The organism is Arthrobacter sp. Dra40 (genome assembly GCF_059091905.1).
The window spans coordinates 1-57,671 of the sequence record NZ_JBNHHB010000026.1 but is presented as its reverse complement, the minus strand read 5'-3'; the positions used below and the strand labels follow the sequence as shown (position 1 = coordinate 57,671).

Sequence of the window (57,671 nt, the reverse complement as noted above, 5' to 3'; positions counted from 1 at the left end):
ACCTGACGGCAGGAGTGAACCGGCTGCCCCGCAATTCCAGGTGAGGGCAGGGTAAATCGGTGAGGGCAGGGTGCACGGACCGTGCCCTCACCGATTTACCGTGCCCTCGACGGGCCCTCCGGACGGATGGCCGGACGGGGGAGCTGCTTGCGTCACATTCGGCTGCCCGCGGAATGTGATTGGGTCAAAGTGACCATAAGCCGCTACAATCTGTTCTAGTCATTATGACTCTTACTCAGGTTCCGGGAGGAGGCAGCCATGCCGGTCTATTCGGCCAACGTGTCCGAGCGCGCGCAGCAGCCGCCGGAGCTGGCCATCTCCACCGTCATCTTCGCCCTCCGTCCGGACCCGGAGGCTGGCGTCCCCACGTTGTGGCTGCCGCTGGTCCGCCGTACCCGCCAGCCGTTCCGCGACCTCTGGGCGTTGCCCGGCGGCCCGCTCAGCCCCGACGAATCGCTGCAGGATGCGGCGGCGCGGAACCTGCAGGAGACCACGGGGCTGCAGCCGAGTTATCTGGAGCAGCTCTACGCTTTCGGCGGCCTGGACCGGTCGCCCGTTCAGCGGGTGGTCTCGATTGTCTATTGGGCGCTGGTGAAGCCGGACGAGGCGGCGCTGGCCCGCGAGACCGAGAACGTCCGCTGGGTGCGCGCCGACGACCTCGGTCAGCTGGCGTTCGACCACAACCGGATCGTGGAGTACGCGCTGTGGCGGCTGCGCAACAAGGTGGAATACAGCTCCATCGCCTACGCCTTCCTGGGCTCCACGTTCACCTTGGCCCAGGTCCGCGAAGTCTATGAGGCCGTGCTGGGCAAGCAACTGGATCCGGCCAACTTCCGCCGCCAGCTGCGCGCCACGCCGGACATCGAGCCCACCGACGAGTACCTGCAGGGCGGCCGGCACCGGCCGCCCCGGCTCTACCGCTACACCGGCAGTACCGCCCAGCTCAGCGACAGCCCGCCCGCCTAGACGCCCCATCGACTCCCAGACTTGACCAACTGCTCAGAACAACGGAGAACACCATGCCATCGGTCAACAGCACCATCCAGCTGATCACCCGCGAGGAAGCGCAGGCCGCTGGCTCGGGCGCGCCCGCGTCCACCTGTACGCCCGGTCTGGCCAAGGGCCCGTGGTCCTTCGACACCGCGTCGGCCAGCGGGGCGTGGGCGCCGTCGTACGGTCCGGGCGCATCGTCGGCCGATCCGGCGCCCGCCGCCACCCCGCGGCAGGGCGAGATTCCGGCCGAATACCGGCTGGCCAGCGACGCAGAGCTGGACGCGCGGATCCTCGCCGCCAAGGACAAGCTCGGCGAGAAGCTGGTGATCCTTGGCCACTTCTATCAGCGCGACGAAGTGGTCAAGTACGCCGACTTCGTGGGCGACTCCTTCCAGCTGGCCCGGGCCGCCAAGGAGAAGCCGGAGGCGGAAGTCATCGTGTTCTGCGGCGTGCACTTCATGGCAGAAACCGCGGACATGCTCTCCGGCCCCGATCAGGCCGTGATCCTGCCGAACCTGGCCGCCGGCTGCTCGATGGCGGACATGGCGGACATCGATTCGGTACAGGCATGCTGGGACCAGCTCGCCGACGTGCTCGGCACCGGGCCGGACGCGGACGGCAAGGTCCCGGTCATCCCGGTCACCTACATGAACTCGTCGGCTGCGCTCAAGGGGTTCTGCGGCGAGAACGGTGGAATCGTCTGCACCTCCTCGAACGCCGAGACGGTGCTGGAATGGGCCTTCGAACGTGCCCACCGCGTGCTTTTCTTCCCGGACCAGCACCTGGGCCGCAATACCGCCAAGGCCATGGGCGTGCCGCTGGAGCAGATGCCCATGTGGAACCCGCGCCAGGCACTCGGCGGCAACGACGAAGCCACGCTGCTGGACTCCCGCGTGATCCTCTGGCACGGTTTCTGCTCGGTACACAAGCGCTTCACGGTGGACCAGATCCAGAAGGCGCGCGCCGACCACCCGGGCGTCCGGGTGATCGTGCACCCCGAGTGCCCGATGCCGGTGGTGCATTCCGCGGACGAGGCCGGCTCCACCGACTACATCCGCAAGGCGGTGGCCGCGGCCACCGAGCCGACGGTCTTCGCCATCGGCACCGAGATCAACATGGTCAACCGGCTGGCCGCCGAGTACCCGCAGCACACCATCTTCTGCCTGGACCCGGTGATCTGCCCGTGCTCCACCATGTACCGGATCCACCCGGGCTACCTGGCTTGGGTGCTCGAGGCCTACGCCGGCACCGGCGAGCTGCCCGGCGGCGAGGTACTCAACCGGATCACCGTGCCCGATTCCGTGGCCGTCCCCGCCCGCGTGGCGCTGGAACGGATGCTGGCAGCCAAGCCGTGAACGGCAATCCGGCCCGGCGCATCGCGGTAGTGGGGTCCGGGATTGCCGGGCTCTACGCTGCCGCACTCGCCGCGGAGCGGGCGGACAGCGCCGTCACGCTGATCACCAAAGGCTCGCTCGCCGAGTCCAACACCTGGCATGCCCAGGGCGGCATCACCGCGGTGACTGCACAGGGTATTGCGGCGGGGGATTCCGTGGCGGCCCACATGGCGGACACGCTCACCGCGGGCGTGCAGTTGAACGACGACGGCGCCGTCCGCCTTTTGTGCGAAGGCGCGGCGCGGGAGATCGCCACCTTGGAAGACTGGGGCGTGGCCTTCGACCGGCACGGCGGCGAATTCTCGCTTGGGCTGGAGGGTGCGCACTCGGCGGCGCGGATCCTGCATGCCGGCGGCGACCGGACCGGAGCCGGCATCGCCGAAGTCCTGATCCGGGTTGCGCGCCGCCTGGCCGAAGCCGGCCGGTTGGAAATCCTCGAACACACCATGGTGCGGCGGCTGCTGAAGGACGGGCACCGCGTCACCGGGGTGGAGGTGATGGGTGTGCGGACCGAAGCCGAAGGTGCGGTGCCCGCGCAGCTGGACACCGACGTCGTGATCCTGGCGACCGGCGGTGCGGGGCAGCTGTTCCCGGCCACCACCAACCCGGCCACGGCCACCGGCGACGGCGTGGCGCTGGCGTGGGAGGCCGGGGCGGTGCTGGCAGACCTGGAGTTCATTCAGTTCCACCCCACCCTGCTGGACCCTGCGGCCACCGGCGGCAGGCCCTTCATGATCTCCGAGGCAGTGCGCGGCGAAGGCGCCGTGCTGGTGGACGCGGCGGGGGAGCGGTTCATGCCGGAACTGCACCCGGCCGCCGAACTGGCGCCGCGGGACGTGGTCTCCCGCTGCATCCACCAGCAGTTGAGGCTGCAGGAGGAACGCGGTCTGGTGCCGCAGGTCTTCCTGGACGCCACCGGTGTGGAGCGGGAGAAGGGCTCCGGCTTTCTGGCCGCGCGGTTCCCGCTGATCGATGCGACGGTCCGCTCGCTCGGCTTCGACTGGGCCAGGCAGCCGCTTCCGGTGCGCCCGGCCTCGCATTATTGGATGGGCGGCGTGCAGACCGATGCCGATGGGCGGACCTCGGTGCCCGGACTCTTCGCGGTCGGCGAGGTGGCCTGCACCGGAGTGCACGGCGCCAACCGTCTGGCCTCGAACTCGCTGCTGGAGGGGCTGGTTTTCGCCAGCCGCGCGGTTGCTGCGCTGGACCGGCCGGATAGTACACCCAAGTTCGACGCGGTGCCGCTTGATGCTGGCGTCCCTGCCTGCGGAACTACGCCGTGCACGCGGAAACAGATCCAGACCGTGATGGCCGCCGCGGCCGGCGTAGTCCGGGACGGTGAGGCGCTGCAGGAGGCGGCCCGCCAGCTGGCCCGGTGGCATGTGCCGTCCACCGGTGCCGCTCCGGCCGAGGACGCCGCCCTGCTGACGGTGGCCCGGCTGGTGGTGGCGGCCGCCGCCGCACGGCAGAACAGCATCGGCGCGCATTTCCGCAGCGACCACAGCCAGGCACCGGCGGACCGGGCGCGGCTGGCCTTCGTGAATGTCCGCACGGTTGCTGCGCCTGACGACTACTTTCCTACGTCCCAGCGAATCCTGCAGGAGCAGCCATGAACCCTATCCAGCCGATCGACGGCACCGCCCTGGAGCGAATCGTCGCCGGGGCGCTCGCCGAGGATGCGCCGTGGGGCGACATCACGTCCACCACGCTGATCCCCGGCGACGCCACGGCCAACGCCGAGCTCGCCGCCCGCGAAGCCGGCTGCTTCTCCGGCGGTCCGGTGCTGGCCGAGGTCTTCCGCCAGGTGGACCCGTCCGTGCAGGTGGACCTGAAGGCCGAGGACGGTGCCGCGTTCGAGGCCGGAGACGTGCTGGCGGTGTTGTCCGGAAACGCCCGGGCAATCCTGCTGGGCGAGCGCGTGGCACTGAACCTGCTGCAGCGGCTGAGCGGGATCGCCACCCAGACGGCGGCCTTCGTCGCCGAAGCCGCCGGCACCAAGGCGCGGGTGGTGGACACGCGCAAGACCACGCCGGGGCTGCGGGCGCTGGAGCGCTACGCCGTGCGCTGCGGCGGCGGGCACAACCACCGCTATTCGCTCTCCGACGCGGTGATGGCCAAGGACAACCACCTGGCCGTTCTCACGGCGGACGGCACCCGCGACCTGACCGAGGCACTGCGGGCGGCGAAGGCCAAGCTGCCGCACACCGTGCACTTCGAGGTGGAGGTGGACCGGGCCGAGCAGATCGAGCCGGTGCTTGCCGCGGGCGTGGACACCATCATGCTGGACAACTTCAGCCTGGAGGAGCTGAGCGCCGGCGTCCGGCAGGTGGCCGGGCGGGCGTTGGTCGAGGCCAGCGGCAATGTCCGGCTGGAGACCGTGGCCGCGATCGCACGGACCGGGGTGGACATCATCTCCTCCGGCGCGCTGACCCACAGCGTCCGGTCGCTGGACCTGGGCCTGGACATCCGCATTGCCGCCGCTGACGCGGAGCGAGCCGCGGCTCCCGCTGACGGCGAGGCACCGTCGTCGTGATTTATCTGGATGCCGCGGCCACGGCCCCGGTGCGCCGCGAGGTACTGGAGGCCATGTGGCCGGCGCTGACGCAGGACTTTGGCAATCCGTCCAGCCACCACACCGTGGGAGAGGCGGCGCTGCGGGCGCTGGACTATGCCCGCGGCAAGGCGGCGGAGGTGCTGGGCTGCCGGCCCGGGGAGATCATCTTCACTTCCGGCGGGACCGAGTCCAACAACCTGGCGATCAAGGGAATCGCGCTCGCTGCCCCGCGCGGCAAGCACATCGTCACCAGTGCGGTGGATCATCCGTCGGTGCTGGAGGCGGTGGACTACCTTGTCCGGTTCCACGGCTTCGAGGCCGCGCGGGTGCCGGTGGACGCCGCGGGCTCGGTGCGCGTGGACGCACTGGAGGCGGCGCTGCGCGAGGACACCACCCTGTGCACGGTGATGTACGCGAACAACGAGGTGGGCACCATCCAGCCCATTGCCCAAATCGGCGCAGTCTGCCGGGCCGCGGGCGTGCCGTTCCACACCGACGCCGTGCAGGCCGCCGGCTGGCTGGACCTGAACGTCTCGGCGCTGGGCGTGGACGCCCTCAGCGTGTCCGGCCACAAGCTGGGCGCACCCAAGGGCTGCGGCTTGCTCTACGTTGCCGGGCGGGTTCCGCTGGAGCCGGTGCTGCACGGCGGGGGACAGGAACGCGGCCGGCGGTCCGGCACCGAAAACGTGGCCGGCGCGGTCGCCGTGGCCACGGCACTGTCGCTGGCGGACGGCGACCGTGCCGCCGACGTGCAACGGCTCACCGGCTACCGCGACTACCTGATCGACACCGTGCTGCGCGAGCTCCCGGGGACGGTGCTGACCGGACACCGGACCGAGCGGCTGCCGGCCAGCGCCTCCTTCTGCTTCCCCGGGACGTCCGGCGAGGCGGTGTTGCTGGAGCTGGAGCGCCGCGGAGTGGTCTGCTCCAGCGGTTCTGCCTGCGCGGCCGGCTCGGACGAGGCCTCGGCGGTACTGCTAGCGATGGGCATCGACCGGGCCGTGGCGCAAACCGCGGTGCGGCTGACGTTTAGCGCCGGCGTGAAGGAATCCGAGATCGCGCTGGCAGCGCGTTCCGTGGTCGCCGCGGTCAAAGAGGTCCAGGCGCTGCGGCGCTGAGGCGGTCCCGGAGGCCGGGGGAATTGCACCCCCGATCCGATATCGCTGTCCCGCGTTTTGGCGGGTAGGCTCCAGTCACGGCGCGCGCGGGGGCCCGAGTGGTACCGAGTGGGACACGGTGTGGTGCTCTACCGGACCGGTCCACACACTGGCTACGGTAGGAACCTGACGGAGGGGGAGCAGGCCATGAGGACAGGGAATGTACTGGGCCGTGGTGCTGCTGCGGCCCTGTGCTTGGCGCTGGTTTCCGGCTGCGGTCTGCTGCCAACCAACGACGGCGGCGCCTCGGCCAGCGCGGGCGCGTCACCGGCTGCGGCGGCGGGCGGCGGTTCCCCCGGAAGCACTGCACCGCTCGGGAAAGCGCCCGTTCGTCAAGCCACCATCGAGGGCTGGAAGGTCTACACCGACCCCGACCGCGTGCTCAGCTTCGAGATACCCGGCGATTGGGCGGTGCAGAGGCAGGTCAAGCCCAGCCAGCCCTCGGAGAACGGCCTGCATCTGGATATCCGCGACTCTTCCGGCAAGCTGGCCGCCCAACTGCACACCCGGCTGAAGCTGCCGAAGGCCAGCTGCAGCGCGGGCGGCATGACCGAACTTCGGGTGCTGCTCAGCGAACCGGCCAAGGTGCCCGCCGTGGCATCAGATGACACCGTCGAGCCGATGTTCGTTTACCGGACGCTGCTGGGCTACAAGTACTTCGGCTCCTATGGGCTGACCGATAAGCCCGCCGGCAACGGCTTCCAGGCCTGCACGGTGGAAAACACCGTCAACGGCCCGAAATCTGTGGGCACCTACTCCTTTGGCACGGCCGTGCGCCACGGCACGCCGGCGCCGGGCGACAAGACCGGCCTGCTGGATAAGTACGGGCTGATCGCCGAGGCGGAACACTTCATCACCACCAAGCGCTTCAAGACGGTGCAGCAGGTCATCATGACCTTGCAGATCACCGGTGACGCACCGGCCTGAACAGTCTAGGCCGGGAAGGTTCACGCGCGCACCTTCGCGGCCTAAATCTTCGCGGCCCGGAAGGGATCACCGCGCAGCCGTGCGGCCTAAATCTTCGCGGCCGGCCGGCCCCGTACACCCGGCGCCACATGAGCAAGCACAAGGCCCGGTTGCTGCCGCGTTCGTGGAAGCAACCGGGCCTTGTGGACCGCAGCTGCGGCTCGGTGGGAGCCGACAGCCAGTGAATGTGGCGCCGGGTGTACACAGCGCCGGTGAATTCGGGCCGCGGCTGGCGGTCAGGCGTTCTTCAGGCCGGAGTGCAGCTTGTCGGTCAGCTCCTGGAGCCGACCGAACTCATCTTCGGTGAGCAGCGGCGCCAGCATGGAGTGCAGGTGCTTCACGTGCTCACGGCCGATTTCCTTCTGCAGCGTGCGGCCTTCCTCGGTCAGCGAGATCTCGATGCCGCGCTGGTCGTTCTGGGCCGTGCGGCGGAGCACCAGGCCTTTCTTTTCCAGCCGGTCCACCATCCGGCTGAGGCTCGGCTGGCTGATCAGCAGCGCCTCGTTCAGCTCGTTCAGCCGGCTCCAGCCGCCCGGGCACAGACTCAGGTTGAAGAGCACGTCGTACTCGCGCATCGCGAGCTTCTTGAACTCGGGCAGTTGCTGCATCCGGCGCATGACCGCCACCTGGGTGCGGAACAGCGATTCCCACGCCTCCGCCGTCGTCCTGACATCAGGGCTGGAGGATTCAGCCATTGGTCACCGCCTGACCGGCAGCCTGCTTGGCGTCGCGGGCGGCCTTGCGGCTGGCGTGCGTGGGGGCGTCCGGCACGTGTGCCGGCTTGCGGGCGGCGAATTCCTTCTTCAGCACCGGCAGCACCTCTTCGCCGAACAGGTCCAGTTGCTCCAGCACGGTCTTCAACGGCAGGCCGGCGTGGTCGATCAGGAACAGCTGGCGCTGGTAATCGCCGAAGTAGTCGGCGAAGGCCAGGGTCTTCTCGATCACCTGCTCGGGGCTGCCCACGGTCAGCGGTGTCTGCGCGGTGAAGTCCTCCAGCGACGGGCCGTGGCCGTAGACCGGGGCGTTGTCGAAGTACGGTCGGAATTCGTTGACCGCGTCCTGCGAGTTCTTGCGCATGAAGAACTGTCCGCCCAGGCCCACAATGGCCTGGTCGGCGGTGCCGTGGCCGTAGTGCTCGTAGCGCTCCCGGTACAGGCCGATGAGCTGCATGTAGTGCTCCTTCGGCCAGAAGATGTTGTTGGCGAAGAAACCGTCGCCGTAGTAGGCAGCCAGTTCAGCTACCTGCGGGGTGCGGATGGAGCCGTGCCAGACGAAGGGCGCGACGCCGTCCAGCGGCTGTGGCGTGGAGGTGTAGTTGTGCAGCGGCGTGCGGTGCTTGCCCTGCCAGTTGACCACTTCTTCATCCCAGAGCTTGCGCAGCAAAGCGTAGTTTTCCACGGTCAGCTCCAGCGAGTCCTGGATCTTCTTGCCGAACCAGGGGTACACCGGGGCGGTGTTGCCGCGGCCCAGAACCAGGTCCACACGGCCGTCGGCCAGCTGCTGGAGCATGGCGAAGTCCTCGGCGATCTTCACCGGGTCGTTGGTGGTGATCAGCGTGGTGGCGGTGGAAAGCGTGATCCGCTCGGTCTGCGCGGCGATGTAGGCCAGCAGGGTGGTGGGGGAGGATGAGAAGAACGGCGGGTTGTGGTGCTCGCCGATGGCATAGACGTCCATGCCGATTTCTTCGACCTTCTTGGCGATGGCCACCGCTGCCTTGATCCGCTCGCGCTCGGTGGGCATGCGGTTGGTGGTCGGGTCCAGGGTAACGTCGCTGACGCTGAATACGCCGAGTTCCATGATGATGTACCTCTCGTGGTGCTTGCTTCGAAATCAGTTTACATGCATATGCATTCACTGTTTTCAACGGCGCGCCGGACGGAATGATTCCCCTCCATGGTGTGGGCCGGAACACGGCGGCCGCGCTACCCGACCGCAGCGCTGCCCGACTGCCGCGCTGGCCGACCGCCGCGCTGCCTGTGCCACCGCCGCACTGCGTCAGGCGTGCAGTGCGGCCAGAATGCGTTGCAGGCTGACGGACACGGATCCGGCCGCGGTGGCCGGGGTTTCCTTCGACACCGAATCCACCAGCACATCGGCGAGCCGCTGCTGGGCGTTATGGCCGGCCTGAAGACTGTCCGGCAAGTCCTCCGCCGCCATGCTGCGGATGGCCTCCGCGGTGGCCTGAAGCGCGTCGGCCATCGGTTCCAGCACAGGTTCGGGCAAGTGCAGATGTTCATCCCAGATCACGTCGCTGAGCACCTCGGTCATGTCCTGGGCGTGGAAGGCAGCGCGCTCCAGGGTGCGCAGATTCCGCCAATCAGCCTCAATATCACGGTCGTGGAACCTACGCCGCGGGTTGGCCCTGCGGCTGCGGTCGGCGGTCTGGACGGCCTGTCGCACTTGGTTGCCTAAGCGCGCGAGGCTCTCGCCGTTGGACGCCCACTCCTTGTGTTCCGGCGGCCAGTCCTCCCGGAGCGCCTTAGCCATGTCCTCCAGCTGTCCGGCAAGGTCGGATTGCAGTTGCTGCATGCTGCGCCCCACCTCCTTGAAGTTCAACGGCGGAAACAGCAGGAAGTTCACCGTGATGCCGACCACTACGCCCACCGCCATCTGCACGGCGTAGCCGAGCGAGTAGTCCCCGGCATCGGAGCCACCGACCAGCAGGACGAACAGCGCGGCCATGGGAACCCACTCCCGGCCCGCCCCGAGCCCCGGCAGGCCCGCGAGCAGGACACCCAGGAAGACCAGCAGGCCCACGCTCAGGAAGTGCAGGCCGACGGTCAGCAGCAGGAGCCAGGCCAGCCCGATGCCCAGCAGCAGCCCGGCCAGCGTCTGCAAGGACGTCTTGATGGAGTCGGCGACGGTGGAATACATGCTGATCAGTGCGCCCAGTGGGGCGTAATAGGGATACTGGTCCACCTCGCCGGGCAACTGCAGGGCGATGATCCAGGCGACGCTGCAGGCCAAAGCCGTCTTGAACGCCAGCTGGACCCGCTGCATGCCGCCCATCTGCTGGCCATACTTCCGCAGCGGGGCAGGGAGCCGGCCTAACAGCCGGTCCACCCGGCCCAGCCCGCCAGCGCCCACGGACTCGGGTCCTGTCATGATTGACACCTTTCGGGGCTCGAGGCACCCGCCGGGGTCAGCGCCCGGCCGGAACCAGTTCTGCCTCGAGTGTATTGCGCTCGTCCGACCGGCGCTCGCGCCTGCCCTCCACCAGCCGGTACAACACCGGTACCAGCACCAGCGTCAACGCGGTGGAGGAGACCAGGCCGCCGATCACCACCACGGCCAGCGGCTGCGAAATAAAACCGCCCTCGCCGGTCAGGCCAAGCGCCATCGGCGTGAGCGCAAAGATGGTGGCCAGTGCGGTCATCAGGATGGGCCGCAGCCGGCGCCGCGCGCCGTGCGTGATGGCGTCCGCCACGTTCATGCCGGGCTGCCCGTCGTGCGGGCGCCGGTATTGGTTGATCAGGTCGATCAGCACAATCGCATTCGTCACCACGATGCCCACCAGCATCAGCATGCCGATCAACGACGGCAGCCCCAACGGAATCTGCGTGAGAACCAGCAGCCCGATCGCGCCGGTGGCGGCGAACGGAATGGAGACCAGCAGGATCAGCGGCTGCACCAAGGACTTGAACGTCGCCACCATGATCACGTAGACGATGGCGACGGCGGCCAGCAGCGCCCAGCCCAGCTGCGCGAAGGATTCGGCCTGCTGCGTGGCCGCGCCGCCCAGGCTCGCCGTCACACCGGCCGGCAGGTCGGTGCCGTCCAGGACCGCTGCCACCTCGCCGCTGAGCGCGCCCAGGTTGTCTCCCTCCGGGGTAACGGAGACGACGGCGGTGCGTTCCCCGCCGCTGGCGCTGATCGACGTCGGCACGTCGGTTTCCTTCACCGTGGCCAGATCGGTCAGCGGCACCGGTCCGGCGGCCGTCGGCAGCTCGACGTCGCGCAGTTCATCGACACTGGCGAAGTCGCTGCCTTCGCCGATGAGCACGGGGAAATCGGTGGTGCCGATCCGCACGGTCCCGCCGGGCAACGGGCTGATCGTTGACGCCAGCAGGCCGGCCACCTGCTCCTCGTCCAGGCCGGCGGCCACCGCCTTGGCCCGGTCCACGGACACCTGCACCACGGGTTCGGCCGCGGACAGGTTGCTGGACGCCTCGGCGGCTCCCGGAAGATCCCGCAGCCTTTCCACCAGCCGGTCGGATGCATCCTGCAACTGGCCCGGCTCGCTGGCGGAGATCTCCACGTCCACGGTGCTGGAGGTGCCGAAGCCACCGCCTTGTGTTCCCAGCGTAAACGTCGCGTCGCCGGGCAGCTCCTCGACGGCGGTGCGCACCCTGTCGCGCAGCGCCGCCTGGTCGATGCCTTCTTCCGTGATCACGGTGTACTGGGCCACCGAGGCGCCAGCGGACAGGAACGTGCCCAGGCCGCCGCCGGCGTTGCCCATGGTGACCTGGACGTCCTGGATCCCGTCCATGCCGGCGAGCAGCTCCTCGACCGGAACCGACGCCTCGTCCGTGGCCTTGAGGCTGGTCCCGGCCGGCATCTGGAGCCGCAGGCTGAAGCTGTTCTGGCCGCTGTCGCCCAGCAGGTTGGTCTGCATCAGCGGGACCATGGCAGCGGTGCCGCCCAACACCAGCAGGGCCGCCAGGGTGGTGACCACCGGGTGCCGCTGCGTGCCCGCGAGCACCGGCAGGTAGCCACGCTGCAGCAGGGACCGCCGTTCCTTCTCCGAAGCCGCCTCGCGCACCGCCAGCGCGTCGGGGAGCGATTGCAGCGGCGGCGACTTCACGAACCAGTACGCCAGCACCGGAACGATCGTCAGCGACACCGCCAGCGAGGCGAGCAACGCCAGCGCCGTGGTGACCGCGAAGGGCCGGAACAGTTCGCCGGCCAGGTCGCCGACGAATGCGATCGGCAGAAAGACCGCCACCGTGGTCAGCGTGGAAGCGGTGATCGCGCCGGCAACCTCGCGCACCGCCGCCATGATGGCGTCGCGCTTGGCTTCGCCGTAGTTCAGGTGCCGCCGAATGTTCTCGACCACCACGATCGAGTCGTCCACTACCCGGCCGATGGCGATGGTCAGCGCGCCGAGGGTGAGGATGTTCAGCGAGTAGCCCAGCGCGTTCAGGCCGATGAACGTGGCCAGCAGCGACAGCGGGATGGAGATCGCGGTGATCAGCGTGGCGCGTACGGAGAGCAGGAAGACCAGGATGATCAGCACCGCGAAGCCCAGCCCCAGCAGGCCCTCGGTGGTCAGGTCCTTGATGGACTTTTCGATGAACGGGGCCTGATCGAACACGGTGGTGATCTGCGCACCGTCGCCCAGTTCCGCCTCCAGTTCCGGCAGCATCTCCTTGACGGCGTGCGAGATGGCCACCGTGTCGCCGTCCGGCGTCTTGGTGACGGCCAGGGCCAGCGTCAGGTCTCCGTTGGTCCGTGTGATCGAGGTTTGCTCGTCGTCGGCGATGGACACCTTGGCCACTTCGCCGATGGTGGCGGGATCTGCCGCGGCGGCCTCCGGTTGCTGGCGGGGCTGTGCCTGGCCGGGCACGGTGTCCGGGACCGGAATTTGGCCCTCGTCCGCGTTGCCCGGTGGAGCCGGCTGGCCTTGGCCCGGGAACTGTCCCGGTGCCTGCCCAGCCCCCGGTGAGGAAGGAGCGGAAGGCTGCGCCGCCGTCGTTGTGTCAGCGGGGGAGAGCGGCAGGTTTTCGATGGCTTTCAGGCTGTCCAGCGGACTGCCGATCTGCACCGAGAGGCTCTTGCCGTCCTGCTGCACGGCCCCGGCGGGGACCAGCCCGCCGCTGCTGGCGAGGCTGTCCACCAGGGCGGAAACCCCGACGCCGGCCTCCGCCATGGCGTCGTCGTCCGGCAGGATGGCGATGTGCCGGCCGGGGCCGCCGGAGACTTCGGCGCCGCGCACGCCGGGGATGTTCTGCAGCCGGGGCACGGTCAGCCGGTTCAGCTCCGTGCTCAGCTCGCTGAGGTCCACATCGGATGAGACCGCCATGAAGACGATCGGGAAATCGTCGATGCTGCCGGCCAGCGACAGCGGCGAGACGTCGTCGGGCAGCTGCTGGCGGACGTTGGAAATGGCGCGGTCCACCTGGCTGCGGGCACGGTCCAGATTGGTGCCGTAGACGAACGTGAGGTTGACGGTGGAGAACCCCGTGCGTGACACCGCCGAGGACGATTCGAGACCTTCCACGGCGGTGAGCGCGCGCTCCAGCGGTTCGCTGACCTGCTTGTCCACCACTTCCGGGGACGCGCCGGGCATGGTACTGACGACAGTGACCCGGGGAAACTCCAGCGAGGGGATGAGCTCCTGCTTCAGCGAGCCCATGGTGATCACGCCGAAAACGGCCACAAAGACCGTAATCAGAGCGATCAGCGCCCGGTTCGCCAGGGACAGTGTTGCCAGCTTGTGCATGGGATGAAGCTTAGTTTGTCCGGGCTGGACCGCCGAAGCGCACCGGTGTCAGGCGAGCTCGAGCACCTTGTTGGTGTCCGCGGTGATTTCGGCCAGCAGCGACCGGTTCTCGTTCAGCTTGGCGCCGTAGCCGGGGATCATTTCCTTCAGCTTGGGCTCCCAGCCCTTGAACTCCAGGGGGAAGCAGCGTTCCAGCAGGCTGATCATGATCGGCGCCGCGGTGGAAGCTCCGGGGGAGGCACCCAACAGGGCGGAAATGCTGCCGTCGGCGGAGGCGATCATCTCGGTGCCGAACTGCAGGGCGCCGCCCTTCTTCGGGTCCTTCTTGATGACCTGGACCCGCTGGCCGGCGGTGATCAGTTCCCACTGGTCGCCCTCGACCTCCGGGTGGAAAGCACGCAGGGCCTTGTTCTTGCCTTCGCGGGTCTTGAGCACCTCGGTGACCAGGTACTTGACCAGGCCGAAGTTGTCCTTGGCCACGGCCAGCATGGGGATCAGGTTGGACGGGCGCACGGACAGCGGCAGGTCCAGCAGCGATCCGGTCTTGAGGAACTTCGGCGAGAATCCGCCGTACGGGCCGAAGAGCAGGGAGCGCTTGCCGTTGACGAAGCGGGTGTCCAAGTGCGGCACGGACATGGGCGGGGCGCCCACGGAAGCCTGCCCGTACACCTTGGCGTTGTGGGCGGCAATGACGGTTTCGTCCGTGCAGCGCAGGAACTGGCCGGACACCGGGAAGCCGCCGAAGCCCTTGGACTCGGGGATGCCCGAGCGCTGCAGCAGGTGCAGGGCGCCGCCGCCTGCTCCGATGAACACGAAACGGGCGTTGACCTTGGTCTTTTCGCCGGTGGCGTTGTTCTTGACTTCCAGCGTCCAGCGGCCGTCCGTGTTGCGGGAGACGTCCAGCACGCGGTGGCCGTAGTTCAGTTCCACACCGTTGGCGACCAGGTAGCTGGCCAGCTTGCGGGTCAGCGATCCGAAGTCCACATCGGTGCCGCCGGTGACGCGGGATGCCGCCACACGCTGCTGCGCGTCGCGGCCGCCCATGATCAGCGGGGTCCACTCGTTGAGGGTGGCGTGGTCTTCGGTGAACTCGATCTGTTCAAACAGTGGTTCGTTCTTCAGCGCCTCATAGCGGCGCTTGAGGTAGTCCGCGTGGTCATCGCCCCAGACAAAGCTCATGTGCGGCAGCGGGTTGACGAATTCCTTGGGCGAGGAGATGTGGCCCTCGCGGATCATGTGCGACCAGAACTGGCGCGACACATGGAACTTCTCGTTGATGCCCACGGCCTTGGCGGTGGGGACGGACCCGTCGGCAGCGGCGGGGGTGTAGTTCAGCTCGCAGAGCGCCGCGTGCCCGGTTCCGGCGTTGTTCCAGGGGTCCGAGGCTTCCATGCCAACCTCGTCCAGGTTCTCGAACAGGCTGATGCTCCAGTCCGGCTGCAACTGCTTGATGAAGGAGCCGAGGGTGGTGCTCATGATGCCGCCGCCGATCAGCGCGACGTCGACGTTGTTGGATGATCCCGAGGGGGTGTTTGCAGTCAACTTCAATCTCCAATAGCAGCTTTGCCAGCATTCAGAAGCCTAGCGCGATGCCACAGCGAGACTAAAATTTGCCGTCTCCGTTGTGACCCAATAGACAGACGCAGCGTGGGGTGCCGTAGTAAAGCAGCGGTGAAACTGCTCGGCGGCCGCTGCGGCAGCAACCTCACCCCAGTTTATGCGGGGCTCAGCTGAATCAGATTGTAGACCTCGTCCAGCATCGGGCTGGCCGGGTAACTCTCGACCCGTGGCCCCATGGCCAGCGCCGAAATCGGGAACGCCAACGGCACGGCGGGGACCGCGCGGGCCAGCTGCTCGTTGATGCTGTGGTAAGCGTCCACGCGGTCTTCGCCCTCCGGCAGGGTCTTGGCGCGGGCAATCTTGCTGCGGATCTGCGCGCTGTCATAGCCGAACTCCAGCGATTTGCTGCCGAACAGCGGACCCACGAAGTTGTCCGGGTCGCGGTAGCTGCCGCTGAGGCCGGCCAGATGCAGGGCATGGTCGTCTGTGCCTTGGACCGCTTCCAGATATCCCTCGTCCCACGGAACCGGCATCGGCTTGATGTTGATTCCGACGGCGGTGAGCTGGCGGCTCAGCTCCGCGTACACCTTTTCGGGAGTGGGCAGGTAGGCCCGCGTCACGTCGAGCGGATAGTAGAAGGTGAGTTCACCGCCGTCGTACCCGGCCTCTGCCAGCAGCTGTCGCGAACGCTCCGAGTTGTACTCGTAATACGGGATGGTCTCGTTGGTCACGCCCAGGCTGCGCGGGATGAATTGCTTGGCCTCGGTGGTGCCTTGCAGGTAGAAACTGTCGATCAGCGTCTTCCGGTCGATGGCATGGGCGATGGCCTGGCGCATTTTGATGTCTTTCAGCCCGTCGGCAGCCTGGTTCATGCCCAAATACGCCACCGAGAACGGGTCGCGCTGGAGGACCTGCATGCCGGCCCGGACCAGGTCCGCGTAGGTGGCCGGGGTGACCAGGTCGTAGCCGTCGATGTCCCCGGCCTGCAGCGCCCGTAGCCGGGCGGTCGGATGCGGCAGCGTCTTGAACACCACGGTGCGCACGTCGCCGGCAGCGCCCCAGTACCCGTCGTAGGCGGAGAGCGCCACGCGGTCCTGGTCCCAGTTGGCGAAGGCGAACGGGCCGGTGCCCACCGGCGCCAGTCCGTAGCGGGAGACCTTGTGGCCGTTGCGTTCCTCGGTCAACCGGTCGGCTTTTCCGGCCTTGAGTGCGGCCGGCGAGGAGATGGCGAAGGCCGGCATGGCCAGCGATGCCACCAGCCCGGTGAACCGGCGCGTCAGGTTCAGCTGGACCTCCAGCGGTCCCACCACCTCACAGCTCTCGTAGAGCGACTCGCCCTCGTCCTCGGCCAGCGCGCCGAAGACCGACCGGAAGGCGAGTCCGCGTTCCACCGGCTGGGCGTCCGCCGGGAGCCGATACCAGCGTTCGAAGTTGGTGCGGACCGCTTCGGCGTTGAATGCGGTGCCGTCGTGGAAGGTGACGCCTTCGCGCAGCCGGAAGCGATAGGAGCGGCCGTCATTCACCTCGGTCCATTCGACGGCCAGCCGCGGCGCCGGCACACCGGTCGCCGGATCCACGCCGATCAGGGTTTCCAGCATCTGCCGGGTCACCCGGTACGACTCGGTGTCCAGCGCGAGCGCTGGGTCCAGGGTCACCGGAGTGGCGGCGATGCCCATGGAGAAGGTGGTGTCCCCGGGCGATGCCGTCGGCGGGGCGGCCGTCGTCGAGGACGGGGCGGGTCTGCTGGGTTCCGAGGTGCAACCGGCGAGCAACACAGCCGCCGCCGCTGCGCCGACCTTCAGCACGGTGCGGCGCGCGGGAAGTGGTGTCACGCTTCGGGCTCCTCGGGGCAGGCGGGAATGATCCTCAAGTCTAATCGACGCCGGTCCTGCACCCGGAGCGGCGAATTCCCGATGAGAGGTAGGCCACATCCGGCCCTCGATGGGGCAGGATGGACTCATGACCGAACATGCCGACGACGCAGCGCTGCTCGAGGTCCGGGATCTGGCCGTGACGTTCCGCACCACCTACGGGGAAGTCGCCGCGGTGGAGGGCGCCTCGCTGCGCTTGGAACAGGGCCAGACGCTGGCGATCGTGGGTGAATCCGGTTCCGGGAAGTCCACCACGGCCATGTCCCTGATCGGCCTGCTGCCGGGCAACGGCCGGGTGACCGCCGGGAGCATCCGCTTTGACGGCCAGGAGCTGGTGGGGTTGCCGGAGCAGCGGATGCGGGCCATCCGCGGACGCCAAATCGGCCTGGTCCCGCAGGATCCGATGTCCAACCTGAACCCGGTCACCAAGATCGGCTCGCAGGTGGCGGAGACGCTGCTGGTGCACGGGATGGCGACCAAGCGTGATGTGGACCGGAAGGTGGTCGAGGTGCTGGAGGCGGCGGGGCTGCCCAACGCCAAGGAACGTGCCAAGCAGTACCCGCATGAGTTCTCCGGCGGCATGCGCCAGCGGGCCCTGATCGCCATCGGCCTGGCCTGCCGGCCGCGGCTGCTGATCGCGGACGAGCCGACGTCGGCGCTGGACGTGACGGTGCAGCGCACCATCCTGGACCAGATCGACTCGATGACCCAGGAATTGGGCACGGCCGTGCTGCTGATTACCCACGATCTGGGACTGGCAGCCGAACGCGCCTCCGAACTGGTGGTGATGCACCGAGGCACGGTGGTGGAGGCCGGGCCGGCGCGGCAGCTGCTGGAGGACCCGCAGCACCCGTACACCCAGTCGTTGGTGAAGGCGGCGCCCAGCGTGGCGGCCGTGCGGCTGCTGCCGGGCGCCTTTACCTCCAGCCCCCAGGCGCGGGCAGAGCGTGCTGAAAAGGTATTCCAAAACCACGACGCCGGGGCCACCTCCCCTGGGACGGCTCCGGATAACATCGTGGAGCTGCGCGACCTGACCAAGGTGTACAAAATCCGCGGCCAGGCCGAGGATTTCTACGCCGCAAAGAACGTCACCTTGGATGTTCCGCGCGGACAGACCGTGGCGATCGTGGGCGAATCGGGCTCCGGCAAGACCACCACGGCACGGATGCTGCTGAAGCTGATCGAACCGACCAGCGGCACCATGACCTTCGACGGCATGGACGTGGCCACCCTGTCCAAGCCGCAGCTGCGGGAATTCCGGCAGCGGGTGCAGCCGGTGTTCCAGGATCCGTATTCGTCGCTGAACCCGATGTTCACCGTCGAACGGATCGTGGACGAGCCGCTGTCCACCTATAAGCGCGGCAACGCCAAGGAACGCGCTGCCCGGGTTCGTGAACTGATGGACCAGGTGGCCCTGCCGCACGGCATGCTGCGCCGCTACCCGTCCGAGCTTTCCGGCGGCCAGCGCCAGCGCGTGGCGATTGCCCGGGCGTTGGCGCTGAAGCCGGACCTGATTGTCTGCGACGAGCCGGTGTCGGCCTTGGACGTGCTGGTCCAAGCGCAGATCCTGAAGCTGCTCGGCGACCTTCAGTCGGAGCTGGGGCTGAGCTACCTCTTTATCTCGCATGATCTGGCCGTCGTGCGGCTGATCTCCGACTTCGTTTGCGTGATGAAGGACGGCGAACTTGTGGAGGCTGCCAGCTCGGAGGAAGTGTTCACGAATCCGCGGCACCCGTATACCCGGCGGCTGCTGGCCTCCATCCCGAGCAACGAACTGGACATCGAGGCGGAGGATCCGGAGATTGCGTCCTAATCCAGTCGGCCCCGGTTCCACTCCGGAGCCTGAAGATCACCGCCCGGAAGGTTTTGGCTTCCGGACCGGCGTGCGAAGCGCCGCCGTCGCCACCGGATTCGCTGTCTTTGTGCTGGTGATCGGCACTGTGCTGGTGGCTTTCGGCGCGGTCATCTTCATGGGGGAGGGCCAGTGGGGCGCCGTCTGGCTGCTGGTGGTGCTGGAACTGTTCTTCATCGCGGGCTTTGCGGCCATGCTGCATATGGCCCGCCAGCGGCGCCGCAACGGCGGGAAGCCACCGGCGACGCTCGCCGGCTGAACCCGTTCAGCCGGCGCCGGCGAATATGTCTGGCTACTTCGCCCGGGTCTTCGGATCCAGGGCTTCGCGCAGCGATTCGCCCAGCAGCGTGAAGCCCAGCGCCGTGATGGCGATGCAGAGGCCGGGCAGGAACGCCAGTTGCGGGGCGATGCCGAGTTCGGCCTGGGCGTAGGTGAGCATCCGGCCCCATTCGGCAGTTTGCGGGCGCCCGCCGCCCAAACCCAGGAAGGAAAGGGCGGCGGCATCGATCACGGCGGTGGCCAGCGTCAGCGTGGCCTGGACGATCACCGGGCCCAGGCTGTTGGGCAGCTGGTGGTTCATGATGATGGCGCTTCGGCTTAGGCCCAGCGTCTGCGCCGCCAGCATGTATTCGGCGCTGCGCTGCGAAATCATCGACGAGCGCAGCAGCCGCGCGAAGATCGGCACCTGAGCCACGCCGATGGCGATCATGACCGCAAAGGCCCCTTGGCCCAGGATGGCCGCAATGGACACCGCCAGCAGCAGGTTCGGCACGGAGAGCAGGATGTCCACCGCTCGCATGATCACGTTGTCGATCTTGCCGCCGAAGCCGCCGGCGATGATGCCCAAGAGCATGCCGCCGGCCAGTCCGATGGCCGTGGACATGACGCCGATGACCAGCGACGCCTGAGCGCCCCAGATCAGCTTGCTCAGCAGGTCGCCGCCGAAGCGGTCCAGCCCCAGCGGGAAGCCGTCCACCTCGCCGAAGCCCGGGATGTGGGTGGGCGTGATGTAGGTGCGGCCGGGCAGCTCTTCGCCGCCGTAGCGGGCCAACAGCGGGGCCAGCAGCGCCACGAGCAGGAACAGTCCCACAATGACGGCGCCGGCGATGGCCTGCGGGTTCTTGCGCAGCCGGCGGAAGGCGTCCTTCCAGAGGCTGGTGCCGCCGGTGTCCTGGACGACGGGCACCGGTGCGGCGACGTCGGTATCGCCGCCGGTACGGGGAGGAAGTGTTGTGCTCATCAGACACGCACCCTCGGATCGATGACGCTGTAGGAAACGTCCACCAGCAGGTTGATCAGCGAATAGATCAAGGCAATGAAAATAATGAACCCCTGCAGTACCGGATAGTCCAGGTTGAAGATGGCGTCGCGCAGGAACCTGCCGATCCCGCTGAAGGCGAAGACCGTCTCGGTCAGCACAGCGCCGGAGACCAGCAGCCCCAATTGCAACCCAATCGTGGTGGTCACCGGCAGCATGGCATTGCGCAGAATGAAGCGGTTGCGGATGGTCTTCTCCTGCAGCCCTTTGGCTCGGGCAGTGCGGACGTAGTCGGCGTTCTGGACCTCCAGCACGGAGGCCCTGGTGATGCGGACGATGATGGCCAGCGGAATGGTGCCCAGCGCGATGCCGGGCAGGACCAGGTGCATGAAGGCGTCCCAGGCCGCGTCCCATTCGCGGGTGAGGATCCCGTCCAACACGTAGAAGTCGGTCACGTGCGTCGCATCGATGCGCGGATTCTGCCGCCCGTCGGTGGGGAACCAGGGCAGCTTGATGGCGAACATCCATTTGAGGATGAAGGCCAGGAAGAAGACCGGAACGGTGATGCCAATCAGCGACAGGACCACCGAGGAATGGTCCGGCCATCTCCCGTAATGCTTGGCGGCCTGATACCCCAGCGGAATCCCGATTCCGACGGCGAAGATCAACGCCACGACGGTCAGTTCAAGTGTTGCCGGAAACCGGGTGCCGAATTCTTCAAGCACCGGCCGGCCGGTCAGGATCGAGGTGCCGAAATCGCCTTGGAGCAGCTTGCCCATGTAGAGGAAGTACTGTTCGATCAGCGGCCGGTCGAATCCGTAAAGCTCGTTGATCCGTGCCACGGCATCGGGCGTGGCACGGTCGCCCAACAACGCGGTGGCCGGCCCGCCGGGCAGGCTGCGCACCCACAGGAAGAGCAGCAGCGAGAGCCCGATGAGCGTCGGGATGAGCAAAGCGATGCGTTTGCCAATGACTCTGAGCACGGTATCCTTCCGGCGCCTGGCGGAAGCGCCTCGTCCTGTTGCCGTGGGGTGGAAACGCCGGGACCCGCACTGGGCGGGCCCCGGCGGCGGGAGTTACTCGGTCAGTTTGATCGTGTTGAAGACCTCGTCATTGACGGGGCTGGCCGGGTAGGACTCCACCCGGGGCGCGAAGGCGAGTGACGGGGCCGGGTGTGCCAGCGGGATGGCCGGGACATACTCGGCGATGTCCGCGTTGATCTCCTCGTACAGCGGCGTCTGCTCTTCTACCTTGCTGGTGCCGCGGGCCTCGGCCAGCTTGTCGAACAGTTCCTTGTTCTTGAATCCGAACTCCGGCTTCTCCTGTCCGAAGAACACCCCGACGAAGTTGTCGGTGTCGTTGTAGTCACCGGTCCAGCCCAGCAGGTGGATGCCGTGGTCCTCGCTGGCTTGGACCTTGTCCAGGTAGTCGGGCGCCCATTTGTCAGGCTGCGCCTTGATGGTGATGCCCACTTCCTCCAGCTGGGCGCTGAGGTTGGTGAACACCTGCTCCGGCGTCGGCATGTACGGCCGTGAAACGCCCGTCGGATAGTTGAACTGCAGCTCCAGTCCGTCCGCGTAGCCGGCCTCGGCCAGCAGTTCCTTGGCCTTCGCCGGGTCATAGGGGTAGGTCGTGACGTCCTCGTTGTAGCCGTTGACCATGTCCGGCACAAACTGCGAGGCAACCTTGGTTCCCTCGGGCAGCGTCTGCTTGACCAGCGCTTCCTTGTCGATCGCGTAGGAGAGCGCCTGCCGGACCTTGAGATCGGAGAGCGCCTTCACCTTCTGGTTGATCCCCAGGTACAGGATGGTGAACGGATCGCGCGGAACAATCTTGAAGCCGGCGTCCGCCAGTGCCTGGGTGTCGGCCGGGGCCACCAAGTCATAGCCGTCGATCTGTCCGGCCTCCAGCGCCTGGCGGCGGGCGTTCGGGTCGTCGATGATCCGGAAGATGATCTTGTCGATCTGCCCGCGGTCGCCCCAGTAGCCGTCGAAGTAGGAGAGCTCCAGCGACTGGCCGGCCTCCCAGCTGTCGAACTTGAAGGGGCCGGTGCCCACCGGATGTCCCTCGGCGTATTCGCTCAGTACCGGAGCCTCGGCCGAGCCGCCCACCTCATCGGCCTTGAACTTTTCCATCGCCGTCGGGCTCTGCATCGCGAAGGCGGGCAGCGACAGCGCGGCGATGAACCCGGCGAACGGCTTGGCCAGCTTGACGGTGACTTCGGTGTCACTAGCGGCTTCACAGGAGTCGTAAACGGCGGTTTCGGGGGAGTCGGAGTAGCCCTTGAAGAGCGAGCCGTAGTAGTAGCTGACCGCTTGGGACTGCTGGACGCCGGTGAAGTTGTACCAGCGGTCGAAGTTGAAGCACACCGCTTCGGCGTTGAAGTCGGTGTCGTCGTGGAACTTCACGCCTTCCTTCAGCTTGAAGGTGTAGGACAGGCCGTCGTCGGACGCTTCCCAGGATTCGGCCAGCAGCGGTGCCGGATCGGCCGTACCGGGCTGCACGCCCACCAGGCCCTCGAAGATCTGCCGACTCACGCGGAACGATTCGCCGTCGCTCGCGTACGCCGGATCCAGGGATTTGGGATCCGAGGATGCGGCGAACACGAACGTCGAATTGACGGCGCCTTCGCTTTCGGCGTCGGTTCCGCCGCCGCGCTCGCTTTCGGCACAGCCGGACAGGATGAGTGCGCCGGCGGCCAGGCCGGCGATAGCGGCTGCGGTGCGCCGGCCTCGGCGCGGGCCACCTGAAGTGGTGCCAGTGAATGACATGGACTGCTCCTCGTGGACGTGAGGTGGGGCGCCGACCGTGTGTGCGGCGACCGGCGGAGCCTCGCTATGGCAGGGCTCCGCTTGATGAGAGCTTAGTCACATGCAAGATCGAAAGCATCGGTTTCACGTTCGGGCGTGGGACAAAAGCATCACGATTTGGTGACAGCGCCCTATTAAGCACGACGGCTTAAGCACGACGGCGGTGCACACCTGCCGTCGGCAGGCGCCGGACGCGGGGCGGGCGCTAGGCGGGCGCCGGCGAGCACGTGGCGTTAACTCAAAGAGCCCCGCAGCGTCTGGGCTGCAGGGCTTTTTGAATGTGGTGCGCAAGGCGGGACTTGAACCCGCACGTCCGAAGACACTGGAACCTAAATCCAGCGCGTCTACCAATTCCGCCACTCGCGCATGTGCTCCCGGCCTGACTCCGGCCGATGAGGAACAGCAATTAGTCTAGCGGCATCCGGCCAGGCCGTTGGCAGGGTGGTGCCGTCCGAAAGCAGGCCTAGTTGTCCAGGCCGAGGTCACGGCGCAATTTCGCCACGTGCCCGGTGGCGCGGACGTTGTACTGGGCCAGGGCGACCTTGCCCGCGGGATCCACCACGATGGTGGAACGGATCAGGCCCTCGTAGACCTTGCCGTAGTTCTTCTTTTCGCCCCAGGCGGCATACGCCTCGGCCACGGTGTGGTCTTCATCGGAGAGCAACGGGAAATTTAGTTGCTCGTTGTCGGCGAACTTCACCAGCTTGGGAAGCGGGTCGGGGGAGACGCCCAGCACCGCGTATCCGGCGCCCTTTAAGGAGTCGAGGCTGTCGCGGAAATCGCAGGCCTCCTTCGTGCAGCCCGGTGTTGACGCGGCCGGATAGAAGTAGACCACAACGTTTTGGCCACGATAGTCCGCCAGCGACACGGTGTTGCCCACCGAGTCCTGAAGCGTGAAATCCGGTGCGATGTCGCCGGTAGACAGTCGTTCGGCCATGAGGCAGCTCCTTAGCAATTTCGGGTTCCAGCACCAGCATAGCCAAGTCGGCCCTCGGCCTGCCCGGGCAACGTACGTATACTTGTGGCATGCCGGATTTGAAGAATTGGCCGATGCCACGGTTGCTCTCCACCGCTGCGCGGCTGGTCGAGCATGAGTGGAACGACAAACTGGCCGGCCTCGGACTGACCCATGCCGGTGTCATTGCCCTGGAGGTGCTGGCCGCCGACGGGGAGATGACCCAAGCGCAATTGGCGACCCGGGTGCGCGTTCAGGCTCAGACCATGGGTAAGACGCTCGGTCGGCTCGAAGTTCACGGGCACATTGTCCGGGCACGCAGCGAGGTGGATCGACGGCGGCAGATCGTACAGATCAGCGACGAAGGGCACCTGGCGCTCAAGCAGGCCGCCGAACTGGAGCGGCTGCTCAGCAGCGGCAACGGCGACCAGATGGACGAGCTCAAGGAACGGTTGACCGTCATTATCCGCAGGCTCGGCAACACCCGTTTTGGCATCGGCGCGGGCGAACCCATCGACATCGTCGAGCTCAAAAGCTTCGAGGACGGCGACTGACCCGCCCCTTCGACGGCGCGGCCTTCGCCAGCGGCCCTGGCCTTTACCAGCGGGACGCTGACGCCCTCAAATAGCTGCGGAATCCGGCAAGATCCGCCACCACGTCGGCGGCAGATTCCCCTCCGTGCGTGATGCCTGCCGACTGGCCGGCATAAACAGGAGCCTGCGCTACGTCTGCATCACGGCGTGCTGCATCGACTGTCTCCGTGATCGACGGCGATGCAGCCACCTCGCCCTGCAGCGCTTCGAGGTCGTCGGTCCAACGGTCGCTGAACTGGTTGCGCAGCGCCCGGCCGCCGAACTCGGCGGGCCACGGCAGTCGCTGGGCGATGTCGAAAGCACGGGTGTAGACCGTGTCATCCGTGCCGGCGTCGGCGATGGCTTGCTTGACCTTGGCGTGGCTGATGGATTCCGCGCAGGCCGCGAACCGGGTGCCGATCCACGCCCCCTGCGCGCCCGCGGCGAGCACAGCCGCCACACCCCGCGCGGTGGCGATCCCGCCGGCCGCCAGTACCGGCTTGTCCGTCTGGTCCAGCGCCAACTGCAGCAGCGGCAGGGTCGCCACTTCATTGCGGCCGTGTCCGCCGCCTTCGCTGCCGCGGACCACGACGACGTCGATGTCCCCTTCCAGCGCACGCTGAAGATCCGCGGCGTTCCCCACCTGCATGGCCACCAACGAACCGGCCTCGCGGGCCATCGACGCGGCCGCACCGGGATCTCCGAAGCTGACGCAGACCAGGTCCGGATGGTGTTCCAGCACCACGCGCAGCGGCTCCAGCGATTCCTCCAGCACCCACGCCATCAGCCCCGCACCCCACGGTTTGCCCGGGGCTGCGGCCAAGGCCAGTTCGCGTTCCAGCCATTCGGTGGCCACGCCGCCGCCGATGCCCACCATGCCCAGTCCGCCGGCGGATGAAACCGCCGCAGCCAGGCGGCCGCCGGCGGCGCCGGCCATCGGGGCGTTGAGCAGCGGTTGGGTCAGGCCAAGGCGGCCGGAAAGATCACCGGGGGCTGTGGAGAGGCTCACGATTTGAGCATACCCCTGCGCCGCTGTGGATCGGCGGCCCACGGCGCCGGTTTGCTTCGGCTGGTCTTACTGCGAGAGGGAAGGGCAGATCTCCAGGATCTGGTCGCCGGCGGCCTCATGATCGGCGTCGGGATTTTCGATGTTGTCGGACACTGCCTGCAGCGGCGCCTCCAACGGCTCGGCGACGCGCTTGGACAGGTCGCGATACTTCTCGGCTGCCTCGGCGAGGTAGGACTTCACGCTCTCGTCGTCCGGTTCGCTCATCGCGAAGGCCTGGACGCCGGTCGCCATCTCCACCGTGATGGCCTTGATCTCCTCGCAGGAGTCGGCCACGGCCATTCGTCCCGCCGAGCAGGCGGTCGCGCCGGTGGCTAGGGCAATCAGGACAACGGCGGTGGAAAGTTTCTTCATGATTCCCCTAGGAACAGGCGGCAATAGCACGTTCAACCAACCCTAAGCGCGAAGACCCGCAGCGGGGGCCACGACGCGGCGGAATGATGACCCGGCCGCCTTGTTTCCGCATCAAGACAAAAAGAAACCCCGTCCGACAAAGCTTTCGCTTGGCCGGACGGGGTCTGTCTGTGCACCCCCCGGGACTCGAACCCGGAACCCATTGATTAAGAGTCAATTGCTCTGCCAGTTGAGCTAGAGGTGCATCTGTTCCTGAAGGTTCCAGCAGCGGTTTCCCTCTGCTTTTTCCCTCGCAACGACATGTAACTCTAGCAGGACATTTCCGAGAAAGTGAAATCAAGCGGGCCTTTGTAGCCTACTTCACAGGAATGGACAGCATCCGGTCATTGCCGGTGCCGTTGGTCAGCACCCAGAGCCCTCCGTCCGGAGCAGCAGCAACGTCGCGCAGCCGGCCGTAGGTGCCTTCATAAAATGCTTCGGGCTCTCCGGCCTCGGTGCCGTCCAGTTCCACCTTCCACAGCCGCTGGCCGCGCAGCGCCGCGATCCATGCCGTTCCGTCCACCAGAGCCATACCGCTGGGGGAAGCGTCGGCAGTGGACGGCCAGATGACCTTGGCGTCGATGAAGCGATCGTCGCCCGGGGCGCCGGTCACCTCCGGCCAGCCGTAGTTGCCGCCGGCTTGGATCAGGTTCAGCTCATCGTCCCGGTCCGGACCGAACTCGGTGGCCCACAGCCTGCCGTCCTCATCCCAGGCCAGTCCCTGCACGTTGCGGTGGCCGTAGCTGTACACCGGGCTGTCGCCGAACGGGTTGCCGGGCGCGGGGTCGCCGTCGGGAGTGACGCGCAGGATCTTGCCACCGAGGGAGGAACGATCCTGGGACCGGGAGGACACCGCGGCATCACCGGTGGCGATGTAGAGGTAGCCGTCCGGGCCGAATTTGATCCTGCCTCCGTTGTGGTTCCCGGCTTTGGGGATTCCCGTCACAATCTCCCGTCCGTCGCTCAGCTGGCCGTCTTTCCAGCGATAGCTGACCACGCGGTTGTCCTCGGGTGAGGTGAGGTAGACGTAAAGACGGGCATCGGCGTCGAAATCCGGGCTGGGCTCCAGCCCCAGTAAACCTCCCTCACCGGTGGTTTCCAGGGGGGACTCCACGGGTACGGCGCTCACGGTTTTGCCGTCCACCACGTGCTTGATCAGGCCGGTGTCATTCTCCGAAATGAGGGCGCTGCCGTCGGGCAGCACCGCGATGGACCACGGCTCTTCCAGGCCCGAAGCAGCCGTACCCACCTCAGGGGCGGAGTCGGTGCCGCCGGTGTTCGGCGCGCCGCTGACGCCGCCGGTGCAGCCGGCCAGGACGGTGGCCAGCACCACAGCCAGCCCTAGACCGGCGAGTCGCAGCGACTTTGCGCGATCTTTCCTGTCGGTGTCCACGCGTTATCCCCTTCGCCGGTCCGGCCCGTCTCCGTTCTCAGCAGCGACGGACGGCTCGATGACCGCTTCGCCCGCGTAGCCGAGCCATTCGGTTTCATCGTAGAGCGGTTCGACCGCGGGCTGCGACTGCTCGGCCGCCGCGTCCTCGACCTCGGCAGGCGGCGGTTCCTCGGTTCCGGCGGCCCGTGCGGTGGTGGTGCCGCTGGCGCTCGGGGAGTCCGGCATCGTCTCCTCCACCATCACGTCTTCATCGGCTGCCGTGCCGCTGACCTCTTCCTCATACATGGCGTCGGCGACGTGCTCCTGACGGTTGCCCGAGTCCCCGAGTGGGCGGTCGGCGTCGGCGTCGCGTGCCTGCCGCTCCTGGTCACGGGCTGCATCCGTCAGATCCGCTGGGGGTTCGGGACCGTGCGGCGGCGGTGCCTGACTCGCATCGGCGGTCTCGGCGGTCGTTTCGGCGCCCTGTGCCGGGGGTGTGCTGGCTGCGGCTGGTTCGACCCCGCCGTCGTGCTCTTGATGGCCTGGGGTGGGCGGCTGCTGGGCTGCGGGCGCTGCACGCTCGGCGGCGGGCCCTCGATCAGCCGCCGACAGGTGGCCCACCACGGCATTCTGTCCGGTGGCAGCGGAAGGGCCGTGCGTGGGGTTGGACGGCGCGTGGGCCAGAGCTCCGGCCTCGGTGGAGTTGGAGTTGCGGGAGAACAGCCACCGCAGCAAGGCGGCAACAATCATGACGACAACGATCTTGATGACCCATATCCAGTCCACGGACTTCACCTTCCAGCTGATGGTTATGGTGCAACTGGTCCCGACGTTACGTGCGGGGAAGAGTGGTGTCCATAGAGCCGGCGGCCCGGTCCGGGGCGGGCTCTGCCCGGAAAATCAGCCCGGAAGAGCGGCAGGGCAACGCCCGGAAGAGCGGCAGGGCAACGCCCGGAAGAGCGCCAGGGCTACGCCCAAAATAACGCCAGGGCTACGCCCGGAAGATCAGCTCCGCCATGAAGCTGTGGAAGTCGGGCTGGTCCTCGGACTGGTCGATGGTGCGTCCCTCGCCGGGCAGTTTGCCTTCGGCCTGCACGCCGAAACGGAACGTCTTGCCCGTGCTGGTGCCCACTTCGTACTCGCCGCCGCCCAATTGCACGGCGTGCGACAGATTGGTCATGTTGATGGCCACGGGAATTCCGCCGGCGGTCAGGCCGGTGCCGTCGAACGGGGCGATGACCAGTTCCTGTGGCCGCCAACGGTAGCCGATGACGTAGCAGTGCCCGGTGCCGCCGCCCGGTGTTCCCTGCACGTTGTCTTGACGGCTGCTGCCGAAGACCAGATTGTAGTCGCCGTAGTTGGGAATCTGGGAATCAAAGATGGCGCTGAGCGCGTCCTTGAGTTCGTCGCTGGTGGGCATGCTGGCCTTCGGATCTGCGTGGATTGGTTGGGCGGACGGCGCCTTCGCCGGCGGAAGCGAGCGTTGCTCCCGGCCAGCCTAGCGGGCCGGACCCACAAAAAAGCGCCTGGCCCTTGTGGTGCCCGGCGCTCGATTGCGGTGGTGGATAACTCAGACGGCGTCGACCGCTTTCACCGGCATGGCCGCGTGATCGGTCTCCCACGCGTGGCTGCGTGGTACCGGCCCCTGGTCACGGCGAACAACGACGGCGAGGCGTGCCAAGACGGCGGCCATCCCCACTACGATCAGGGCTGTTGAGACTGTCATGTCTTCTATTGTCAACCGCTCCGACCGTCAAGTTCAATCTAACGTTACTAAGCACACTATGTAGGATCGCTTTATGGACATCAGACGGCTCCAGATTCTGCGGGAACTCGGCGACCGGGGGTCCGTCGTCGCGACAGCGGCTGCGATGAAAGTCACAGCCTCGGCGGTGTCCCAGCAGCTCAAGGTGCTGCAGGAGGAAGTGGGCGTCACGCTGGTGGAAAAAGCCGGCAGGGGAGTGCGCCTGACCGAGGCCGGACTCGCGATGGCCGCGGCTGCCTCGGACGTGTCTGCCGCCATGGAGCGGGCGCAGGCCACCGTGGACGGCTACCGCAGCGGCTGGCAGAACCAGATCCGGGCCGCGTTCTTCCCCAGTGCGGCGGAAATGTTCCTGCCGGGCTTGATGTACCGGCTGCAGGAGATCGAGGGGCTGCACTTCGAGCCCTGCATGGAGGATCCCTCCGTGGATGGCTTCCTGCGGCTCGCGGCCGACTACGACCTGGTGCTGGCGCACAGCCAGCAGGGCGTGGAGGCCTTTGCCCGGAGCGGCATCACCGTGCTGCCCTTGCTGGACGAGCCGCTGGATGTGGCCATGCCCGCCGGGCACCCGTTGGCCGAATTCGACGCCCTGAAGCCCGAGGATGTGGTGGGCTATCCGTGGATCGGCGTGCCCCCGGGTTTTCCCTTTGAACAGGTGTTGCGGCAGATCGAAGCACGCACCGGCCGACTGGCCAAGCGGACCACGCGCTACGCGGACTTGCGCGTGATGGAGGCCATGGTGGCGGCCGGGCACGGGCTCGCGATCGTGCCGCGCTTCACCTCGCGGAAGGCGCAGACGGCCCGCGGCTTCGTGATGCGGCCGCTGGAGGGAATCCGCGCCAGCCGAAGCATCGTCGTGTTGGCCCGCAGCGATGTAGCCGAACGCAGCAGTGTGCACCGGGTCATCGGCATGCTGCAGCAGGAGGCTGCGGCGATAGCCAGCCAGCAGGGCTGAGGGGCGGACCACATGGAGACGCCCGTCCACGGGGTGCTGTTGGCCGCCGGCGCCGGAAGGCGGTTAGGCCGCGGGCCGAAAGCGCTGCTGGCCGGTGCAGACGGGGTCCCGCTGGTCCGGAAGATCGCGGAGGTTCTCCGGCAAGGCGGCTGCGCCAGCGTGGCGGTGGTCCTGGGCGCCGGCGCGGCCGAGGTGCAAAGGGCCACGGACCTGGCCGGCTGCGCGGTTCTGGTCAACGAGCAGTGGAGCGAAGGCATGGCCGGCTCATTCCGCCTCGGCGTGCAGAGCGCGCGGCCGGAGCAAGCGGTGCTCGTGGCGCTGGTGGACCAACCCGGTGTCAGCCCGGAACTGGTGGCCCGTTTGATCCACGCGGGTCGGCCGGGGCGGATCACGGCCGCCGGCTACCGCGGCCCGGACGGAAAGTCGCGCCGCGGGCATCCGGTGCTTTTCGCACCCGGCTTGGCGGCCCAGGCGGCAGAGCAGGTAACGGGCGACGCCGGTGCGCGCCCCTTCCTGTCGGCGCACCCCGAGCTGGTGGACCTGGTGGACTGCTCGGATCTGACCGACGGCGGCGACATCGATATCCCGTCGGACCTCGGCAGGCTCGGTTAGCGGCGGGCGCTGGATCTCGATGCGGCCGGATCTCGGTGCGGGCGCGGGCGGCCTTACTCGTCACCGGGGAGCGACGGCGGAACGCGGCAGCTTTTCGTCAGGGCAGGGTAAATCGGTGAGGGCAGCGTCCACGGACCCTGCCCTCAGGGATTTACCCTGCCCTCGCCCCGCGGGTCAAACGCGGCGGTGTTACTCGATCACCGGGGGTGCGGGCGCGGGCGGCCTTACTCGTCACCGGGGGAGGGGCGGGTCAGTACTCCACTTTGTCCGGCAGTCGGTCCCAGAGCCGGAACGGTGCCAGGTAGTCGGTCGTCTCGTAGCCGTCGCGGACCACCGGCATGAGCTGCTTGTCGCCCTCGGGGCCGAAGTAGTCGTAGAACAAGGCATCGTCGAAGCCGGAGCTGGCCGCGTCGTCGCGGTCCGCGGCATAAACAACCCGATCAATCCGCGCCCACAGCGCCGCGGCCAGGCACATCGGACACGGCTCGCAGCTGGAATACAGCACCGCGCCGCTGAGATTGAACCCGGTCTCCGCGGCGGCACGGCGGATCGCTACCACTTCCGCGTGCGCCGTCGGATCGTTCGTGGCGGTCACGCGATTGACCCCGTCGAAGACCTGTCCGTCCCGCGTGACCACCGTGGCGCCAAAGGGGCCGCCGGACTTGCCGACGTTTTCCACGGCGATTTCAACCGCGCGGGCCAAGTACTCGTTGTTTCCGGCATTCATGGGCGCAGACTAACAGGCGAACGTGGCCAACACCACAGATTGGCGCGCGCCGGCGGCGCCTCGGCGGCGGCGGTGAGGCACCGCCGTCGTAATATGCCCGGAACTCTGCGGCATGGGTCATAGAATCAAACCCATGAGCGCGGACGTAACCCCTGATATCAAGCCCCGTAGCCGGGTAGTCACCGATGGCATCCACGCCGCCCCGGCGCGCGGCATGTTCCGAGCAGTGGGAATGGGTGACGACGACTTTGCCAAGCCGCAGATCGGCGTCGCCAGTTCCTGGAACGAAATCACCCCCTGCAACCTGTCCCTGAACCGCTTGGCCCAGGGCGCCAAGGAAGGCGTGCACGCCGGCGGCGGTTTCCCGATGCAGTTCGGCACCATCTCCGTCTCCGACGGCATTTCGATGGGCCACGAAGGCATGCACTTCTCGCTGGTCTCCCGCGAGGTCATTGCGGACTCGGTGGAAACCGTCATGCAGGCGGAGCGGATCGACGGCTCGGTGCTGCTGGCCGGCTGCGACAAGTCCCTGCCCGGCATGCTGATGGCCGCGGCCCGGCTGGACCTGGCCGCCGTCTTCCTCTACGCCGGCTCCATCATGCCCGGCTTCGTGAAGCTTGAGGACGGGTCCGAAAAGCAGGTCACCTTGATCGACGCCTTCGAGGCAGTCGGCGCCTGTGCCGCGGGGAAGATGAGCCGCGGCGACCTGGACCGGATCGAACGCGCCATCTGCCCCGGCGAGGGCGCCTGCGGCGGCATGTACACGGCGAACACCATGGCCTGCATCGGCGAGGCGCTGGGCATGTCGCTGCCCGGCTCGGCCGCGCCGCCCTCCGCGGACCGCCGCCGCGATGTCTTCGCGCACAAGTCCGGCGAGGCAGTGGTGAACCTGCTCCGCAAGGGCATCACCGCCCGGGACATCATGACCAAGAAGGCGTTCGAGAACGCCATCGCCGTGACCATGGCCTTCGGCGGCTCCACCAACGCCGTGCTGCACCTGCTGGCGATCGCCCGCGAGGCGGAAGTGGACCTGACGCTCGAGGACTTCAACCGGATCGGGGACAAGATCCCGCACCTGGGCGACCTGAAGCCGTTCGGCCGCTACGTCATGACCGATGTGGACCAGATCGGCGGCGTCCCCGTCATCATGCGCGCGCTGCTCGACGCCGGCCTGCTGCACGGCGACTGCCTGACCGTCACCGGCAAGACCGTTGCCGAGAACCTGGCGGAGATCAATCCGCCGGATGTCGACGGCAAGATCCTGCGCGCGCTGGACAACCCCATCCACAAGACCGGCGGCATCACCATCCTGCACGGCTCCATGGCTCCCGAGGGCGCCGTGGTCAAGAGCGCCGGCTTCGATGCCGACGTCTTCGAAGGCACCGCCCGCGTGTTCGAACGCGAGCAGGGCGCGCTGGACGCGCTGGACAACGGCCAGATCAAGGCCGGCGACGTGGTGGTAATCCGCTACGAAGGTCCCAAGGGCGGCCCGGGCATGCGCGAAATGCTGGCCATCACCGGCGCGATCAAGGGCGCCGGGCTGGGCAAGGACGTGCTGCTGCTCACCGACGGCCGCTTCTCCGGGGGCACCACCGGGCTGTGCATCGGCCACGTGGCGCCGGAAGCGGTCGACGGCGGTCCGATCGCCTTTGTGCGCGACGGCGACCGGATCCGCGTAGACATCGCTGCCCGCAGCTTCGACCTTCTGGTGGACGAGGCCGAGCTGGAAACCCGCAGGGTGGGCTGGGAGCCGCTGGCACCCAAGTTCACCACCGGCGTGCTGGCCAAGTACGCCAAGCTGGTGAAGTCCGCCTCCACCGGCGCGTACTGCGGCTAAGCGGCGTAACTCCAGCGGCTGTACCACCTCCTCGGCGGCCGTACAGCGGCTGAACCACGACGGCGGGCGCGCGCCCTGCGCGGGCCGCGCCCTGCCGTCGTACGCAGGGGAGTCCATGCTGTGGACGCAATTGCCCAAATAATGAGACGTTGAAGTCTCAGGTTGACACTGGTTACCGCGTGGCGTGAGACTGAAGCCATGCAAAGCGTATCCGTGGTCGTCCTTACCAAGCGCGTGGCGTAAACGCCCGTCTGGTTCGACCACGTCACGCGCTAAACCCCATCGGAGCCAACCGGCTCGACGGGGTTTTTTTATTTGCAGAAGAGCACAGGGCCTTCTTCCGCTCGCGGAGGACGGCAAGCACATCGCCAGAACGTAAGATCCGCAAAGGAAAATCCGATGACTAAGGGATCGCCAATCAGCCCCTCGCTGATGGCCAACAAGGCGCCGGCCGCGGCCGACGCCGTCAGGACCAAAGATGTAGCTGCCTCTGTCTCTTCCGTCGTGGACGGCCTCAGCCCGGTAGTCGGGCCGAACAACATCGTGCCGCCCACGGAAATGACCGGCTCACAAGCCGTTGTCCGTTCGCTGGAAGAACTGGGCGTCGATGACGTCTTCGGGTTGCCAGGCGGGGCCATCCTCCCCACCTACGATCCGCTCATGGATTCGGCCAAGATCAACCACATCTTGGTCCGTCATGAACAGGGTGCAGGCCACGCCGCACAGGGTTATGCCATGGTCACCGGCCGCGCCGGCGTCTGCATTGCCACCTCCGGCCCGGGTGCCACCAACCTCGTCACCGCCATTGCCGACGCGCACATGGATTCGGTGCCGATGGTGGCGATCACTGGGCAGGTGTCCTCGGCCGTGATCGGCTCGGACGCGTTCCAGGAAGCGGACATCGTCGGCATCACCATGCCGGTCACCAAGCACTCCTACCTGGTCACCAAGGCGCAGGAGATTCCGCGCGTGCTGGCCGAAGCATTCCACATTGCCACCACCGGCCGCCCCGGCCCGGTGCTGGTGGACATCGCCAAGGACGCCCAGCAGTCCATGATGACCTTCTCCTGGCCGCCGAAGATCGACCTCCCCGGCTACCGCACGGTGGTGCGCGGGCATTCCAAGCAGGTCCGCGAGGCGGCCAAGCTGATCGCCGCGGCGGAGCGCCCGGTCTTCTACGTGGGCGGCGGCGTGATCAAGGCCCACGCTTCCCAGGAACTGCGCGAGCTGGCCGAGCTGGTGGGCGCCCCGGTGGCCACCACGCTGATGGCCCGCGGCGTGTTCCCGGATTCGCATCCACAGCATGTGGGCATGCCGGGCATGCACGGTTCCGTCTCCGCGGTGACCGCGCTGCAGCAGGCCGACCTGCTGATCACGCTGGGCGCCCGCTTCGACGACCGGGTCACCGGTGTACTGAGCACCTTCGCCCCGGGCGCCAAGGTGATCCACGCGGACATCGACCCGGCGGAAATCTCGAAGAACCGCACGGCCGATGTGCCGATCGTGGGCTCCGTCAAGGAGATCATTCCGGAACTGGCCGACGCCTGCCGCGAGCGGTTCGCCGCCGAAGGCACGCCGGACCTTTCCGCGTGGTGGGCCATGCTGGACCGGCTCCGCGAGACCTACCCGCTGGGCTTCGCCGAGCCCGAGGACGGACTGGTGGCCCCGCAGCAAGTGATCCAGCGGATCGGCGAGCTGACCGGGCCGGAAGCGGTCTACGTTGCCGGCGTGGGCCAGCACCAGATGTGGAGCGCCCAGTTCATCAAGTACGAGCGCCCGCATGCCTGGCTGAACTCTGGCGGCCTGGGCACCATGGGCTACTCGGTGCCGGCCGCCATGGGCGCCAAGGTGGGCAACCCGGACCGAGTGGTCTGGGCGATCGACGGCGACGGCTGCTTCCAGATGACCAACCAGGAACTGGCCACCTGCCGGCTGAACAACATCCCGATCAAGGTGGCGGTGATCAACAACTCCTCGCTGGGCATGGTCCGCCAGTGGCAGACCCTGTTCTACGACGGCCGGTACTCAAATACCGACCTGAACACCGGCCACGACACCGTGCGCGTGCCGGACTTCGTCAAGATGGCCGACGCCTACGACTGCGTGGGCCTGCGCTGCGAACGGGTGGAGGACATCGACGCCACCATCGAACAGGCGCTGGCGATCAACGACCGTCCGGTGGTCATCGACTTCGTGGTCAGCCCCAACGCGATGGTGTGGCCGATGGTGCCCTCCGGCGTGAGCAACGACCTCATCCAGATTGCCCGCGACATGACCCCCGTATGGGAAGAGGAGGACTAGGCATGGCCCGCCATACCCTTTCAGTGCTGGTGGAGGACGTCCCGGGTGTGCTGACCCGCGTCGCCAGCCTCTTCGCCCGCCGGGCATTCAACATCCATTCTTTGGCCGTCGGCCCCACGGAAGCTGACGGGTTCTCCCGCATCACCGTGGTGGTCGAGGCCGAGGGCGACCTGCTGGAGCAGGTCACCAAACAACTGAACAAGCTCGTCAACGTCATCAAGATCGTCGAGCTGGTTCCCGAAACTTCCGTGCAACGCGACCACATCCTGGTCAAGGTCCGCGCGGATGCCGCAACACGGCTGCAGGTAACCCAGGCAGCAGATCTGTTCCGTGCCTCCGTGGTCGACGTGTCCACCGACTCGTTGGTTGTGGAGGCCACCGGCACCGCCGATAAGCTCGAGGCCCTGCTTGCAGTGCTGGAGCCGTTTGGCATCCGCGAAATAGTCCAATCCGGAACGCTGGCCATTGGCCGCGGCTCCCGCTCCATGAGCGACCGCGCGCTGCGTTCCGCCTGATTCCTTTCCACGAACCCCCAACAGGAGAAACTTAAAGTGACTGAGCTGTATTACGACGACGACGCCGACCTCTCGATCATCCAGGGCCGCAAGGTCGCTGTCATCGGTTACGGCAGCCAGGGCCATGCCCACGCCCTGAGCCTGCGCGATTCCGGCGTGGACGTCCGCGTTGGCCTGGCCGAGGGCTCCAAGTCCCGCGCCAAGGCCGAGGCCGAGGGCCTCAAGGTCCTCTCCGTGGCCGACGCGGCCGCCGAGGCCGATGTGATCATGATCCTCACCCCGGACCAGGTCCAGGCCAAGGTCTACGCCGACTCCATCGCCGACAAGCTCGAAGAGGGCAACGCCCTGTTCTTCGGCCACGGCTTCAACATCCGCTTTGGCTTCATCCAGCCGCCGGCCAACGTCGACGTCGCCCTGGTTGCGCCGAAGGGCCCGGGCCACATCGTGCGCCGCGAGTTCGAAGCCGGCCGCGGCGTGCCGGACCTGATCGCCATCGAGCAGGACTTCACCGGCGGCGCCAAGGCGCTGGCACTGTCCTACGCCAAGGGCATCGGCGGCACCCGCGCCGGCGTCATCGAGACCACCTTCACCGAAGAGACCGAGACCGACCTGTTCGGCGAGCAGGCAGTGCTCTGCGGCGGCGCCTCGCAGCTGGTGCAGTACGGTTTCGAGACCCTGACCGAAGCCGGCTACAAGCCGGAGATCGCCTACTTCGAGGTGCTGCACGAGCTGAAGCTGATCGTCGACCTGATGGTCGAGGGCGGCATCGCCAAGCAGCGCTGGTCGGTCTCCGACACCGCCGAGTTCGGCGACTACGTCTCCGGCCCCCGCGTGATCACCCCGGAGGTGAAGGAAAACATGAAGGCCGTCCTCGCCGACATCCAGAACGGTTCCTTCGCCAAGCGATTCATGGACGACCAGGCCAACGGCGCCAAGGAATTCCTGGAACTGCGCCAGAAGGGTGAGGACCACCCGATCGAGGCCACCGGCCGCGAACTGCGCAAGCTGTTCTCCTGGATCAAGTCCGACGACGACTACACCGAGGGCGTCGCAGCCCGCTAGTCCCGTGCCACGGCCGGCGCCCGATGTGGGCGCCGGCCGTCACTTTTTTGCCTTCCCGTCGTTCCGGCGGGAGGCGCCGGGCCCGCCGGGACCGGTAACAACTGGGGGACAGGGCGGCAGCCGTTCTAGACTGGACCCACCCCTATCTATACGCACGGCCATCACCATGCATGCAGCGAAGGAACAACCCCTGTGGAAAAACCAGTAGTTCTCCTTGCCGAGGAACTCTCCCCAGCTACCATCGAAGCCCTCGGGCCTGACTTCGAGATCCGCCAGACCGATGGAGCCGACAGGTCCCAGCTGCTGACCGCGATTGCCGACGTCGACGCCATCCTGGTCCGCTCCGCCACCAAGGTGGACGCCGAGGCCATAGCCGCGGCCAAGAATTTGAAGATCATCGCCCGCGCCGGCGTGGGCCTGGACAACGTGGACATCAAGGCCGCCACCCAGGCCGGTGTCATGGTCGTGAACGCACCGACCTCCAACATCGTCTCCGCCGCGGAACTGACCGTCGGCCACATCCTTGGTTTGGCCCGGAACATCCCGGCCGCCAACGCCTCGCTGAAGGACGGCGAGTGGAAGCGCTCCAAGTACACCGGCACCGAGCTCTACGAGAAGAAGATCGGCATCATCGGCCTGGGCCGCATCGGCGCCCTGATCGCCGCCCGCATGCAGGCTTTCGAGACGCAGATCCTGGCCTATGACCCGTACGTGACCAGCGCCCGCGCCGCCCAGCTGGGCGTGCAGCTGGTCAGCCTGGACGAGCTGCTGGAGCAGTCGGACTTCATCACCATCCACATGCCCAAGACCCCGGAGACGGTGGGCATGATCGGCGCCGATGCCTTCGAAAAGATGAAGGACACCGCCTACGTGGTCAACGTGGCCCGCGGCGGCCTGATTGACGAATCCGACCTGTACGACGCCTTGAAGGAAGGCAAGATTGCGGGCGCCGCCATCGACGTCTTCGTCAACGAGCCCAGCACGGACCTGCCGTTCTTCGAACTGGAGAACGTGGTGGTCACCCCGCACCTGGGCGCCTCCACCGCGGAAGCCCAGGAAAAGGCCGGCATCTCCGTGGCCAAGTCGGTGCGCCTGGCGCTGGCCGGCGAGCTGGTGCCCGACGCCGTGAACGTGGCCGGCGGTGTGATCGCCCCGGACGTCCGCCCGGGCATCCCGCTGATGGAAAAGCTTGGCCGCATCTTCACCGCGCTGACCCACGATTCGGTGACCCAGATCGACGTCGAGGTCGCCGGTGAAATCGCCGAGCTGGACGTTAAGGCGCTGGAACTGGCCGCGCTCAAGGGCGTGTTCAAGGACGTCGTCTCGGAGCAGGTCTCGTATGTCAACGCCCCGGTGCTGGCCGAACAGCGCGGCATCAACACCCGCCTGATCACCACCATCGAGTCCGAAGAGTACCGCAACGTGCTCACCATCCGCGGCGCGCTGTCGGACGGTTCGCAGATCTCCGTATCCGGAACGCTGACCGGCCCCAAGCAGATCCAAAAGATCGTGGCCATCAACGGCTACGAGGTGGAAATGCAGATCAGCGAGCACGTCATCGTGTTCCTCTACGAGGACCGTCCCGGCGTCATCGGCACGCTCGGCCGGCTGTTGGGCGAGCATGACATCAACATCGCCGGCATGCAGGTCGCCCGCAACGAGGACAGCAAGCAGGCGCTGGCCGTGCTGACCGTGGACAGCGCCCTGCCGCAGGACCTGCTGGACCGGCTCAGCGCGGAGATCGGCGCCGTCGTCGCGCGCGAAGTGGACCTGCAGGACTGACGTTTCTGGCGCAGTAAAGCCCGCCCTGTCCTCTGCCCGCGCAGGGCACGGGCGGGCTTTGGCCATACCCGCATGTCGATTCCTCGACTGCGCGCACCTCATGAGAACCTTAATGCCGGGTCAATTCGACCTCTGGCCTCTTTGCCGCCGTATGGAGTGATTTTTTGGAAATCCGGTTCAACGCTGCGTCTCGCTTCATGCGCAGCCGCTCGCTCGTGCTCACGGTTGCCGTCCTCATTGCGGCGATGGTTCTCTCCATTTTCGTGCAGGGCCGGGCACAGGCATCGCTGACCCGGGTGGTGGACGAAAACACCCGCGGCGTGTATGACATCTTGGTTCTTCCCGGCGGCACCGCAGGAGACGAACTGCGCCAGCCTGACTTCCTCTCCGGCAACGGTGGCATCACCGCGGCAGACCTCGACGAGGTCCGCGTGATCGACGGCGTTTCCGTCGCTGCACCGATCTCGCTGGTGTCCAAGGTGGTCCAGGACATCGAGTTCCCGCAGCTGAAGGCCACAGACTACGTCGGCTATAACCCGAACATCGAGCAGTACCTGAAGTCGCAGGGCATCCAGGACGCGGTGCCGGAAGGCGAGTGGCCGGAGCCGGCTTCCGTATTCAACGAGGAAGCGACCAACTACCGGATCACCGCCAAGGCCGTCAGCTCCGACGGCCTGAGCGACACCGTCTTGTTCGAAACCGCCGCCGAGGGCTCGCTGGGCCAGGCGAAGCTGGAGGAACTGGACGTTCCCGGCGGCACCAGCCTGCGCACCGTGGCCCCCAAGGGCGAGACCGGAATCAAGTTCCCGGATCCGGCCGGCGGCAGCATGCACGGCGATTTTGACACCACCATTGCGCTGCCGATGCTGCCGCAGATCACTGAGACCGTGGTTGCCGTGGATCCGGCGGCCGAGTCCGCGCTGCTCGGCGAGGCCGGCGACTTCCTGGCCCCGCTGAAGCAGGCGCCGGAAGCAACGGACCGCAATGCCCAGGACCTGGGCCAGTATTTCTCGTCGCAGTTCGGCATGGGCATGTTCTCCGAGGGCGGCGAAGGCGCCGCTATCGACGGCCACCCCTTCCAGTTCTGGAGCCCGTTCTTCGTGCAGTACCAGAACGCGGTGGAAGCCGGCACGCTGGACGATGAGTCGCAGGTCATCCCCATGGTGGTCCGGTCGGGCACCGACCTGGACCTGACCTACTCGGTCAAGATCGAAGAATTGGACGACTCCGGCAACACCGTCAAGGAAGTCGGCACCGTCAGCAAGGAGCTGGGGGAGGGCTACCTGCCCTTCGCATCCAGCAAGCCGTTCCAGCTGCGCTGGCCCGGCGGCGAGGACTACAACTACCTGCTCGGCTCCGGCGGCGTCCAGATGGTCGCCGGCCTGCACCAGCCTCCGGTGTGGACCACTGATTTCATGTCCAACCCGGACTACGCGCTCGGCGACGCCGCCAGCAACGGCAGCGCCGAACAGACCGCCACACCCCAGGGCTGGATCCAGGTCAACAAGCTGCCGGAGAAGACCCTCCAGTGGCAGCTGGAACCGGACCAGAGCCAGCGCGCACCCGTGGAAGAGCAGTCCTACCGCAGCACCGTGGATTCCGGCACCGAATCCGCTACTCCGCTGCCCTTCGTCTACGGCACCTTTGACGCCGCCGCCGTACGGGAAGCCGCCGGCGATGTGAACTACCTGCCGTTGGGCGGTTATGACCCGACGCCGGTGACCATCACCCACGACGCCGAGGGCAAAAAGATCGACGAAACGGTGATGAAGCCGGGCCTCAGCGGCGCCGGCCTGTCCGTGCAGTCCGCCGGTGCTATCACCGACTTCGCCGGGCTTGCAGCGGTACGCGGCACCAGCGCCGACGAGGCCGTCATCGACGCCGTCCGGGTCCGCGTGAACGCTGGCGGTTCATGGGCCGACGCCGAAGACCAGATTAACGGCGTCGCCGCTGCCATCGAGGACCTTGGCCTGGAGACCCAGGTCGTTGCCGGTTCGGCCCGCGAAGACGTTTCCATCTACGTTCCCGACTACCACAAGGACGCTTCCGGCACGGTCAGCGATCTCGGCACCGTGCAGCAGTCCTGGGTCCGCCAGGGCGCAGCCGGCGAAGTCCACGGCGCCCTGAGCGCATCCAGCGCGGCGCTGTTGGCCCTCACCGTCGGCGGTGCGGCCCTGCTGACCGCCGCCAGCTCCGTGGCCTTCACCCGCTCCCGTCGGACCGAAGCCGTGACGCTGCGGGCCATGGGCTGGAACCGGCGCCGCATCCGCTCCTGGTTCCTGAACGAACTGCTGGTCGGCGGCGTGGCCGTGCTCGGGGTGGCGATCATTGCCAGCGCCATCAGCCGCAGCGCCGTGACCTTGTGGGTGTCGCTCATCGCGCTGGTGGTCTACGTTGCCTCCGCATTCATCTCGGCCGCCATGCTCAAGCCGCACCCGAAGGCGGATACCGAACCGTCCGGTGCCGCCGGTGTGCCGTCCGTGAAGACGCCGCTGCAGTTCGCCGCCCGGCAGCTGAGCACCAATCGGTTCAACACCCTGGCCATTGCCTTGGCCGTGGCCGTCCTCGGCGCCGCTGCCGGAGCGCTGGTCGCCGTGCTGGCCGACATCCCGCGCGCAGCCGGCAGCACCGCGCTCGGGTCGCTGGCCGCGTCGCAGTTGAGCGGACTCAACATCGCGCTGGCGCTGCTCGGCGTCGTAACTGCGCTGCTGTTGGCGCTGATGACCACTCGGTTTGAAGCCCAGCGGAAGCGCGAACAGTTCGCCATCCTCGGCGCCATGGGATGGACGCCCACGCTGCTGCTGCAGGCCCGCCGCGGCGAGGCCGGCATCACCGCAGCCATCGCGCTGCCGTTGGCCGTTATCGGCGCCGTCGTGACCGCCCTGTTTATTGCACCCCATACCGCGGTGTTGGCCGCTGCCGCTGGCATTGTGGCCGTGCTCCTCTGGTTTGTTTTGATGACAAGGACCCGGAAATGATTGAAGAACGCCTGACTACCCGTGCTGCCATCAAGGAGCGCACCGAGGACCACGCCATGCCGGTGGAGCTGCGGGGCATCACCATCCGGTACGACGGCGGCGCCGAACCTCTGGTGATCGCCGAGGACTTCGACCTCGGCCTCGAAGCCGGGACCATGCACTGCCTGGCCGGCCGCAGCGGTTCCGGCAAGACCAGCCTCCTCACCGTCGCCGCCGGGCTACAGCAGCCCACGGCCGGCGAGGTGTTCTGGCAGGGCGATGCCCTCACCACCATGGACGACGACGAGATCTCCGACCGCCGCCGTGCGCTGATCGGCTACGTTGACCAGGGCGGCGCGCTGATCGACGGCATGAGCGCGCTGGAGAACGTGCTGCTGCCGGCCGTGCCCGACGGCCAGGTCGAAGAGCGCACCGAGATGGCCAAGGACTTGCTGGACCTGGTCGGGCTGGGCCGCCGCATGCGGCACCGCCCCGGCCAGCTCTCCGGCGGCGAACGCCAGCGCGTCGCCATCGCCCGCGCCCTGATCCTGGGCACCAAGGTCTTGGTGGTGGATGAGCCGACCGCCAACCTGGACCGCGAACAGGCGAACAAGATCATCCACATCCTGAAGGACACCACCCAGGACGGCATCGCCGTGCTCGTGGCCTCCCACGACCAGGAACTCATCAAGGCCGCCGACAGCAGCACCAAGATGAACTAAGGCCGTCCGGCCCAAGTTTGCTGAGCGTGGCCCGACCGCGCCGTTGCTGCAAAGTAGACAGCCCCTGACCTCGACACCAGGTCAGGGGCTGGCGTCCAGATCACCGCGCACGTCCCCTGACCTCGACACCAGGTCAGGGGCTGGCGTCCAGATCACCGCGCACGTCCCCTGACCTCGACACCAGGTCAGGGGTTAGCGTCCAGATCACCGGATACAAGCCCGCATCTCGGCGCTAACTGAGGATCTCGAGGCGGGCCGCTATGGCGCGTATCGGAGTGCAACAATTCCGATACGGCTCAGCCCGGCTCCTCGGGGGCCGCAGGCTCCGCGCCAACCGAGCCAGTTCTATTGAGCATCGGCTCCGCGCCGCCGCGGCAGCCGCTGCCCATCTGGTCACGCTGCGCGGTCCGCTATGTTGCGGAAGGCCTCGTTGTACTTCCTTACTAAACGCTGCTTGAGGCCGGCCTCGTCGTCCAGATGGCTCCACCGGATACGGACAATCGTCCAGCCTTCTTCCATGAGGCGGGTCTCCCGTTTGCGCTCTTCCAGAATCATTTGGTCCGTAGGCTGAGCATCCCGGTACTTGCTGTCGCCGTCGAACTCGAAGATGAGCTTTAGCCCCGGCCAGGCGAAGTCAGCGCGGTATGTGCCCTCGGCCGTTCTGATCTCATGTTGGAGAACCGGCTGGGGGAAGTTCCAAGCGCGCAATTTCAGCCGCAACCTTGTCTCACCCGCTGACTCGGACCGGCCGTCTACTGCGGCAAGAACTTCGCGGACGCGCGTGATGAAGCGCGACTTGGGGGCGCCGTCTGCCAGCTCGTGCATCTTCTCCAGGCTCGCACCACGCTGGAGTGCGGAATCGGCGATGACAACGGCGAGTTCGAACGGAAGCGTGCGGGCACAGTCCAGTACCGTCCGCTCGCGTGATGTTACGCGGATACTGCCGGCCAGCGTCTCCACATCCGAATCCGTGAGCGTGTGGGTATGCCGGACCAACTCCGTGGAACCGGGCTTCTCACCCCGGCGGCCCCGCTGGATCACGTGGATTTGTTCCGGTGCGTTCCAGACGTGCAGACCCCACAACCGCGCTGCCGACGCGTGGCTGTAGACAAGGTCGCCGTTTGAGGCAGCATGGTGGGCCTTGATCAGCAACATGTGCTGGTCCCACGGTTTTTGCGCCTGCCAGTATTCCTCGGAGATGTAGATGCTCCGCCGCAAGCGGTGCAGAATCTTTCCGCGCACGGCGGCAGCGATCTGCCGCTCCTCTAGCCCGTGTTTCCGCAGCTCCTGGTAGCTGACTATCCGGTCAATGCGGCACTTCTGTCCGGAGCTTCCGATGAGTTCGTCCATGGCACCAAACGTGCCGCAGGTTTCGCCAGCCGTCGATCCCTGCGCGCCTGCTGTGGATAAAGCACGACGGCGGTGTTCCTCGCCTGATTCGGCCGCAGCTCGGCGCGACTCGCTACTCCTGCGCTGCCGGAGGCCATCCTTCCATCACACGACGTTGCGCATTTCGACAAGCGCCGAACGCAGAGGGTAATTTCATAGGGTGACCTCCTCTGAGCCCAAGACCCCTTACTACATCACCACGGCCATCACGTACCCGAACGGCGTGCCGCACATCGGCCATGCCTACGAGTACATCGCCACGGACGCGATGGCCCGTTTCAAGCGGTTGGACGGCTACGATGTGATGTTCCTGACCGGCACCGACGAGCACGGCATGAAGATCGCCCAGACGGCGGCCAAGGAGGGCATCACGCCCAAGGAACTGGTGGACCGGAACACGGCGGCCTACAAGTCTGCCCACGAGGTCCTGCAGATCTCCTACGACCGGTTCATCCGCACCACCGATGGCGACCACTACGAGGCCTCCCAAGCCGTCTGGAAGAAGATGGAAGAGGCCGGGGACATCTACCTGGGCAAGTACGAGGGCTGGTACTCGGTCCGCGACGAGGCCTACTACGCCGAGGACGAGACCGAGCTCCGCGAGGACGGCAAGCGCTACTCCATCCAGACGGACACGGAGCTGACCTGGACCGAGGAGGAGAGCTACTTCTTCCGGCTCTCCCAGTACCAGGACAAGCTGCTCAAACTCTATGAAGAGCAGCCCAGCTTCGGCGCGCCCCGCAGCCGCTTCAACGAAGTCATCAGCTTCGTCAAGAGCGGACTGGAGGATCTGTCCATCTCCCGCACCACGTTCGACTGGGGCGTCCCGGTTCCGGGCAATGACAAGCACGTCATGTATGTCTGGGTGGACGCGCTGACCAACTACCTCACCGGCGTCGGCTACCCGGACACGGAGGCCGAGTCCTTCAAGAAGTACTGGCCGGCCGATGTCCACGTGATCGGCAAGGACATCTCCCGCTTCCACGCCGTGTACTGGCCTGCCTTCCTGATGTCCGCCGGGCTGGAACTGCCCAAGCGCGTGATGATCCACGGTTTCCTGAACAACAACGGCGTCAAGATGTCCAAGTCCTTGGGCAACGTGGTGGCACCCGCCGATTGGGTTGCCCAGTACGGCCTGGACCAAGTGCGCTTCTTCCTGCTGCGCGAGGTCCCCTTCGGCGCCGACGGTTCCTACAGCCACGACGCCGTGGTGGGCCGGATGAACGCGGACCTGGCCAATAACCTGGGCAACCTGGCCCAGCGTTCGCTGTCCATGGTGGCCAAGAACTGCGAGGGCAAGGTCCCGCAGCCCGGCACCTTGGCGCCCGAGGACCACGAGCTGCTGGCCCGCGCCGAGCGCCTGCTGGAAAAATCGCGTGCGGCCTACGAGGTGCAGGACTTCCACGGCTCGCTCGAAGCCATCTGGACCGTGCTCGGCGACACCAACGCGTACTTCGCGGAACAGGCCCCCTGGGTGCTGCGCAAAACCGACGTGGAGCGGATGAACACGGTGCTCTACGTGACGCTGGAGGTGCTGCGCATCGTCTCCATCCTGGTCCAGCCGGTGATGCCCACGTCCGCGGGCAAGCTGCTGGATGTGCTGGGACAGCACGACGACGGCGCCCGCGACTTCGCTGCCATCGGCACGGCTTTGGTGCCGGGAACCTCGCTGCCGGCTCCCACGCCGATCTTCCCGAAGTACGAGGAACCGGCTGCGGGCTAGCCCCGGTCTGCGGCAAAGAAGGTGCCCGGCGGTCCTCGCTTCTGAGGAAGCGCCTTAGCTTGGGACGAAGCGCCTCAGCTATGGCGAAGCGAGGAAACGCTGGGCCGCGGTGCTGTTCATCATCCGCTCCAAACGTTTCTGTTGGGCCACCGCCTGCGCCTCCAGTTCCTGGAAGCGGAGCACGTCCAAGCGGGGATCCATGGGCGCCAGGGTAGCCAGGATTTGCCACATGCACTGCTTGCCGCGCAGCGCGGACATCAGCGACTCCAGCTCCAATTGGGTACCTACGCCGCCTGACGCGCGCGTCGGATTGAGCGGATTCACCCTGCTGATGACTGCACCGGCCATGGCACCGAGCCGCTTAAGCTTGTTGCGCCCGTGGCCGAAGCTGCGGTGCAGTGCCTTGAGTTCTTTGCGCTCGGCGGACAGTTCATCCCGGAGCTTCCGGAGCTCGGCTTCCTGGGGTGTGCCCGCCCAGGCCTGGCGGACGGCGTCGAACAACTGCACGCCGGCCGCCGAGCCCAGCAGGTGGTAGTCCAGATATGACGCGATGTCCTTCTGGTTCAGCGTGCCTGTCGACAGTTTGTCAGCGGCCATGGCCTTCCTCTCTGCTGGCTGTCATCTCAAGCGGACGGATTTCCGCCGTCGTTGTTAAGACTGTCCTTACCCACAAATGCGCGCGCTCATTCGCCCAGTTCCTCCGGGTGGCGGAACTTGGTCTTCCTGCCGTAGGCGCCCCGGTTCCACAGCCAGGTGATCACCCACAGCACCAAGCCAAGGCCAATCATCAGGCCGGCAATCTGGTACTCAATGGGATCCTGCGCCCACGGCCCCACCAGGAAGAGGCAAGTGAACATGCCCAGGTAAGGGAGGATCGTCGGGGTCCGGAAGTGCTCGCCGTCCACCGGGTTCCGGCGCAGCACCAGCACCGCTAGGTTCACAATCGTGAAGACGCCCAGCAGCAGCAGCGCGGTGGTGCCGCCGAGAGCGGTCACGGTCTCCGCGCCCATTACGTTGGTGACCACGAAGATCAGGACAAAGGCAATGAGCGTGGTGAAAATGATCGAGGCCCATGGGGAGCGGCGGTTCGAGTGCACCTTGCCCAGGAAACGCGGCAGCACGTCCTGGCGGGCCATGCCGTAGAGCAGGCGGCTGGCCATCAGCATGTTGATCAGCGCGGTGTTGGCCACCGCGAACATGGACAGGAACGGGTACATGACATCTATCGGCAGGCCTGGCGCGCCGATCTGCACGACTTCCAGCAGAGGTGTTGGGCTCTCCGATAACTGACCGATCGGCACGATGGCCACCGCGGTGATGGATACCAGCAGGTACACAATCACCGTAATGCCGAGGCCGGTGAGCATCACCTTGGGAAAAATTCTGGACGGGTCCTTGGTTTCTTCGGCCATGTTGACCGAATCCTCGAAGCCTACGAAGGAGAAGAAGGCCAGCGAAGTGGCGGCAGTGATCGCGAGGAAGACGCTTTTGTCATTCGAGGTTTCGAAGACCATGACCCGGCTGAAGTCCACGTTGCCCTGGCTCATCGCCCAGAATCCGATGAAGATTACGATCAACAGGCCGGTGAATTCCACCAGCGTTAGCACCACGTTGAACTTCACCGATTCGCTGACGCCACGGAAGTTGATCGCCGCCAGGACGGCCATGAAGATGATGGCCACCCAGGTCACCCCGGTCTGGTTCCAGTCCAGATTGAAGCCGGCGATGAAGTTCTCGCCCAGGAACTTGGCGGCGGTGGAGGCGGAGGTGATGCCGGAACTGAGCACGGCGAACGTCACCAAAAAGGTGAGGAAATGGATCCCGAAAGCCTTGTGCGTATACAGCGCGGCGCCCGCCGCCTGCGGGTACTTCGTCACCAACTCCAGATAGGAGAACGCGGTGATGGTGGCCACGATGAACGCCAGCAGCAGGGGAGCCCAGGCCGCCCCGCCCACTTCGCCGGCCACCTGCCCGGTCAGGGCATACACGCCGGTGCCCAGGATGTCGCCCACGATGAAAAGCAGCAGAAGCTTGGTGCCGATGGCCCTCTTCAGCTCCGGCTGCTTTTCGGTTGCGATGGAATCGCTCACGATCGACCTCCGTCCACACGGCGCTTGTCGCTGGTCTATCGGGCCAACGTAGCACCCGTCACAGACGATGTCTGCGGCGTCGACCCGCGCGGGGGAGGAGCAGGCCCGAATTGGTATTCCCTAGGCCTACGGTCGCCCGCTCGGTAGAGTGTCGGCTACTCCATGGGGGAAGGATGTTCCGATGACCTACAAGAGTCTGTCACTCGCCAGTCTTCGTCCTGCCACGGGCGCCGCCGTCTTCCACGGCTCCGAACACGGCGCCCACGCGTCCTTCTTCGTCAACTCCCGCGGCGCCGAACGCCATCGCCACCCGTACGAAGAGATCTTTGTACTGCTCGACGGCGAGATCGACTTCACCATCGACGGCGAATCCGGCCATGCAACGTCCGAGACGGTGATCGTCATCCCCGCCCATGCCTGGCATGAGTTCACGGCCACCACCGCCGACGGCGTGAAGATGGTCAACATCCATCCCGTTGTACAGATGCAGACCGAATGGGCAAGGTGAGCCCGGACCGCGCCGGGGAGGACTCGGCCGCCGGCCGCCAGGACTCGGCGGGCCGGCCCCGGCCGCCAACCACTATTCAGCAGGCGCCCTTCTCGAGGGTGAAAAGGGCGCCTGCTGACTCCTCGATTCTTGGGAGTGGGGCAGAACGACGGCGTGGCCTCACTTGGGGTGCTGCCTTCCTACCCGGGCCCTCGGCCGCGCCGCTGCGGCCCGCGCTAAACCGTGGCCAGGCCCTCCACGGGGGAGAGGCGGGCGGCGCGGCGGGCCGGCATGACCGAGGCCAGCAGCCCGGCCACCACGGCGACGGCCAGCACGGCCAGCAGTTGCAGCCACGGGACATCCGGCACCACGGTGGCGAAAGCCCCCAGCGCGGACTGCGCGCCGAGCCAGCCGTACACCGCGCCCAGCACGGATCCGATCAGCGCGGCGACGCCGGCGATCAGCACGGCCTCTAGGGCGAGCATGCCGCGCAGCTGCGACTTGGTCAGCCCCAGCGCCCGGAGCAGCGAGGACTCCTGCGTGCGCTCCAGCACGGAGAGCGAGAGCGTGTTCGCCACACCGACCAGTGCGATCAGCACGGCCACGGCCAGCAGCCCGGTGACCACCAGCAGCAGCACGTCGATCACCTGGTTGAACGCGGCCCGTTCCACCGCGGCGCCGGAGATCTGGTACTCGTTCACCTCCAGTCCGGCGGCCAGCTCGGTCCGCAGGTCCAGCAGCGCGCCGGCATCCAGATCGCGGTCCACCGAGACCCACAGTTGCGGCAGGGACGAGTAGTAGTCCTCGCTGTCGGCGCCCGGCAGTTCCGGCACGCCGATCTCCGCGGCCACGGCGGAAGAGACCAGCGGCGGCAAAGTCCGGCTGTCGGCCTCGACCACGGTCAGCTCCTTGGCGCCTTTGCTGCCGGTGACGGTCAGGGTCTTCAGTTCGGAGCCCTGCGGCATCAGCACGGTGTTCCCGTCCAGCACCAGCGTCTTGTCCTGCAGCAGGTCCAGCTGCTCCGGCGCCAGCTGGTACACCCCAGTGCGCGAGCCGTGAACCTCGGCGTATCCGCCGTTCGTGACCAAACCGGCGGCCGCAACGCCGTCGTAATTCAATGCGGTGGCCGCCGCCGAAGCATCCAGCGGCTTTCCCTCCAGCGTCACGTCCCCGACGGACAGGTCCACCGGATACTCGGCGCCCAACTGGGAGTCGAAAGCGGTTCGCGCCGTCTGCGCCCCGGTCATCATCATCGTCACCAGGGTCACGCCGATCAGCAGCGCGGTGGCTGTGGCCGAGGTCCGCGCCGGATTGCGCACGGCGTTGACCGCGGCCAGCTTGCCCGGCACACCGGCGGGCTTGGCCAGCGCGCCGACGGCGGTGACCAGCGGCGGGATGAACAGCGTGGCACACATCAGCAGCCCGATGAAGGACAGCATGCCGCCGGGCAGGGCGATCAGCAGATCCGCCGACATTGCGCCCAGCGCGAGCACGACGGCGCCGCCCACCGCGAGCGCGAGGCCCACCGCGAGCCGGACCTTGCCCTTGCTGTTGCCGGCGCGTGCCTCATCCGCCGGACGCAGGGCGGCCAGCGGGGCCACGCGCGTGGCGGCACGCGCGGGAGCCAGCGCGGCCAGCACCGTCATGAGGATGCCCACTACCAGCCCGACGGCGATGGCCGTCGGCGGCACGGCGAGCGTGGCAAACTCGGTGTCCGGCTGACCCTGCAGCACCGCAATGATGCCGCCCATCAAGGCCACCGCGCCCAGCACGCCCACGACGGAGGAGGCGATGCCCACCAGCAGCGCCTCGGCCAGCACGGAGCTGCGGATCTGCCTGCGGTCCGCCCCGATGCAGCGCAGCAGAGCCAGTTCCCGGGTCCGCTGGGCAATCAGCACCGAGAACGTGTTGGCGACCACGAGGGCCGAGACCAGAAGGGCGACGAGTGCAAACGCCAGCAGGACGATGGTCAACTGATCGGTGCCGCCGGTCAGGCTGGCCACCACTTCCTTGGTCTGTTCTGCTGCGGTGTTCACGGAGGCTTCGGGGAATCCGGCGTCAGCCAGAGCGGCGGTTACTGTTTCCTTGATGGCGGCCGTGTCGGCGCCCGCGGCCAGATCAAACTGGATGTTGCGCAGCCACGAATTGTCCGCGCCCGCCAGCTGCTGCCGCAGGGCGTCAGTGACGAAGAGCTGAGGCTGGCCCATCATGAACGGGTCCTTGGACGGCTTGACGATGCCGGAGACCGTCAGCGCGGTCCCGGCGGCAGCGACGTCCTCGGCGGCGACCATGCCGGCTGCCGGAGCCAGTTCCAGCTTGTCGCCAACGGAAAGTTCCTGTTTCACCGCGGTTCCGGCGTCAACGGCCACCTCGCCGTCGCCCGGGAGCGCGCCGTCCAGCAGCTCAAGGTTTTCCAGCCCGGCCGGCGCGGTGTTCTGCAAGGCGCCGTAGCTGGCACCGGCTGCGGAGCCGAAAGCGATGGACGACTGCTGGTGCGCGTACACCTCGCCCACGCCCGCCGCTCCGGTCACGGCGTCGAGCGCGGAGGCATCCAACTGCTTGTCCGGACCCTCCGAAACCACCAGGTCCGCGTTGCGGAAAGTGGCGCCGATGCTGTTGCCCAGCGATGCTTCCGTGGAGGAGTTGACCATTAGCGTGGCGGTCAGGAAACCCACCGCCATCACCACGGCAAGCCCGACGGCGATGAACCGCCGCGCGTGCTGCCGCACCTGTGCGAGTGCTACCTGCAACATGGACTACGCCCCCAGCTTGGCCAGGGCGGCCAGGATCGTGTCGGTGTCCGGGCGGTCCAGCTCGCCAACCAGGGCGCCGTCGTTCATCAGCACCACGCGGTCCGCGTAGGAGGCGGCCACCGGATCGTGCGTGACCATGATGATGGACTGGCCCATCTCCTGGCAGGACCGGCGCAGCAGCGAGAGCACTTCCGCGCCCACCTTAGAGTCGAGGTTGCCGGTGGGCTCATCGCCGAACACCACGTCCGGACGGGTGAGCAGCGCGCGTGCTACGGCCACCCGCTGCTGCTGTCCGCCGGACAGCTCGTGCGGGCGGTGCGCCAGCCGGTCGGTCAGACCGAGCGTCTCGGTGACATAGCCGAACCATTCCTTGTCCACCATGCCGTTGGCCAGTGAGATGGGCAGCGTGATGTTCTGCTCCGCGGTCAGCGTGGGCACGAGGTTGAACGCCTGGAAAACGAACCCGACGCGCTCGCGGCGCAGCTTGGTCAACTGTGAGTCGTTGAGTCCGGTGATCTCCGTGCCGCCGATCCAGATGTTGCCCGAATCAGCGTTGTCCAGCCCGGCCAGGCAATGCATCAGGGTGGACTTTCCGGAGCCGGACGGGCCCATGATCGCCGTGAACTTGCCGGCGTCGAAGCTGGCGTCCACGTCCTTGAGGGCGTGCACGCGGGTATCTCCCGTGCCGTAGGTCTTGTTCAGGCCGCGCGTGGCCGCGGCCGGGGCGGCGCCGTCCGGGGCAGCGCCGGCGAGTTTTTGCTCAGTTCTTGTGGTCATACCCCTACGGTATGGAATGGGCGCCCCGCAGCGGATCCGCCGGCGGGCTGGTATTCGCGGCCGCGCCGCTCATACCCAGGGTGGAGAAACCGCCCCCGATGCGCCCAGGTATGGCTCCCGGAGGTCGCCACCGGCAACCGCACCGGCAGTGCCCCGTCAGCAACCGCGCACGGGGAGCGCCCTCCGGCAAAACCGCCAGGGCGGGGTAAATCGGTGAGGGCGCCGTCCATGGGGGGTGCCCTCACCGATACACCCTGCACTCGCCGGAACGGACGGCGCCGAAGACGGGAACCGAACCGGGCCGCGAAGACCGACGGTGGTCGACCACGCGAGCGTTAGCGAGTGCGCGGAGCACCGCGCGGCGACCCCCGGTGGAGACCCCGGTGGAGACCCCGGTGGAGACCCCGGTGGAGACCCCCGTGGAGACCCCCGCGAGACCCGCCTGAAGACCGGGCCGGACCTGAACACCGGGCCAGCCACGACGGCGAGATCAGCTCAGGACACGCCAGAACTGGTGAAACCTTTTGCACCCGGCGGTGCAGCGTGGAATATGGAGGCATGAAGCTTGCCCGGATTGCCACGCTGCCCCTTGTCTCCCTGCTGGTTTTGACTGGCTGCGCCCCGAAAGATGAGCCTGCGCGCCCGATGACGTCGGCGACGGCGACGCCCGCACTCACCACCGGTGTGGAGACGGGGGACATGCCGGCTGCGCTGGCCAAACTGGCTACCGCGATCTACGAGGGCGGCGACCTGAAGGCCAACAAGAAAACCGCAACTGCGCTCGCCGACCGCACACCGGTGGACACCAAGGTCACCGTGAAGGCGGCCACCGGCACATGGAACGGGCAGAAGATGGCCGTGCTGACGCGGGACAAGGACGTGACCCTCGCCGTCGAAAAGGACGGCACGTGGACCGCGGTCGGTGGCTGGTGGCCGTCGCTGGACGTCAAGAAGACTGTCCTCGGCGGCAAGCGGCACGTGCTGCTCATGGGCTCCGACGCGCGGGAGGAGAAGGGCGAGAAGATCGGCGAGGCACGGGCCGACGCCCTGCAGGTTATCGGCGTGGACGGCAAGGGTGGCGGTGGCATCCTCGGCATTCCGCGCGACCTGTGGGTGGACATGCCCGGCGGCGGGCAGGCCAAAATCAACGCGGCCATGGTGCAGGGTGGTCCCAAAGCGCAGCAGAAGGTGGTCGCGGACGTCACCGGGCTGGACGTTGAGGGCTACATCCTGACCGGGTTCAACGGGTTCGAGGATCTGGTCGGCGACGTCGGCGGCGTCACCATCGACGCGCCCATTCCGGTGCTCGGCGTCAAGGCGGGGGAGAGCAAGCTCGACGGCGAAGCCGCGCTGGAATATGCCCGCGAACGGAAGACTCTGAACAACGGCGACTTCGGCCGTTCGGCGCACCAAGGCGTCCTGCTGGCCGGATTCGCCGCCCTGGCCAAGATGAACGGACCGGCCGGACTCGTCGACCTGCTCTCCGCCGTCGATCCGCTGGTGGAGACCAACTTGAGCGCCGAACAGGCATTGACGCTGGGCGCCTGGGTGTACAAGACGGACCCGGCGAAGGTCGGCGGCGAAGTCCCCGAACCCGGCTTCGGCTACAGCGCTGACGGCCAGTACATGCTGCCGATTGATGCCCCGACCCGCAAGATCTTCGACTCCTTCGCCGACGGAAACCTGTAACTCGGCGCCCGCAGCCCGAAGTCCACGCCGTCCCCGGTCGGGGTCCGCTGCCCAGACGCGGCGCCTTCCCGGCCTGGCGACTACGGCGCAACAACCCCGGTTTCGTAGGCAATCAGCACGGCCTGCACCCGGTCGCGCGCGTTGAGCTTGGCCAGAATGTGGCCCACATGGGTCTTCACCGTCGCCTCGGACAGGAACAACTGCCCGGCGATCTCTGGGTTGGACAGTCCCTCCGCGATCAGTGTGAACACTTCGCGCTCACGGGGCGTCAACGACTCGACCGCCGCGTGGCTGCGGCTTGCCGCAGGGCCCGACGCGCGCAGCAGCGGGGCCACGTGTTCCAGCAGCCGCCGGGTGGTGGACGGCGCGATCACCGCGTCGCCCCGGTACACCGTGCGGATGGCCCCGAGAAGTTCCTCCGGCGGCGCGTCCTTGAGCAGGAACCCGCTGGCTCCGGCCTGAATGGCGGCCAGCGCGTACTCATCGAGGTCAAACGTGGTCAGCACCACCACTTTCAGCTCCGCCCGGTCCAAACCGGCCGGCTGCGCGGCGGCGGTGTCCAGCAGCCGGGTGGTCGCCTCGATCCCGTCCATGCCGGGCATGCGCACATCCATCAGCACGACGTCGGCGCGCACCTTCCCCAGCGCGCTCACGGCTTCGCGCCCATCGCCTGCCTCGGCCACCACCTCCAGGTCCGGCTGGGAATTAATCAGCATCTTGAAGCCGCCGCGGACCAGCTGCTGGTCGTCAACCAGGGCAACGCGGATAGGGGAGTCGGTCATCGGGGCCTTTCTGGGTCGGGCTGAGAACACGTTGGTTTGGGGCCCGTCCAAGCTGGGGATAGGTCGGAGTTGAGGGACACAATCGGGATCGGATTCGGGCCACACCGAACCTGCTCCTTCGCACGCGGGAGGTTACTTGGCGCGTCCGGCCTCAGGCTTCGGTGTACGGGATGAAGGCGCGGACGGCGAATCCGCCGCCGGTGCGCGGCGCGGCCTCGACCGTTCCATCGTAGAGCGCCAGCCGCTCGGCCATCCCGGTGAGGCCCTGTTGGCTCCCCGCGGAGGCCGGATCCGCGGCGGCGCCCCGGCCGTCGTCGTTAATCTGCAGTTCCAGGCCCCGGAGGCTCCATTCCAGGCGCACCTGGGCGGAGGCCTCCGGCCCGGCGTGCTTGAGGACGTTGGTCAGGCCTTCCTGCACCACCCGGTACGCAGTCAGTTCGGCCCCCGCTGGCATCGAGCGCCTCGGCTCGCCAAACTGCTCCAGCTGCACGTCCAGGCCGGAGCGGCGGACGGTGTCCACCAGGGTCTCCACGTCGGCCAGCGTCGGCAGCGGGCGGGTGGAAGCGATTTCGTCTCCGCGAAGCACGCCAAGCAGCCGGCGCATGTCCTGGAGCGAGGTACGCCCCGTTTCTGCGATGGTTGCCAAGGTGCCGGTGGCAATGGCCGGATCCTGCACACTGGCGTACCGGGCGCCGTCGGCCTGCGTGATGATCACGGAGAGCGAATGGGCCACGATGTCATGCATCTCCCGGGCGATGTGGCTGCGCTCATCCGCCGCGGCCAGGTCGCGCTCCTGCTGCCGTTCCACCTCCAGCCGGCGGGCGCGGTCCTCCAGCGCCTGCACGGCCAGCCGACGGTTGCGCACCAGGTCCCCAAAAGCCCAGCTGACCAACACGACGGCGTCGACCGCCACCAGCGCGACGAGGTAGAGCGGGGCGGTGCCGGCGGTGAGCGGAACAGTGATCATGTAGCGCACAACATACATGGCACCGCCCAGCAGCCCCAAGGCCAGACCGCCGAGGCTGGCCCACCGCGGCCCGTAGGCGGCCAGCGAATAGACGGAGAGCAGCACGAAGATGTGCGCGGGAAGCGGCTCGGCGATGAGGGCCACGTTCAGCAGGGCCGCCGCAGCTGTCGCCAGGCCCGATTGCCAGGCATGCGTGCGGCGCCACGCGAGAGGCACCACCAGGAATGCCGACAGCGCGAAAGCCGCCAGATTGGCCATCGCCAAATACGGCAGCACAAACACCCCCAGCGCAGCCAGCATCAGGATCAGATCCACCTTGCCGGTGTTCGCCTGTAGCCAGCGGTAGATGTTGTGGTGCACGTCCATGATCCACAACTTTAGGATGTCCGCGCCGGCCAACGCGTCATGCCCAGGTCTGATCCTGTTGGGGGCACGAATTACACAGCGGTGCCAGCGCCCCCACCCAGGCCAGGAAGGCCCACAGGCAACCGAGCAGTTCACATAATGGGACAGTTTGCCCAGAATGTGGACGTCCTCCCTAAAATGAATCCATGAGCGCAGCGACTAAGGCATTCTCCCTGGCAGTCATCCCCGGCGACGGCATCGGTCCGGAGGTCGTGGCGGAGGCGGTGAAGGTCCTCGAGGCGGCAACCGCCGGCGGCGATGCCACCTTCGAGCTGACCGAGTACCCGCTGGGCGCCGAGCACTGGCTGGCCACCGGCGAGACCCTGCCCGAGGAAACGCTGGAGCGGCTCCGCAAGCATGACGCCATTCTGTTCGGCGCCGTCGGTGCCGCCCCCGGCGACACCCGCATCCCGTCCGGCATCATCGAACGCGAGATGCTGCTGAAGCTGCGCTTCTCGTTGGACCACTACGTGAACCTGCGCCCGGCCAAGCTGCTGCCCGGGGTGGCCAGTCCGCTGGCGAACCCCGGCGAGGTGGACTTCGTCGTCGTCCGCGAAGGCACCGAAGGCCCGTACGTGGGCAACGGCGGTGCGCTGCGGGTGGGCACGCCGCACGAGATTGCCACCGAGGTATCCGTCAACACGGCCCACGGCGTGGAGCGCGTGGTCCGCGACGCCTTCCGCCGCGCCTCCGCCCGCCGCAAGAAGCTCACGCTGGTGCACAAGCACAACGTGCTGGTCCACGCCGGCCACCTGTGGCGCCGCACTGTGGAGACCGTCGGCACGGAGTTCCCGGACGTCGCCGTCGACTACCTGCACATCGACGCGGCCACCATCTTCATGGTCACCGACCCGGCGCGCTTCGACGTGATTGTCACGGACAACCTGTTCGGCGACATCATCACCGACCTGGCCGCGGCGATCACCGGCGGCATCGGCCTGGCGGCGTCGGGCAATATCAACATGGACCGCACCGCGCCGTCGATGTTCGAACCGGTTCATGGCTCCGCCCCGGACATCGCCGGCCAGCAGAAGGCCGACCCCACGGCGGCCATCCTGTCCGTGGCGCTGCTGCTGGAGCACCTGGGCCTGGCGGACGCCGCCGCGCGCGTGCAAAAGGCGGTGGAGGCCGACGTCGCAGCCCGGGGGAGTGCCGCGCGCACCACCGCGCAAATCGGCGATGCCATCACCGCCGCTTTGGCAGTAGGCTAGTTAGCGGTTACTAACCAAAACCATTTATTGACGCACAAGGGCGTGCCCTCACCGCGGAGGAACCCATGACTGAAACCCTCGAATTCACCCAGCAGCTCTCGGACCGCCCGAAGAGTGACGAGGAGCGCGCCGCCATTTTGGCGAACCCGGGCTTCGGCAAGCACTTCACGGACCACACGGCCGTCGTCGATTACAAGCTCGACGCCGACGGCATTGGCGGCTGGTCGAACGCGCGGATCGAGCCCTACGGGCCCATCATGATGGATCCGGCCGCCGCGGTGCTGCACTACGGCCAGGAGATTTTCGAGGGCCTGAAGGCCTACCAGCACGACGACGGATCCGTCTGGACCTTCCGCGCGGAAGCCAACGCCGCCCGGCTCAACACCTCGGCCCGCCGGCTGGCGCTGCCGGAGCTGCCCGAAGAGACCTTCATCGAGTCGCTGCGCCAACTGGTCGCCACGGACAAGGCCTGGGTCCCCACGGGCGACGGCGAGGCACTGTACCTGCGCCCGTTCATGATCGCCACCGAGGCCTTCCTGGGCGTGCGGCCGGCCCATGAGGTTTCTTACCGGGTGATCGCCTCGCCGGCCGGCAACTACTTCGGCGGCGAGTTGAAGCCGGTGTCCATCTGGCTGTCCGGCCACTACGCCCGCGCCGGCGAAGGCGGCACCGGCGAGGCCAAGTGCGGCGGCAACTACGCCGCGTCGCTGGCCGCCCAGCTGGAAGCCGAAGCCAACGGCTGCCAGCAGGTGCTGTTCCTGGACAAGTTCAACGACAACGCCATCGAGGAACTCGGCGGCATGAACGTGTTCTTCGTCTTCAAGGACGGCAGCCTGGTCACGCCGGAACTCAATGGCCACATCCTGCACGGCGTCACCCGCTCCTCGGTGATCGAGCTGGCCAAGGACCGCGGCCTGGACGTGCAGGAACGCAAGATCACCATCGACGAAT

47 protein-coding genes and 2 tRNA genes are annotated in these 57,671 nt (G+C 67.1%); 23 read left to right on the top strand and 26 right to left on the bottom strand.

Annotated features, from left to right (window positions below; translation table 11 throughout):
• Positions 1-258: 258 nt before the first annotated feature.
• From AC5RWT_RS13655 to AC5RWT_RS13630, 6 genes are all read left to right on the top strand, one after another.
• Entirely contained in the window at positions 259-966 is a 708-nt protein-coding gene (locus AC5RWT_RS13655) for an NUDIX hydrolase (protein WP_494045730.1), read from the top strand.
• 53 nt (positions 967-1,019) lie between these two features.
• Positions 1,020-2,348, top strand: a complete 1,329-nt coding sequence (nadA, locus tag AC5RWT_RS13650; protein ID WP_494080654.1) for a quinolinate synthase NadA — start codon at positions 1,020-1,022, stop codon at positions 2,346-2,348.
• A complete protein-coding gene (gene nadB, locus AC5RWT_RS13645; protein ID WP_494080653.1) occupies positions 2,345-4,000 on the top strand; it encodes an L-aspartate oxidase in 1,656 nt (551 codons plus the stop codon). Before nadA ends, nadB begins: the two co-directional genes overlap by 4 nt.
• Positions 3,997-4,920 (top strand): carboxylating nicotinate-nucleotide diphosphorylase, encoded by a 924-nt coding sequence (gene nadC, locus AC5RWT_RS13640; protein ID WP_494080652.1) that lies wholly within the window; start codon positions 3,997-3,999, stop codon positions 4,918-4,920. The genes nadB and nadC overlap by 4 nt, the downstream gene beginning before the upstream one ends.
• Positions 4,917-6,059 carry a cysteine desulfurase family protein gene (locus AC5RWT_RS13635; protein WP_494045734.1) on the top strand — a complete coding sequence of 381 codons (1,143 nt, stop codon included), beginning with the start codon at positions 4,917-4,919 and terminating at the stop codon, positions 6,057-6,059. The genes nadC and AC5RWT_RS13635 overlap by 4 nt, the downstream gene beginning before the upstream one ends.
• A 186-nt stretch (positions 6,060-6,245) precedes the next feature.
• Positions 6,246-7,025 carry a hypothetical protein gene (locus AC5RWT_RS13630; RefSeq protein ID WP_494080651.1) on the top strand — a complete coding sequence of 260 codons (780 nt, stop codon included), beginning with the start codon at positions 6,246-6,248 and terminating at the stop codon, positions 7,023-7,025.
• A 275-nt stretch (positions 7,026-7,300) separates the two neighbouring features.
• Here the strand turns inward: AC5RWT_RS13630 and AC5RWT_RS13625 are convergent, their stop codons facing one another.
• The 6 genes from AC5RWT_RS13625 to AC5RWT_RS13600 all read right to left on the bottom strand — a co-directional run bounded on the left by AC5RWT_RS13625 (position 7,301) and on the right by AC5RWT_RS13600 (position 16,898).
• A complete protein-coding gene (locus AC5RWT_RS13625; RefSeq protein WP_494080650.1) occupies positions 7,301-7,759 on the bottom strand; it encodes a MarR family winged helix-turn-helix transcriptional regulator in 459 nt (152 codons plus the stop codon).
• Entirely contained in the window at positions 7,752-8,861 is a 1,110-nt protein-coding gene (locus AC5RWT_RS13620; protein WP_494045737.1) for an LLM class flavin-dependent oxidoreductase, read from the bottom strand. The genes AC5RWT_RS13625 and AC5RWT_RS13620 overlap by 8 nt, the downstream gene beginning before the upstream one ends.
• 198 nt (positions 8,862-9,059) lie before the next feature.
• Entirely contained in the window at positions 9,060-10,169 is a 1,110-nt protein-coding gene (locus AC5RWT_RS13615) for an FUSC family protein (RefSeq protein WP_494045738.1), read from the bottom strand.
• A 37-nt stretch (positions 10,170-10,206) separates the two neighbouring features.
• The gene (locus tag AC5RWT_RS13610; RefSeq protein WP_494080649.1) at positions 10,207-13,506 is read right to left on the bottom strand and encodes an efflux RND transporter permease subunit; all 3,300 of its coding nucleotides are present in this window, start codon (positions 13,504-13,506) and stop codon (positions 10,207-10,209) included.
• A 48-nt stretch (positions 13,507-13,554) separates the two neighbouring features.
• A complete protein-coding gene (locus AC5RWT_RS13605; protein WP_494045740.1) occupies positions 13,555-15,048 on the bottom strand; it encodes a malate:quinone oxidoreductase in 1,494 nt (497 codons plus the stop codon).
• A 173-nt stretch (positions 15,049-15,221) separates the two neighbouring features.
• Positions 15,222-16,898 carry an ABC transporter substrate-binding protein gene (locus AC5RWT_RS13600; RefSeq protein ID WP_494080648.1) on the bottom strand — a complete coding sequence of 559 codons (1,677 nt, stop codon included), beginning with the start codon at positions 16,896-16,898 and terminating at the stop codon, positions 15,222-15,224.
• Positions 16,899-17,025: 127 nt separating this feature from the next.
• Between AC5RWT_RS13600 and AC5RWT_RS13595 the strand changes: the two genes are divergently transcribed.
• Positions 17,026-18,750 (top strand): ABC transporter ATP-binding protein, encoded by a 1,725-nt coding sequence (locus AC5RWT_RS13595; RefSeq protein ID WP_494080647.1) that lies wholly within the window; start codon positions 17,026-17,028, stop codon positions 18,748-18,750.
• Positions 18,740-19,048 carry a hypothetical protein gene (locus tag AC5RWT_RS13590; RefSeq protein ID WP_494080646.1) on the top strand — a complete coding sequence of 103 codons (309 nt, stop codon included), beginning with the start codon at positions 18,740-18,742 and terminating at the stop codon, positions 19,046-19,048. The genes AC5RWT_RS13595 and AC5RWT_RS13590 overlap by 11 nt, the downstream gene beginning before the upstream one ends.
• A gap of 33 nt (positions 19,049-19,081) precedes the next feature.
• Here the strand turns inward: AC5RWT_RS13590 and AC5RWT_RS13585 are convergent, their stop codons facing one another.
• The 5 genes from AC5RWT_RS13585 to bcp form a co-directional block, all read right to left on the bottom strand.
• Positions 19,082-20,029, bottom strand: coding sequence for an ABC transporter permease (locus AC5RWT_RS13585; RefSeq protein ID WP_494080645.1), 948 nt, complete (start codon positions 20,027-20,029; stop codon positions 19,082-19,084).
• Positions 20,029-21,030, bottom strand: coding sequence for an ABC transporter permease (locus AC5RWT_RS13580; protein WP_494080644.1), 1,002 nt, complete (start codon positions 21,028-21,030; stop codon positions 20,029-20,031). The genes AC5RWT_RS13585 and AC5RWT_RS13580 overlap by 1 nt, the downstream gene beginning before the upstream one ends.
• 93 nt (positions 21,031-21,123) lie before the next feature.
• Positions 21,124-22,818 carry an ABC transporter substrate-binding protein gene (locus tag AC5RWT_RS13575; protein WP_494080643.1) on the bottom strand — a complete coding sequence of 565 codons (1,695 nt, stop codon included), beginning with the start codon at positions 22,816-22,818 and terminating at the stop codon, positions 21,124-21,126.
• A gap of 320 nt (positions 22,819-23,138) precedes the next feature.
• A tRNA-Leu gene (locus AC5RWT_RS13570) sits at positions 23,139-23,223 on the bottom strand.
• Positions 23,224-23,320: 97 nt separating this feature from the next.
• Positions 23,321-23,794, bottom strand: coding sequence for a thioredoxin-dependent thiol peroxidase (gene bcp, locus AC5RWT_RS13565; protein ID WP_494080642.1), 474 nt, complete (start codon positions 23,792-23,794; stop codon positions 23,321-23,323).
• Positions 23,795-23,883: 89 nt separating this feature from the next.
• Here bcp and AC5RWT_RS13560 point away from each other — a divergent pair, with 89 nt between their 5' ends.
• The gene (locus AC5RWT_RS13560) at positions 23,884-24,366 is read left to right on the top strand and encodes a MarR family winged helix-turn-helix transcriptional regulator (RefSeq protein WP_494080641.1); all 483 of its coding nucleotides are present in this window, start codon (positions 23,884-23,886) and stop codon (positions 24,364-24,366) included.
• Positions 24,367-24,409: 43 nt separating this feature from the next.
• On the opposite strand, the gene AC5RWT_RS13555 is transcribed toward AC5RWT_RS13560, so the two are convergent.
• The 7 genes from AC5RWT_RS13555 to AC5RWT_RS13525 all read right to left on the bottom strand — a co-directional run bounded on the left by AC5RWT_RS13555 (position 24,410) and on the right by AC5RWT_RS13525 (position 28,941).
• Entirely contained in the window at positions 24,410-25,393 is a 984-nt protein-coding gene (locus AC5RWT_RS13555; RefSeq protein WP_494045749.1) for an NAD(P)H-dependent flavin oxidoreductase, read from the bottom strand.
• Positions 25,394-25,459: 66 nt separating this feature from the next.
• Positions 25,460-25,804, bottom strand: coding sequence for a hypothetical protein (locus AC5RWT_RS13550; protein WP_494045750.1), 345 nt, complete (start codon positions 25,802-25,804; stop codon positions 25,460-25,462).
• A 171-nt stretch (positions 25,805-25,975) separates the two neighbouring features.
• Positions 25,976-26,048: transfer RNA gene (locus AC5RWT_RS13545), tRNA-Lys, on the bottom strand.
• A 111-nt stretch (positions 26,049-26,159) separates the two neighbouring features.
• Positions 26,160-27,236, bottom strand: coding sequence for a PQQ-dependent sugar dehydrogenase (locus AC5RWT_RS13540; RefSeq protein ID WP_494080640.1), 1,077 nt, complete (start codon positions 27,234-27,236; stop codon positions 26,160-26,162).
• A gap of 3 nt (positions 27,237-27,239) precedes the next feature.
• On the bottom strand, positions 27,240-28,001 hold the full coding sequence (locus tag AC5RWT_RS13535) for a hypothetical protein (RefSeq protein WP_494080639.1): 762 nt from the start codon (positions 27,999-28,001) through the stop codon (positions 27,240-27,242).
• Between the two features lie 205 nt (positions 28,002-28,206).
• A complete protein-coding gene (locus AC5RWT_RS13530; protein ID WP_494080638.1) occupies positions 28,207-28,635 on the bottom strand; it encodes a hypothetical protein in 429 nt (142 codons plus the stop codon).
• Between the two features lie 150 nt (positions 28,636-28,785).
• Positions 28,786-28,941, bottom strand: coding sequence for a hypothetical protein (locus tag AC5RWT_RS13525; RefSeq protein ID WP_494045754.1), 156 nt, complete (start codon positions 28,939-28,941; stop codon positions 28,786-28,788).
• Positions 28,942-29,014: 73 nt separating this feature from the next.
• Between AC5RWT_RS13525 and AC5RWT_RS13520 the strand changes: the two genes are divergently transcribed.
• Both AC5RWT_RS13520 and AC5RWT_RS13515 read left to right on the top strand, forming a co-directional pair.
• A complete protein-coding gene (locus AC5RWT_RS13520; RefSeq protein ID WP_494045755.1) occupies positions 29,015-29,932 on the top strand; it encodes a LysR family transcriptional regulator in 918 nt (305 codons plus the stop codon).
• A gap of 12 nt (positions 29,933-29,944) precedes the next feature.
• On the top strand, positions 29,945-30,544 hold the full coding sequence (locus AC5RWT_RS13515; RefSeq protein ID WP_494080637.1) for a nucleotidyltransferase family protein: 600 nt from the start codon (positions 29,945-29,947) through the stop codon (positions 30,542-30,544).
• 250 nt (positions 30,545-30,794) lie between these two features.
• Here the strand turns inward: AC5RWT_RS13515 and AC5RWT_RS13510 are convergent, their stop codons facing one another.
• Complete coding sequence (locus AC5RWT_RS13510; RefSeq protein WP_494045757.1) at positions 30,795-31,271, bottom strand: nucleoside deaminase; 477 nt, start codon at positions 31,269-31,271, stop codon at positions 30,795-30,797.
• A gap of 133 nt (positions 31,272-31,404) precedes the next feature.
• Here AC5RWT_RS13510 and ilvD point away from each other — a divergent pair, with 133 nt between their 5' ends.
• The 7 genes from ilvD to AC5RWT_RS13475 all read left to right on the top strand — a co-directional run bounded on the left by ilvD (position 31,405) and on the right by AC5RWT_RS13475 (position 42,447).
• Positions 31,405-33,108 carry a dihydroxy-acid dehydratase gene (ilvD, locus tag AC5RWT_RS13505; RefSeq protein ID WP_494080636.1) on the top strand — a complete coding sequence of 568 codons (1,704 nt, stop codon included), beginning with the start codon at positions 31,405-31,407 and terminating at the stop codon, positions 33,106-33,108.
• Between the two features lie 399 nt (positions 33,109-33,507).
• Positions 33,508-35,409 carry an acetolactate synthase large subunit gene (locus AC5RWT_RS13500; protein WP_494045759.1) on the top strand — a complete coding sequence of 634 codons (1,902 nt, stop codon included), beginning with the start codon at positions 33,508-33,510 and terminating at the stop codon, positions 35,407-35,409.
• Between the two features lie 2 nt (positions 35,410-35,411).
• Positions 35,412-35,924 (top strand): acetolactate synthase small subunit, encoded by a 513-nt coding sequence (ilvN, locus tag AC5RWT_RS13495; protein WP_136786644.1) that lies wholly within the window; start codon positions 35,412-35,414, stop codon positions 35,922-35,924.
• A gap of 36 nt (positions 35,925-35,960) precedes the next feature.
• Positions 35,961-36,986 carry a ketol-acid reductoisomerase gene (gene ilvC, locus AC5RWT_RS13490; protein WP_127511544.1) on the top strand — a complete coding sequence of 342 codons (1,026 nt, stop codon included), beginning with the start codon at positions 35,961-35,963 and terminating at the stop codon, positions 36,984-36,986.
• Positions 36,987-37,178: 192 nt separating this feature from the next.
• Positions 37,179-38,768 carry a phosphoglycerate dehydrogenase gene (serA, locus tag AC5RWT_RS13485; RefSeq protein ID WP_494080635.1) on the top strand — a complete coding sequence of 530 codons (1,590 nt, stop codon included), beginning with the start codon at positions 37,179-37,181 and terminating at the stop codon, positions 38,766-38,768.
• 164 nt (positions 38,769-38,932) lie between these two features.
• The gene (locus tag AC5RWT_RS13480; RefSeq protein WP_494080634.1) at positions 38,933-41,746 is read left to right on the top strand and encodes an ABC transporter permease; all 2,814 of its coding nucleotides are present in this window, start codon (positions 38,933-38,935) and stop codon (positions 41,744-41,746) included.
• The gene (locus AC5RWT_RS13475; protein ID WP_494080633.1) at positions 41,743-42,447 is read left to right on the top strand and encodes an ABC transporter ATP-binding protein; all 705 of its coding nucleotides are present in this window, start codon (positions 41,743-41,745) and stop codon (positions 42,445-42,447) included. The genes AC5RWT_RS13480 and AC5RWT_RS13475 overlap by 4 nt, the downstream gene beginning before the upstream one ends.
• Positions 42,448-42,840: 393 nt before the next feature.
• Here AC5RWT_RS13475 and AC5RWT_RS13470 read toward each other — a convergent pair whose 3' ends face one another.
• A complete protein-coding gene (locus AC5RWT_RS13470) occupies positions 42,841-43,797 on the bottom strand; it encodes a hypothetical protein (protein ID WP_494080632.1) in 957 nt (318 codons plus the stop codon).
• Positions 43,798-43,996: 199 nt separating this feature from the next.
• Here AC5RWT_RS13470 and metG point away from each other — a divergent pair, with 199 nt between their 5' ends.
• Entirely contained in the window at positions 43,997-45,559 is a 1,563-nt protein-coding gene (gene metG, locus AC5RWT_RS13465) for a methionine--tRNA ligase (RefSeq protein WP_494045764.1), read from the top strand.
• A gap of 78 nt (positions 45,560-45,637) precedes the next feature.
• On the opposite strand, the gene AC5RWT_RS13460 is transcribed toward metG, so the two are convergent.
• Positions 45,638-46,156, bottom strand: a complete 519-nt coding sequence (locus AC5RWT_RS13460) for a hypothetical protein (protein WP_494080631.1) — start codon at positions 46,154-46,156, stop codon at positions 45,638-45,640.
• Between the two features lie 86 nt (positions 46,157-46,242).
• Positions 46,243-47,649: an APC family permease gene (locus AC5RWT_RS13455; protein WP_494080630.1), complete on the bottom strand. Its 1,407-nt coding sequence runs from the start codon at positions 47,647-47,649 to the stop codon at positions 46,243-46,245.
• A 181-nt stretch (positions 47,650-47,830) separates the two neighbouring features.
• On the opposite strand from AC5RWT_RS13455, the gene AC5RWT_RS13450 reads away from it, so the two are divergent.
• Positions 47,831-48,157 carry a cupin domain-containing protein gene (locus AC5RWT_RS13450; protein WP_494080629.1) on the top strand — a complete coding sequence of 109 codons (327 nt, stop codon included), beginning with the start codon at positions 47,831-47,833 and terminating at the stop codon, positions 48,155-48,157.
• Between the two features lie 215 nt (positions 48,158-48,372).
• Here AC5RWT_RS13450 and AC5RWT_RS13445 read toward each other — a convergent pair whose 3' ends face one another.
• Both AC5RWT_RS13445 and AC5RWT_RS13440 read right to left on the bottom strand, forming a co-directional pair.
• Positions 48,373-50,889 (bottom strand): ABC transporter permease, encoded by a 2,517-nt coding sequence (locus AC5RWT_RS13445; protein WP_494080628.1) that lies wholly within the window; start codon positions 50,887-50,889, stop codon positions 48,373-48,375.
• A gap of 3 nt (positions 50,890-50,892) precedes the next feature.
• Complete coding sequence (locus AC5RWT_RS13440) at positions 50,893-51,666, bottom strand: ABC transporter ATP-binding protein (protein WP_494080627.1); 774 nt, start codon at positions 51,664-51,666, stop codon at positions 50,893-50,895.
• A 558-nt stretch (positions 51,667-52,224) separates the two neighbouring features.
• On the opposite strand from AC5RWT_RS13440, the gene AC5RWT_RS13435 reads away from it, so the two are divergent.
• Positions 52,225-53,355 carry an LCP family protein gene (locus tag AC5RWT_RS13435; RefSeq protein WP_494080626.1) on the top strand — a complete coding sequence of 377 codons (1,131 nt, stop codon included), beginning with the start codon at positions 52,225-52,227 and terminating at the stop codon, positions 53,353-53,355.
• 80 nt (positions 53,356-53,435) lie between these two features.
• Here the strand turns inward: AC5RWT_RS13435 and AC5RWT_RS13430 are convergent, their stop codons facing one another.
• Together AC5RWT_RS13430 and AC5RWT_RS13425 are read right to left on the bottom strand one after the other, a co-directional pair.
• Positions 53,436-54,137, bottom strand: a complete 702-nt coding sequence (locus AC5RWT_RS13430; protein WP_494080625.1) for a response regulator — start codon at positions 54,135-54,137, stop codon at positions 53,436-53,438.
• A gap of 151 nt (positions 54,138-54,288) precedes the next feature.
• The gene (locus AC5RWT_RS13425) at positions 54,289-55,470 is read right to left on the bottom strand and encodes a sensor histidine kinase (protein WP_494080624.1); all 1,182 of its coding nucleotides are present in this window, start codon (positions 55,468-55,470) and stop codon (positions 54,289-54,291) included.
• Between the two features lie 185 nt (positions 55,471-55,655).
• Between AC5RWT_RS13425 and AC5RWT_RS13420 the strand changes: the two genes are divergently transcribed.
• Together AC5RWT_RS13420 and AC5RWT_RS13415 are read left to right on the top strand one after the other, a co-directional pair.
• Positions 55,656-56,720 (top strand): 3-isopropylmalate dehydrogenase, encoded by a 1,065-nt coding sequence (locus AC5RWT_RS13420; protein WP_494080623.1) that lies wholly within the window; start codon positions 55,656-55,658, stop codon positions 56,718-56,720.
• 65 nt (positions 56,721-56,785) lie between these two features.
• The coding region (locus AC5RWT_RS13415) for a branched-chain amino acid aminotransferase (RefSeq protein WP_494080622.1) at positions 56,786-57,671 on the top strand (886 nt) is incomplete at its 3' end.

Bases quoted from the DNA above. Each gene is read 5' to 3' on its own strand.
- AC5RWT_RS13655 (WP_494045730.1), top strand. From the start codon at position 259: ATGCCGGTCTATTCGGCCAACGTGTCCGAGCGCGCGCAGCAGCCGCCG.
- AC5RWT_RS13615 (WP_494045738.1), bottom strand. From the start codon at position 10,169: ATGACAGGACCCGAGTCCGTGGGCGCTGGCGGGCTGGGCCGGGTGGAC.
- AC5RWT_RS13560 (WP_494080641.1), top strand. From the start codon at position 23,884: ATGCCGGATTTGAAGAATTGGCCGATGCCACGGTTGCTCTCCACCGCT.
- AC5RWT_RS13525 (WP_494045754.1), bottom strand. From the start codon at position 28,941: ATGACAGTCTCAACAGCCCTGATCGTAGTGGGGATGGCCGCCGTCTTG.
- AC5RWT_RS13440 (WP_494080627.1), bottom strand. From the start codon at position 51,666: ATGACCACAAGAACTGAGCAAAAACTCGCCGGCGCTGCCCCGGACGGC.
- AC5RWT_RS13515 (WP_494080637.1), top strand. From the start codon at position 29,945: ATGGAGACGCCCGTCCACGGGGTGCTGTTGGCCGCCGGCGCCGGAAGG.
- ilvD (WP_494080636.1), top strand. From the start codon at position 31,405: ATGAGCGCGGACGTAACCCCTGATATCAAGCCCCGTAGCCGGGTAGTC.
- AC5RWT_RS13420 (WP_494080623.1), top strand. From the start codon at position 55,656: ATGAGCGCAGCGACTAAGGCATTCTCCCTGGCAGTCATCCCCGGCGAC.
- AC5RWT_RS13470 (WP_494080632.1), bottom strand. From the start codon at position 43,797: ATGGACGAACTCATCGGAAGCTCCGGACAGAAGTGCCGCATTGACCGG.
- AC5RWT_RS13550 (WP_494045750.1), bottom strand. From the start codon at position 25,804: ATGAAGAAACTTTCCACCGCCGTTGTCCTGATTGCCCTAGCCACCGGC.
- AC5RWT_RS13575 (WP_494080643.1), bottom strand. From the start codon at position 22,818: ATGTCATTCACTGGCACCACTTCAGGTGGCCCGCGCCGAGGCCGGCGC.
- AC5RWT_RS13610 (WP_494080649.1), bottom strand. From the start codon at position 13,506: ATGCACAAGCTGGCAACACTGTCCCTGGCGAACCGGGCGCTGATCGCT.
- AC5RWT_RS13425 (WP_494080624.1), bottom strand. From the start codon at position 55,470: ATGGACGTGCACCACAACATCTACCGCTGGCTACAGGCGAACACCGGC.
- AC5RWT_RS13435 (WP_494080626.1), top strand. From the start codon at position 52,225: ATGAAGCTTGCCCGGATTGCCACGCTGCCCCTTGTCTCCCTGCTGGTT.
- AC5RWT_RS13530 (WP_494080638.1), bottom strand. From the start codon at position 28,635: ATGCCCACCAGCGACGAACTCAAGGACGCGCTCAGCGCCATCTTTGAT.
- AC5RWT_RS13620 (WP_494045737.1), bottom strand. From the start codon at position 8,861: ATGGAACTCGGCGTATTCAGCGTCAGCGACGTTACCCTGGACCCGACC.
- AC5RWT_RS13510 (WP_494045757.1), bottom strand. From the start codon at position 31,271: ATGAATGCCGGAAACAACGAGTACTTGGCCCGCGCGGTTGAAATCGCC.
- AC5RWT_RS13625 (WP_494080650.1), bottom strand. From the start codon at position 7,759: ATGGCTGAATCCTCCAGCCCTGATGTCAGGACGACGGCGGAGGCGTGG.
- AC5RWT_RS13445 (WP_494080628.1), bottom strand. From the start codon at position 50,889: ATGTTGCAGGTAGCACTCGCACAGGTGCGGCAGCACGCGCGGCGGTTC.
- AC5RWT_RS13475 (WP_494080633.1), top strand. From the start codon at position 41,743: ATGATTGAAGAACGCCTGACTACCCGTGCTGCCATCAAGGAGCGCACC.
- AC5RWT_RS13460 (WP_494080631.1), bottom strand. From the start codon at position 46,156: ATGGCCGCTGACAAACTGTCGACAGGCACGCTGAACCAGAAGGACATC.
- AC5RWT_RS13630 (WP_494080651.1), top strand. From the start codon at position 6,246: ATGAGGACAGGGAATGTACTGGGCCGTGGTGCTGCTGCGGCCCTGTGC.
- bcp (WP_494080642.1), bottom strand. From the start codon at position 23,794: ATGGCCGAACGACTGTCTACCGGCGACATCGCACCGGATTTCACGCTT.
- AC5RWT_RS13500 (WP_494045759.1), top strand. From the start codon at position 33,508: ATGACTAAGGGATCGCCAATCAGCCCCTCGCTGATGGCCAACAAGGCG.
- AC5RWT_RS13450 (WP_494080629.1), top strand. From the start codon at position 47,831: ATGACCTACAAGAGTCTGTCACTCGCCAGTCTTCGTCCTGCCACGGGC.
- AC5RWT_RS13520 (WP_494045755.1), top strand. From the start codon at position 29,015: ATGGACATCAGACGGCTCCAGATTCTGCGGGAACTCGGCGACCGGGGG.
- AC5RWT_RS13430 (WP_494080625.1), bottom strand. From the start codon at position 54,137: ATGACCGACTCCCCTATCCGCGTTGCCCTGGTTGACGACCAGCAGCTG.
- nadA (WP_494080654.1), top strand. From the start codon at position 1,020: ATGCCATCGGTCAACAGCACCATCCAGCTGATCACCCGCGAGGAAGCG.
- AC5RWT_RS13585 (WP_494080645.1), bottom strand. From the start codon at position 20,029: ATGAGCACAACACTTCCTCCCCGTACCGGCGGCGATACCGACGTCGCC.
- AC5RWT_RS13595 (WP_494080647.1), top strand. From the start codon at position 17,026: ATGACCGAACATGCCGACGACGCAGCGCTGCTCGAGGTCCGGGATCTG.
- ilvN (WP_136786644.1), top strand. From the start codon at position 35,412: ATGGCCCGCCATACCCTTTCAGTGCTGGTGGAGGACGTCCCGGGTGTG.
- nadC (WP_494080652.1), top strand. From the start codon at position 3,997: ATGAACCCTATCCAGCCGATCGACGGCACCGCCCTGGAGCGAATCGTC.